We start from the raw sequence: 56,708 nt of genomic DNA, 5'->3' as shown, positions 1-56,708 counted from the left end.
AGCGCGAGCCCTCAGCGAGATAGCGATCGTCAGATAGTTCTGATGCGCCACCGCTTGATCGCGCAACTGCTCCAAGACTCCCTCATAGGCCGTCATCACAATCGTTGCGCCCTCGGGCAGAGAGCGCCGCGTCTTCGCCGCGGCGAAGCTCCGCTCGGCTGGGTCGAGCGACGCCGGCGCGGTGCGCTCCTGCATCACTACGCGCGCAATCCCGTCGCGTTGGGTGAAGGAGGCCAACGCTCTCGACCACGACGCCACCACTTGAGCTTGCTCGTCGTCGTCGAGCAGCAGGAAGCCGTGGACGTCGATCTCGGCGGTGATCGACACGGTTCGCTCGAACGGATCCATCACTACAGCAGCCCCTGATGTGGGCCCCTCCCACACCGCCAACCCCGCCCGCCTACCGGGAAGGTGAAGCGCACCGTGCGCCCGCGGCGCTTCGGGACGGAAGCGGTACTTCGTTCCTCCGCTGAAATGCCTGAACATGAACACTCCCCACCACATCAAATACACCGGCAGGGGCACACGGTGAACGTGTAGCAACCCCACGACCATCAACGGGAACCACAGCAGCGCCGACACCGCCGCCCCTGGTACGCCGAATCGCATCAGCGACGCCAGCAAAACCAACGTCGCTATCGCGAGCGTCACCAGGTTCGACATGCCCAGCCCGAACAGAATCCCCTGGGTCGCTAGTGGGCCAAAGCGCACACTGCGCAACGAAGACATGCTCATCCGCGGAACCTCACCCGCCAGGTTTCGGCATCGGCGGAGCCACGTGCGGTTCCGTCGGTTTCGGCATCGACGGAACTCCTGTGCCTGCCCCGGATGCAGCAGGCGAGCGGGTAATCGGCTGAGGACGTGGAGTAGCACCGCCACCCGACGACGACCCAGATCCGTCCTCGCGTTTACGCGGTCGAGACCGGATGTGGTAGCCCGCATTGCGTGCAGCTGATTGCCCACCCCGAGTGAGGCTCCCCGAAACGGCACGCCCGGCGCCCTCAGCCGAGGATGCTGCCTGCGTACCCACGAAGTCGAACAGGGTAAACGCAGCGAGTGGCATGAACGCCGTCAGGATGATGCCAAACAACAGTGGCAGCGCTTCCGGCACCCATAGTGACTCCATCTCCCCGCCAGTGGTCAGAATCAGTGCCAGCAAGCCCATCGTCAACGGTTTCGTGATGATCAGTGCCAGCACGGCTGACGCCCACACGGTGATGATCCGCACCCCCGGCCGGACCGGCGCGAGCATGAATGCAAGCGGGGCGAACGCAACCAGCACCATTAGGGCCAAATTGCGGAACGCGAACACGAAGGTCAGCACAAAGCTTCCCAGGGCAAGAATCAGCGACGACCACACCACCGCCGTCTGCTCGTCGTAAGTGCCTGAGTTGGCAAGTTCCGCCAGCTGCGCGTCGAAACTTCCCGATGAGTTCGCGCCCATCACCGCCTGAGTGAGTAGCTCGCTGACGTTCAGGAGGTGGCCGAGCGTCCACACCGACAGTTCCGCCGCCGGCCATGCGAGGATGCCACCGATGACCGCGGAGCGCACCATTGGTCCGTCCTGCTTCAGTAGCCCCAACGTGATGCCCCACGCCATCGCCACCACGGTCACCAGCACTACAGCCCACCGCCACCAGGAGAACTCCGTCGTCGCGCCCACCCAGAATGCGCCATCGGTGGTGAAGGTGGTGTTGTTCATCGCCCCCCGGATGTTCTCTAACGCCATCTGCGTGGTGCTAGTGGCGATGTCTTGTTGCAGCTTGCACGCCACATCCGGCCCACATTGAAAGTCGATCCCCACCCGAGGAGCGCCGGCCGCGTCTGAGTCGAGATAGTCCTTCATTGCCGTGCCGGTCACACACAACCGGAAGCCGCTGAAGGTCGCGGTCATCCCTGACGGCCAAGCTACGCACTCCAAATTCTCTGCTGCCGCATAATCTGCCCCGGTGCAGGCGAGTACCGACACCTGTCCGAAGCACTCCGCCACGACCGGTCCCGATTCCTCTTGTGTGACGCAATAGATGGTCCGAGCCGGCCCATTGCGCCAACACTCCACACCATCGGTGGACTTGCCCGTCCCCTCCCACACCTCGACTGCATCAAGGGAGTAGGACGGAGCCGTGTCCGGTGGGAGCGCCACTGCGGCGCTCGCGCCCCCCAGCGCGAGCGTCGTCGTCAGCAGCAAAGTTGCGAGTACCCCCTTCACGCCTACGCAAGCCCCAGATCGAAGCCCCAGAAAAAGCCCACTACCGCCGACGCACTGGCCAGCAATATGACGCCGACCACCACGCGCAGCAGGTTCGCCGCTGCCGACTGCTGATACGACTGGTTGCCGAAGCCTTGGAAGATCACACCGATCAAGCAGTACGCCAAAGCCACGATCGACAACAGAGCAGCAGCGGCCAGGAACCACGACACGAGCTGTTGCAAGCCAACGAAGAACGGCGCCGAGAAGTCCGGCTGTACGTCAGGGATAGAAACCGTAGCGACCTGCACTGCCGCCTCGAGCACGAACACCGAGTCCATCGAAGACCCTCACTTCCGAACGCATCATCTAAATGGCCGCGGAATGCGGTCACCACTAGATGACGGCCGCGCGCAAAGCACACACCTCTTCTCAAGACAGCCAGCACTCCGAGCGGCGTTGGGACAGCTTGCCGGTCGGCGGTGACCGGCTGGCGCCCGCCGCGGCGAAACAGCCTCCGCTGAAACTTCCGAATGCGCACGCCGAGAAAAACCACGAGCTCACCGCCACGCCGGAGACCCAGCCGTGCCGTGTTAGGTGGGATGTTGTATCTGCAGCTCAGCGGCGAACCACCACTGGGGACCACCCGCGGCTACCTACCTCGACTGGCCGTTGAAGGAGTCAATCCCAAATGCTGCCTATCGCGAGGAGGTCAGCCCCGGTGGAGGCACGGGCACGATCTTTGGCACGACTTTGACGGCGATCACCATGCCGAACAACTCGACGAATGTCTGCACCACGATCACGACGACCGCTATGGCTGCCGCTTCAGGCAGCGCGAGTGCGATCGGCAGCACGACGAACGAGTTGCGGGTCGACGTGCTGAACACGACCGTGCGCGTCACCTGCGGTTCAAGTCGCAAAAGGCGGCTGGTGACCAGCGCGATGATGACTGCCGCGACGAGGTAACCCACAAAGATCGTCGTGAGCCACGGCAGCAGTGGGAGTGCGCCAAGGATCGCCCCCACCTGCGACGTGGCGATCAGAAACAGCACAATCGCCAGGAGCGGCACCGGAAGCCAGGCCGAAGCCTCGACCGCAGTCGCGGCCGGCCCGGGCCGTCGTGACCCCAACAGCTCGAGCACTGCAGCGATTACCAACGGGATCACGATGAGCACAACGAAGGTCACCACGATCGGGCCGAGTTCGATCTCGACGCGCTGATCGCCGCCCTGCAACACGAACACATAGACGGGCAACAGCGCGAGTTGCACGAGCAGCAACACGGGCGTCGCCGCGACCGCGCGCGCAGTGTCGCCCTTGGCCACATGGGTAAACGTGAGAAACCAGTCCGTGCACGGTACGACCAGCACCATCACGATGCCGAGCCGGATCGCCGGATCGTTGGGGGCGAGCAGAAGCAGGCCCGCAACGACAAGCGGAATCAGCACGAAGTTGGCGATCAGCACCGCGCCGAGAAACCGCACGTCGCGAAAGGCGGCCGGTAAGTGCGCGAGGGGAACCTGCAGGAAGGTGGCGAGCAGCAGCACAGCGAGCACCGGCAGGATGGCCGCCTCGGCCCATTCGCCAACCGCAGGGGCAAGTGACCCCAGGGCGATTCCCGCCACGACGGCAACCAGATACACCAGCACTTGGTTGCGCTCTAGCTGCTCACGGTTCATGTTTTCGACTGTACCTGCGCGGATTGCACCAGGTTTTCGACTCCGTGACGGGAAGACGAACGATGCCCCGATGCGAGCAAGCTCTGCGCAATTGCGCACTAGGTTTGAGCCGTGGTCGCTCTCAACGCGTTCCGACGTGCCGTTCTCATTGTGGCCGTCCTCAACCTGCTGTACTTCGGCATCGAGTTCGCTGTCGCGCTCTCGATTGGCTCGGTCTCGCTCCTGGCCGACAGCATCGACTTTCTCGAAGACGCCGCCGTCAACTTCCTGATCGTCGTAGCCGCAGCGTGGCCCCTGACCAAACGGGCCAAGATCGGCCGACTGCTGAGCCTGCTCATTCTCGTTCCAGCCCTGGCAACGGCCTGGGTGGGGATCACGAAGATCATGGACCCGGCTCGCCCCTCCCCCGCGCCTCTTGCGCTCGCCGCCCTCGGGGCCCTGATCATCAATGTCTTCTGCGCGTTCCTGCTCGCACGGCACCGCCGAACAGAGGGAAGCCTGGCTCGCGCTGCGTGGCTGTCTGCCCGCAACGATGCGATAGCAAACGTGGCAATCATCGCCGCAGCCATAGCCTCGATCTGGATCATCACGGGATGGATCGACATCGTGGTCGGCCTGGGCATCGCCGCACTCAATGCCGACGCCGCGCGAGCCGTCTGGAAGGCCGCAACCGCTGAGCTGAACGAAGCCCGCGACGCGGCCGTGTAGCGGGGCAAACGAGCACTTCCTGACCGAGCCTTGCTATTGAGTGTGAGACCCTCACCGAGGGCTCACGTTTCGCTTTGAGGGTTGGGATTCGAAGGCTACCTATGGCCTAGGGCCGTTAATGACGTCGCAGACGCCGCCCGCATCGCACTCGGTTGGGTTCATGGTTTGGCCTTCGGCAATGAGCTGCCGCAACTCCGCTTCGAGGAGCGCGAGTTCTTCCTGTCGGCGCCTCACGGCATCCAACTTTGCGGCAAGAAGCATGGAAACGTGTGCGCAGGGCGCTTCGCCCGCGTCTCGGATGGTGATGACACTAGAGATCTCAGCGAGAGTGAGACCCGCCGTCTGCGCGGAACGAATGAAGTCCAGGCGTGACGCGGCCGCATGGTCATAGCGGCGATACCCATTTCCCTCACGCCCAGACGGCGACAAGAGTCCCCGTCGCTCGTAGAACCGAATGGTCTGCGAGGGCACACCGCTGACTCTGGACAAATCGCCGATCTTCATGAGTCCTATCTCACCACTTGACCTTATATTGCGCTACAACGTTTATGGTTCGGTCATGGAGATCACGCTGCAGTACTTCGATGGGTGCGCGAATTGGTCAATCGCCGCCGAACGATTGGCGACGATCGCGTCCGAACGCCCGGGCACCACGCTTCACCACAGGCCGGTCGAAACCCTCGAAGACGCAGAGAAAATCGGCTTCCGTGGCTCGCCCAGCATTCTCGTCGACGGAGTGGATCCGTTCGCCGATCCGTCGGCACCCGTCGGGCTCGCCTGCCGCGTGTATATGACACCCGCTGGTCTCGCCGGCGCCCCCACTCTGGAACAACTGCGCACGGCGATCCCCGAACAACAAGACTCGTGACTAACGCAGAACTCACTCATCGATTGCCAGCACCACCAACAAAGGGAGTCACAACGTGAACGCGGAATACGACCTGTTCGTCATCGGCGCCGGGATGGCCGGAATCACCGCGGCCAACCGCTGCGCATCCCACGGCTGGAACGTGGGCATCGTTGACACCCTCCCCTACGGCGGCACCTGCGCTCTGCGCGGCTGCGACCCGAAGAAGATTCTCCGCCGAGGCGCGGAAGTCATCGACGATGCACGCTTGATGCAAGGCAAAGGCGTCGACCAGAACGGGCTCACACTCGACTGGCCCGCCCTCATGCAGCACAAGCACGGCTTCACCGACGATGTTCCCGACGCCATGGAGTCCAGGCTGAAGCGAAATAATGGCTCCACGTTTCACGGCGATGCCCGATTCGTTGGGCCTCACGACCTCGAAATCAACGGTGACACGCATACTGCGGCGCGATTCCTCATTGCCACCGGGGCGCGCCCCCGACCGCTGGAATTCTCCGGCCATGAACTGCTGATCGACAGCACCGAATTCCTGAACCTTGAAGCACTGCCCGCGAAGATCGTCTTTGTCGGAGGCGGCTTCGTCTCGTTCGAGTTCGCCCACATCGCAGCGCGCGCTGGCGTGGACTGCGTGATCATCGACCACGGCAAACGGCCGCTGCGCGCGTTCGACCCGGATCTCGTCGACCTGCTCGTGCACCGTAGCAACCAGGTTGGAATACAAGTGCACCACAGCAGCTCCGTGAGCGGAGTCACTCGCACGGCCACGGGGTTTCACGTCGCAGTCGAGCAGAACGGCGTCGCGTCCATCATCGACACGAACCTTGTCGTGCACGGCGCGGGGCGCGTACCCAACTTCGACGGCCTCGACCTTGCGGCAGCCGACATCGCGCACGGGCCGCAGGGCATAGATGTGTTCGAGCACTTGCAGAGCCGCAGCAATCCGTCCGTCTACGCGGCAGGTGACGCGGCGAATACTCCCGGCGAACGCCTGACGCCGGTTGCCGTCTTCGAGGGCAAGGTGGCAGCATCCAACATGATCAAAGGCACCGAAACCGTGCCCGATTATGCAGGAGTGCCGTCGACCGTGTTCACGATTCCGGAACTGAACCGAGTCGGGATGCTCGAACACGAGGCTGCACGCGATGGTCGCGAGATATCCGTGCGCTACCACGACACCAGCGGCTGGTACAGCAACTACCGAGTCGGCGAGAACACGGCCGCGACGAAGGTGATCGTCGACTCAAAGACCGATTTGATTCTCGGGGCGCACCTACTCGGCCCCGGCTATTCAGAAGTGATCAACACCTTTGGCCTCGCCATCAAGCTCGGCCTCACCACCCGACAGCTGAAATCCGTGACGGCCACCTATCCTTCCGTCGGCTCCGACCTCGGCTCCATGCTCTGACCCAGTCGTTCGCGAGCGGTCCCGCTCGCGATGACAAAGATGCAGCCGGCACCAGTCCAAAAGACCTGTGGTCCAGCTGGTGCTGGGATCAAGTCGATGCTCATCAAGAACATCGAAGCGCACGCTGGCGTAAGTTTTGTCTTCCTGCCTCTTCACTTCTATGCACCGGCCGAACCGGGCCGGCGATTGCTTTCATTGCGGCCCAGACAGCAGCGGCAATCGTGACGAAGCTCGACACCCGGAAAGTGACTTGCCCGTCACCTGCCGCATCGGTTTGCCGGTCCACCCCAACGACTACAGTCAGCAACAATCACGAAATAGCCCGTCGGCCCATCCTTATCGATGGGGCACGTGTTGCGAAGCTCCTCTCGCTTTCGGTTGAATCGCCCCACCCAAGGCACTCGCAATGGCCAGAAACCCGATGCTGGAGACTTGACCGGCCGTGTCTGGGCGGGCTGATCGCCCCCGATCCAACTTGCCGCGCCGTCGAGAATGCCTGCCAAACACGGACGGGGAAAACTACGCGGCGGATTCACGCTCGAGCTCGAGGGCGTGAGTAACAACTAACGTCGCAACTCATGCGCTAACTAGAGCCTCGCGATCCAACACCGTTTGAGTAGAAACAGGTGTGCTTAGCATTAGGCCCTCAGTAATTCGCAATCCGCGACCCCGAGCGCGCCGTAAGTGGCCAGGAAGGGCACCGGGTCCACCCGCTTGCCTTCAACCCACGTCTCGAAGTGCAAATGGGGGCCGGTGGAGGTGCCTGCATTGCCGACGGTGCCGATCACATCCCCAGCAGCGACTTCCTGACCGGGGACGACGAAAATTCCCGTCGTCCACGAGTGCATGTAAATCGTGCGGATCTTCACCCCGTCCAAGTCGATGGAGTTGACTGCGATGTAGTTGTCTCCCGAAAGCGGATAGACAACATCGGCCACTATGCCGTCCATGATCGACAAAATCGGCGTGCCGTCTGCCGCCCCGAAGTCCGTGCCGTTGTGCATTCGCGAGACGTTGTGAACCGGGTGGACTCGCATCCCGTAGGGGGATGTCATCACCCAGGTCCCAGCAGGTAGCGGGAACACCACATTGCCGTTGTCCACTTGCGCGCCCTCTGCAGCCTCCAAACAACTCGTCGCCAGGGGTCGCAGCAGTGAGGCGAGTGCCGCCTGACTTGCCACCGCAATGAACGGGGCGACGATGATCGGCATCATCAGCATGATGCCGATGAACGGCGCTACGAATTGCTTGACGAACTTCCGCAGCTGAGGCGAGATTTGCCAGGCAGTGTTCGCCGCCGTACCGGCGCTCATCCCCGCCCCCGCGCCTGCGGCGACAACCGGAGCAGCAGCAACTACCGGAGCGGGCATCAGATCATGAACTCTGGGCGGTAATTGACTACGACGCAGTTGCTTGTTGGTCGTGAGTCGATGATGTTCTGCCCGCAGTGAATCTCTGCCGTAACGGTGACGTTTTCCACAAGGGTGCGACGGCTGAGATCGTCATTAGTGAACTCGTACGTCACCACAAGGTCCGTCGTCACGATGTTCAGCCCATCGTTCTCGAGAAAGGTGTCATCGCCGCCGCCCCAGTCTCGGTGGTCGTCGTTGATTCGCGGCTCACCCACGACTACGGCACTGACACGAATCTGCCGTTCGGACTGCTCTCGGTACGTGTCCTCTTTCGGGAACGCCGACCACCAAATCAGCTCGTCCTGATCGGCGTGACCGAAGCGAGGAATGACCGGCTCAAAGTCGAAGTCCATGAGCCACGCCTTCATCCCGGCGGTCGCCTGGCCGTAGTTCGCCTCGCGGGTGTCGTACGTGTATAGGGCCGCGGCGACCAACGGGCCGAATATGGCCGGGTCCTCCGTCATCGGAGCAGTCAACATCCCCCACTCGTCCAGGTTCGCGGCCCGTTGGCCATCGACGACTCCCACCTCGGCCAACGCCGCGTCAGTGTCGTCGGTGTCGGCAAACACGTTCACCAGCACCACCACTGCTAGAAGCAGCAGCACCAGTACGCCGCCTACAAGGCCCGCTATTCGTAGCCGGCCCCAAGTGATGTTGTTCACAGCGCTCATCGTTCGCTCCCCCTCAATGTCTTATCCATCGCGTATCGCTCAACCTCTACTTGCCACGTGCGACTTTCGTCCCCCGACAGCGCCGCCCACCCCGGAACCCGAGGCTCAGGGCAGGTTCGGTAGTCCCCACCCAGAGAGTCCCGCAGTGCGCGCAATCTGCCTCGCGCAAGCGACAAGTTATGAAGCCATGTCAGCGGCGCACTTTCGGCCTCAGCCGGATCGTAGGCGACCTGCTCACGCGCCTGCTTCAGCGCCAACAATTCGTGGATGAATCCCTCATGCCGGTACCACCAGGGGGGAATCTCGGTCCACTCGATCTGGAACGTTCGCACCAGACGCGTCACCCACACGCTCAAGCCAGCCAACACGGTCGCTTGCGCGCTGGGCGACAGCGCCCACCAGTTGATCGGCCCCATCATGCCGCCGGAGGGCATCGGCTCCTCCAGGTCGCGCTCGTCGTCCTGCTCGACCTCCCAGCCGCCATGTTCGACCAGTCCTCCGGCCTGCTTCATCGCGTCTAGATCGCCTGCCGGCAGCTGCGGAAAGTCTTCGCTCATTGGTGTGGCTCCCTGATCTTGCAAGCCCTCGCTGGCCTGTCTCACCCCCAGATCTATACGCCGCGCAAAGCGCGCCTGAGTATCCCGCTGCCCCCGTACCGGTGTCATCGCCGGGAAGTCTCGCCTAGCGGCTCTGCCCTCCCCATCAAGCCTCCGATCGCTCTTTAATCCTCCCTCCCGCTGACGCGCTCAGTCCGGCATAAACCGCTCTCTCCCCACTTGACGCGGAGCCTCCGCAGAGCCGCCCTACGGCGGCAAGGGCAGGCCACGGCCCGCCCCGGCGAAATCGCCTCCCCACAGTCAAGAGCAGATGGGAAACACCCCTCATGAGCGTCACCACCAGCACCTACCCGCACACCTACCAACCGACGTGGGAAGAGTTTCTGCGCCACCTCGGGAAGCTCTCCCCCCGCCAGAAGCAAGAGTTGAACGCCGAAGCCACCACCTCAGGCACGCTCGGAATCGTCCTCGCCACACAGCGCGCCTACGTGAACACTCGCAGCAGGGCCGACTACAGCCTGCGTCGCGCGCGCGAGACCGCGGCCGCCGTTGAGGCCGCGCGGATGACCGTTCGGAATCCTGACGCGCCCCGCCAGAAGGTTCACCGCATTGCACTGGCCAGCCTTGGACCGGCTCGTCGCACCACGCGCAGCGAGGATGAGAAGGCGCAGGCTCGCAGCGAGTCCAAGCGGTTCTTTAGGAGCACCCAGCATGAGTGGAAGAAGAAGCGCATCCTGCTCGAGCAGTACGTGAGCTTCGACCTGTGGCTTCTGATACACCCGACGGAGATCCCCACCACAGCGGCAGACCTCAAAGCATGGGAGCAACTGCGGATGCAGGTGCGTCACCTCACCGGCTGCCCGCCCGTGCGCTTCGCACCGAAGGATGGCTTCATGCCTGTGGGCATGACGCGCGAACGGGCGCTTCAGATCGCAGAGGTGGCGCTCTCCCACTGACGCTCAGCACTAGGACCGGGCGGCATCACTTCCAGGAGTGATGCCGCCTTTTGCGTCGAAGAGCGCTCCATGACGTGATGCATCATTCGCTGCATGACGCGGTGAAGCGATTCATGACGCACCTGCTGACGCGCTCCATTGCGCGGTGTGGTGACGCAGGTGACGCAGTGCGTGACGCGCTCCATGACGCGATGCGGTGACGCGGGTGACGCACTCCCTCACAGGTGGGCTTTCAGCCATTCCCGGCTCCAGTTCTCCACAGAGCACTGCTAGGACGCCGAATCGTCACCGGTGCGGCCCATAGTGACGGCATGACGCAGAAAGAGTCCCTCGAGGTGCTGGAGACCCCACTCAAGTTCTCCGGCGAACCGGAAATCGGTCGGCGCCGCGACCGAAGCATCATCGTCAACGACATCGCGGCGGTCCACGCACACTCGTGCCGCAGCGCCGCCGGCTGGCATCCGGTGTGCACGCTGCAGTTCTACGGAAGCGAGGAAGTCACCGTCGCCTTGGACGCCATGCCTCAGAGAGCCGACGCCCAGGAAGCCGCGCGCGAGCTCGCGGCGCTGTTTCGCCAATACGTCGACGAGGACCGCTTCGACGAGTTCACCAACACCCGCCACGGGTGGCCCTGCGCAGCGTGCATGTCTTCCGGTGTGCGGGATGCGCCCACCAAACCCGACACACTGGGAAACGACGCTTCGAAAGGAACCACCTCGTGAGTACGACGAACGACACCCCTGAGCCGGCGGACGCCGTAACCGAAACTGACGCTCCAGCTCCACCCGCGTCGTCGCCGTCGCACCGCCGGCGTCGGGTCCTGATCGGTGTTGGGATCACCCTCGCCTTGGCGCTCGTGGCCGGGGCCATCATGGCCGTCAACACTGTTCAGGCTCAGCAGCTCGAGCAGGCCCAGGCCGCGGCGGATAGCGCCCTGGCGGCCGCCGAAGCCGCCGACCTCTCCGATGCGGTGACGGAGGCCGACGAGCTCGCATCAACAATCAGCGATGTGCTCAACGCGCTCGTCGACGAAGACGGCGAGCCTGTTCTCGAGCTGGACTTGGAGCGTCTGGAGAAGGTGCGGTCTGCGCTGGTCGACGAGCACTACACACGGACAGATGCTCGCGAGGCGACCTTCGCCGCGGTGCGCGAGCTCGACCGAGTGCTGCGCGTCATCATCGCTGACGGTCGCGCCGCTCTGGCCGGGGTGGCTCTGGCTGGTGAGGCTGAGAAGGAGAGCCTTCAGCAGGCAGTGCAGAATCTCAGCGCCGCACCCTACGGGGTGTCCTCAAGTTACGCCGATCGAGATCAACTGATCGAGGCTTTGCTCGCTGCCGCTACTGTCGCGCGCGACGCCCACGACAAGGCGGCAGTCGTCGCCGGAGCGCCCCCTGTCGGTGGCGGCACGACGGCGGGCGGCACCACGTCAGGCGAGAACACCTCAGGTGGCAACACTGCGGGAGGGGACACGTCAGGCGGCGGCAACACCTCCGGGGGTGGTGGGACGACTGCCCCTCCCCCTCCCCCTCCGCCTCCGCCTCACCCGCGCGCGGCTCTTTGCACGAGCCTTGGCTTCAACAACAACTTGGCCTGCCTGAACAACGAGCCGACGTACGTCAGGACGAACTCGGCACACGTGCCGCTGTCATCCTGCGTGGACCCGGGCGCCTATGGGTCTCACACCCCTGGCTTTGGGGGGACTTCGACCCCCTCCTACACATTCCCTTGGTCATACCGAATTGACTACGCCTCTAGCGGTCTCGGAACAGTCAAGTTCTTCGTGTGCGGATAGCGAGCCGCAATCGCTCGAGAAAGTCAGGAGCCCTCCCGCCTAACGGCGCGAGGGCTCCTGACTTCTCTGTCCTGCGGACTTACTCCGCCGCGACCTGTTCGACGATCTCACGGCGGCGACGGAGGGTGGCGATAGCGAGAGCCGCAAGTCCCGCGACCATGACCCCTCCTGCCAGCAGACCGAGTGGTGCCAGCACGTCCGCTGCACCTGTGACTGGCAGCGGCGGCCGCGGTGCTGAGACGAAGGTCGTCTCGTCCGGTGCGCCGCACTCGCCCTGATGGAGCATGGTGCCGTTTCGATCGGTCAGAGTCTCCACCCAGAAGTAGGTGCCTGGCTCGGTGAACTCCGTCGCCGGCCCCTGGACGGTTGTGCCGTCAGGGTGGTTCCCTGCCGGCGCGGCAACTGGCGCCTGGGTGCCGTCGAACACCAGGTTCTCCGGCTCGCACACCGGAGCGATGACGATGCCGTCGTCGTCAAGCTGTCCGCCACCAGCAGTCGGGGTGCCCTCTGGCTGCCAGTAGGCATTGAAGGTAATCACCGCACCAGCGGGAACCATGCCCACCAGCAGAGCCGTGTCACGCGCCTCCGTACCGAGCTCCACTGCCTCGGTGGCCTGGGTGGTGACCTCCACAAGTTGCACCAGGGTGGTCTCGTTGGGCAGACCGCACTCGCCTTCGTGAATGAGCGTGCCATCCGGCAGTCGAGCGGTCTCGACCCAGTAGACAGTACCGAGGTGGTCCATAGTCACTTCGAACTCTTCTGAGACGTACTCGCCTGGAGCAGTGACCGTGATGGGCGCGCTCGAGGCGTAGATGCGGTTGCCCGCCTCACACACCGGCACGGTTGCGTCGACCGGCTGCAGGAATCCCTCGAAGGAGATCTCGATTCCCGACGTCGGAACCGCACCGGACACGATCGCCGTGTCGGTCACAGTTTCCGACGGCGTCGCCAAAGGCTGTGCCGCGGTGACGACGATCGGCGCCGAGACTTCCACCGTCTCGGATGCCAGCCCGTACTGATCACACCACGCTGCCATGAGGCCGCGCAGCGGCTCCGGTTGTGCCGCAGGATCTACACACCACACCAACGTCACGAAGCCCTCTCGAAGACCGACGTCGATGTTCTGCGCGGTCACCTCACCCGGGGTGTCGGTGGTCACCGTGTAGATGCCCACTGCCTCTGCGAAGGCTGGCACCGTGTCGGAGACAACGGGTCGTGTGGCCGAATAGTAGGCGGTGCCGGTGAGCACCACCGGAACTCGCGTGCCACGGTCGCGAAGCCAACCGCCGACTGTGTAGACATCGATGACGTCATCAACTTGATCACTGACGGCGGCCTGGTCGGTCGTCAGCATCGTGGTGAACCGCAGCTGAGTCGGGCTGATCTGAGTCTCCGCCACTTGCCCGAATCGGTCCACGAACGAGTACGCGTCCGGGATGTACAGCTGGGTACGGGCGGGCTGGTTGTCGTAGGCGATCTCCCAAACCCAGGTGTAGAAGCCTGGTTCGATCGCGAGCTCAGCCGTGGTGACCGTGTAGGGCACGGTTGGGCCGTCCGACAGGCTAGTCGTCACCGTCGCAGTGCCCGCGATTGGCGCGCCAGCGGGTACGTCGGCCGCCTCGACCGGCTGTTGCAGGAACGGTCCGTAGACGGTCCCGAAGGCCACGATCTGTTCGTAGTTGCCAGAGAGTCGCTGGTACCACGGGTTGTTGAGTCCGTCGGCGGCGGGCACGGTGGTGAAGGTCACCACGTCATCGAACGGTTGCGCTGGCTCGATGAATTTCGACGCCACCTGCGTCGTCAAGGCAGGCTGGAACACCGTGGCGCGATCAGCCGGGTCAATCCCGGAGATCTGGAAGTTGTTCACTGCCCGTCGGCCGGGACCGCCTAGAGGTTGCGCGCCCGGGGTGGTGTAGACGGCAACCTCGCCGCGCCAGCCACCGCCGGCGGTGAAGTCACCGACACCACTGATCTTGTACGGCTCTCCGTCGTCAGTCGGCGGGACACCCTGAATGTCCAACGTCATGCCCGCGGTTGCGCCCGCGAGGACGTTGGTGCCGTTGGCGAGGAAGATGCCGTTTGTCAGCGTGAGCGTGCCCGTCGCAGTTGAGGGGCTGAGAGAGTCCACCGTCATTGTGCCTAGGTAGTTGTTGCCCTCGTCGACGGCAAATACGAGCCGACCGGTTCCTGATCCGGTGGAGCCAGCCACGATGGCGTCGTCGTTCGCACGGATGGTCGCCAGATTCGCGCGCACCGTGTTTCGCTGTGCCGAGGGCACGCGGCCGATGTACCACGAGTCGCCAGACATGCCGTGGCTGTTGTACTCCGTCGGGTCTGCCAACGACCACACATACATCGTCACCGCCACAGCCCAGTTGTCGTTCGCGGTCTGCCCGTAGGTAGCGATCGCCCAACTGACGCGCGCGTTCGACGTCGCACTCATGCTGGGGCCGGACGCGCCGCCCGGCCACGTCTGATAGCCGGCGAAGGTGGTCGAGCCCAACGGTCGCGGCTCCGCAGGGCGCAGGCAGTACACCACCGTGGAACCGACCAGATATGCCCCGATGCGACCGTTGGGCCCGTCATACCCGGGCCCATAAGAGGCAGCGTGAGCTGGTTGAGCGTCGAGCCCAGTCGAGGTTGCGATCATGGTCACGGCGATCAACGCCACGAGCGCATTGATAAACGTGCGGCGAATTCCGCCTGCCCAGTGCTTCCGAGTGGGCCTCTGCGTGGCCATCAATTTTGTGGAACGCATGTCCCTAAAGTTCCTTCCGATTGCGCATGCCCTTCCACGTCTCAGCAGAAGGAGGGAGGCGGGGGCCTCACGCCTGAAGACGTACGCATTGCGCAAATCGGATGCGTTCTACCCGGCGCGACTGGCTCCCGCCAGCGGCCAGGCCTCGGACTGAGCCGAGGCCACGGCGCCGCCGCGTCGTGCCTCAAGGTCCTCGGTGACGCGATTGACCAGCCGAAGCCCGGATGCCTTGGACTTCCCGAGCATCTCGCCCACGGTCGCCGCCGACGGACGCTCCCCCGCCAGTACACGCCCGCGCACCCACTCGAGCACCTCCGCCTGGCTGGCGGGCTGATCGATATCCCCGGCGTCGCTGGCGCGAGCTTGCCCGACCAGCGCCATGCTCGGCTTCGCCGTCGACGCTGCAGGCTGGGCGAGGGAGGTGCTGCTCGGTCCACCGAGAGGCGGTGTCGCTGGGCGCTCCACGGTCACGCTCGGACGCGAGCCTGGACCGCGCGGCGGAGTCAGTGCGGGCTTCGCCGTCCTCTTCGGGGAGGCCTTCTGGGGCTTCTTGGCCTTCGCCGCCTTCGGTGCCTCCAAAGCGTCACGAGCGGCAACCCGGTTCGCTTCACGGTCGATCAGGCGAGAGAAGCGCAGCATCTCGAACTGGCGGGTTGAGGCAAGCACCAGCAGCGGGAACATGCTCGCCACTCCCGCGCCGACGTAGTCCTGCACTCCAGGGGCCTGATTGTCGCCCAGCACGTGTGCGATCTGCGCCGCAACACTGACTGCCGACAGCGTCCACACCATCAGCCAGCCCAGCTTCGACGCTCGCGCTGTCTCTGCCCGCCAGGCCATCGCGCTGGCCGAGAAGAACACCAGGCCTCCGTCGATCGCGATCGGTGTCAGCCACGCCATGTCACCCAGCCGCGCCCACCGGCCTGCGTCCAGCAGGCCCGGCACGCCGGCGGCAAAGCTTGTCGCGGCGAGCACCAGCAGCACGAACGCCGAGAAGCCCTTCAGTCGGCTGACGGTCTCGGCGTCTCGCCGCGCCTCCACGCTCTTGGCGCGATCGATCATCGTCTCGCTCATGCTCCTGCTCTCCTCAGCTCGTTCAACACCTCGACCACCTGCGAACGGGTGAATACCCGCTCGAAGGAGACCGTCAACACTTCGTCATCCGGGCTGGCCGGCGCTTCGTTCACCACCGGGGCGAGCGCAGCGTGCCGCACGACGCTCAACACCCGCTCGTGCATTGATGGGTCGCCCGCGCCGAGCATCGCGAGCAGCAGCTCGCGCGCCTCGAAGGTGGCTTGCAGGTTTTCTGCCGGCGCCACGGGAGCTGTCTGGACCGGCGAGAGCGGTCCGACGCCGCTCAGGACGCCACCGCCCTAGCTTTATCCGCTCCGTCACTGTCGGCGGCGTAACGTTCCTCGCGCCAGCCGGGCCGCTCTTGGTGACATCTCACGCACTGCATCCGGAACTCATCCAGGTATCGGTGGCCCTGAAGTTCACACGTCGACCGGGCCGGCCTGCCAGCGGGTACTCCCGTCGACGGGAGCGCGTGCCACGGCCACCGAGCAGGCTCTCGGATGATCGCCGCGGCGACGTATGCCGACGGGTCACCGACCGGCCTGGCTGCCGCCGACAGCACGAACGCCGCCGCGGCCGGCACGTCAACCCGCTCGCCGTTCACACCCGCATCCGACAGGCGCCGGAGGATCTCCGACAGGTTCAGCCTGGCGTCGAGCTCGCGCAGGGAAACCTCGATTCCCGCACGAAGTAGGCGCTGCAGATCCACCGGCTCGTGTTGATCGCCAGCGGGCGGCTCACCCTCGACCACGCCGAGGTCACCCGACAGCGCGCGCCGAGCGTTCGGACCGCGGCCGGACTTCCGGCCAGCGTCTGACGAGCCACGTACCGGAGGCTCTGACTCGGCGAGCACTGGCGCCACCGCGACGGCCGGCGCAGTTCCGGGAGACGCCGACGGAGTCCACCCCCCGAGTCTGTCGTCGACAAGAGCCGCCGAATCACCCCCACCACCGCCGAGCTCACCGTCGTCGTCCGGCGGCAACGCCGCCGCTTCCGAATCCGCCGCTGTCGCTTCTGTGGTCACCTCGGTAGAAGAAGAAGATTGGTTTTCTTGATCTTCTTGGTTTTCTTTAAGAGGCGGGTTATCCGGTAGCGGATCATCCGGTAGCGGATCATCCGCTACCGGAAAACCCGTAACCGGATTTGACCAGGGTTTTTGTGCGTTTTCAGCCCGATTCTCGATTTCACTACCCTGATCGCCGAAAGAGTTATCCACAGGCGCGCTGGGGCGAGCTACAGCAGATGCGGGACCGAACGGAGGCGGTTCAGGGTCCAGCACTTCGATGTCGTACCGCAGTACGCGGCCCCCGATGCTGCGACCATTCGCGTCCACCGTGCCGGCCGGATGTGTGACCTTCACCATCCGCAGATAGCCGGCCACCTCCAGGGTGCGCCGCGCGGTGATGAAGGCATCTTTCCCTAGGCCGAGCCCCTTGCGGGCGCTCTCCAGGGTGATCTGGAAGCCAGGGTCGTGGGACAGCAAGTACAGGTAAATGCTCAACGGGTTGCCCACGATCCGTTGATCGCGCACCCAGGCGTTGCGGTGGATTCCAAAGTCTCGGTCTATCGCCAGACGGGGGCGAATGAAGTAGCCCTGCTCCTGGCTCATGAGGCCCCCCCGCCGAACGAGTCGAGATCGGGGCGCAGGTAGTCGCTCTCGGGCCGCAGCTGGACGGTGACGCGGTCGCCATCATGCGACGACCGTCCTAGCCGCTCTGCGTAAGGTGTCGCAAGGATCGCCTCCAACGCCGAACGCACCTCACGCTCGGTCACGCCGCCATGCTCGGCCATGCCCCGGATCGAGATCTGAGCGACGCCGCTTCGATCAGCGTCTAGCACCAGCAGGGCGTACACCGAAAACGCGAAGGGATGCTTGACGAGCGCGCGCACCACGTCACGATGAAACTCTGTGTACCCGTCATCGACGGGCGCGTGGGACTCCTCCGACGCAGCGGGCGGGATATACGCAACACCTAGTTGCAGGTAGTACCGCACACCCAGCGTCCCGTCACGGTAGCTACGATGCTGGCGGACCGCGATCATCCCGGACTTCTGGAGATGGTCGAGCTCCAGCACGACTTGTTCGGGCGCGATCGACGCCACCTGCGCGATTCGCTCGATGCTCGGAGAGCACGAGTTGTCTTCATCGCTCCAGTTGGCCAGTGCCACGAGGACCGCCTTCGCCGGGTTCGGCACAGACGACTCGAGAACCCAGGCCATCGCTTCCGCCATCATGCCGCGCTCCTCACCGTGAGGCTCGACATCCGCATCGCGTACTCGCGGATCGACGCCGCATGGCGGGGAGAGTGCGCCGGCTCCCACTGCGGCTGTAGAAGGAACCCTGCGAAGAGGCTAGAGACAGAGTGGTCGGGACGCTTACCAACGGTCACGTTGGCCAGCGCTCGCCCGCGGTCGCCGCCGAAGCCGAACCGACGCAGTTCAGGGCTGCGACCGGCGAGCGCGTGGAGGTGGCTGAGGCGGCCGCGTGTGGCGACGTCTGCCATCCAGTCGACCGCATCCACGAGCCCTGCGCGCAGGTAGCTCGGGGTGACTGGAGCGAGTACGCAAGCGGTACGGGCGACGACGAACTCCAGTGTGCGCTCCTCCTCGAGCGGTTCCTCGATCGCGCGATCCTCCAGGGCGTCGGTGATCTCGCGGCGGAAGTATCGGCCCACATCGTCGAGCACCTGATTCTTCACCGAGGCGTGCAGGTAGCCCCACGGGTTCTCCGTGTCAGGCGACAGCAGGTGCTTCAGCAGGAGCGAGCGCTCCGGCGACAGCAGAAGCCACGCCGTGGACGTCACTTCGCCCGCGTCGACCTCTACCGAGAGCTCGCGTCTGGTGGCGGCCACCACCGGTGCCGTCATGTGGTGCTCAATCTGCGCTAGGAGCGCGAGGCCCGCGAGCGACGACCACCATGCACACGCCGCAACACGGTCGTCGGGAATGCTCGCGAGCACCTGCACCAGCTGCCTGTTGGTCCACTTCTCCGGAATCACCGCTCGGCCTCCGCTTCGCACACACGCACGTAGTCGTCGATCCAGGCACGAATCGACAGCAATCGGCCCACGTAAGGCAGGTGCATGTCGTTGGCTGTGCGCCCCCACGACACCACCTGCTCCGGGATGATCTTCAGCAGCGTTTCGGCCTTGTTCGTCGCCACGTCAAGGTCTCGCCACGGCTTGCTCAGGTCAGGCTCTGCAGCGATGGCCGCGTTGAACATCGCCGCATCTTCCTCGTTCGCGATGACTTCCTGCACGCGCCGGTAGTGGCCGTCGACCGTGTTGGTCTTTTCGATGCGGGCCAAGGCCTCCCGCGCGGCCTGTCGCACTGACTCTGGCCTGGACTCATCGGTCACGAGGGCTTGGATGGTGTTGACCTTGCGAATCGTCTCGTGACCGTATGGGACGAAGGCCGCCGCCGCTTTCGCTGCGTCGCCAATGAGCTCCGCGTCCGCTGAACTCCCCAATTTGGGGACTTCGGTGCCATTCACTTCTGCGATCGTTCGCTTCGCAGCGGAAAGCCGATTGCGTTCACCCTTCTCTGAAAGCAGTGCCTTGTACCGGTTCGAGAGTGCCGTCGCCTCGAGCACTGTGAACGATGCCCGATAGTGGTCTGCGTTCGACACGATTCGCAGCACCAGCTGCCCGAGCGTGTCGATGTCCCGGACCTTGACCGCGGTGACAAAGGGGAGCCCCAGTCGTTTCGCTGCTTCTAGCCGCGTCACGCCATCCAAAAGCACATTCCCGTCAGCCGCCACGATGATCGGCACCAGCTGGCCGACAGCTTCCATCGACTCGACCACGCTCTCGAGCACGGCGTGGGATCGTGGCACCATGCCGCCTTCCACGAAGATCGCAGACGGCACGAGCCGGTCGAACTCCTTGTCGCCGCCGGCCATACGCGCGCCGGCCTTGGTCCAGGACATCTCCCGGACTCCGGGGATGTCCAGTGCGTCAGTTGCCATCGTCGGTCACCACCCCTTCGTCACCGTCGGCCACGACAACCCCGTTGCCACTCAACCCACCGGACGAGGCTGACCAGATGTCGCCCGGCCCCACCTCGCGCCGGATCACCGCCCACGCCTCAGCTTCGAGTGCTTGCAGTTCAGCCAGCCCATAGTCCTCACCCGCGGGGTCAGCGCCACTGAGAAGCGAGCCGTCGAACAGCATCAGCCTCATCGCGCGCCGGCGGAACTCGCTCCGTGTGGCTTCCCCGGCGTCATCCCATGCGATCAATGGAGGCAAGCCTCGATAAATGTGCCGAGCCCTGAGATCGATTCGCTGGGTTTCCGAGGGCGTCAAGAGATCAATACGCGTGATCACTATGCAGATCCCCGTCGGCAGAAGAGCTCGTCACGCACTTTTGGGCTCCTCGTACATCGGATTCGGGATCCGGTACTGCCCACCGACCTTCAGGGCGTCGAGCTGTCGCTCCTTGATGAGTGTTCTCACGGTGGTGGGCGTGATGCGCATGAGCTCTGCGTACTCAGTGACCTTGAGGAATCTGGTCTGAGGCGTCATGGGACAGATCGTACAGGTATGAATACGTTTTGCAAACGCCGATGCGTTATAGCGTGTTGTTCAACGATCAGGTCATATCTGACGTTGTTTCTAGCGGATACCGGGGGTAGAGTGATCTTCATGGGAGCAGAACGCATGGAAAGACTCGATTCCGCCGAGAGAGTGGCCCAACGCGTCAATCACCTGATGTTCATAAACGGGCGCATGACTCAGCGTCGACTTGGATCGCTTATCGGGATCGCCGCGCCTACAGTGGCCGTCAAAATGACGGGAAGAAACCGCTGGTCGCTCGAGGACCTACTCTCGCTGTGCGAGGTGTTCGGTGTGTCCCCCAACTACATGCTCGGGTTCGAACCGATCGAGGCAGCGTCCCCGCAAAAGGAAATTGCCCCCGCCGCGAGAGCGGCAGGGGCAATGACTTTGGTTGCGGGGGCAGGATTTGAACCTACGACCTCTGGGTTATGAGCCCAGCGAGCTACCGAGCTGCTCCACCCCGCGGCGTGCTTCCAGGGTAGCAGTCTCGGCAGACGGGGTCGAATCAGCGCCCTCAGCCGACCGCGGCCACAAGGGCGACCGGCCGCTCGGGGCGCTGGTACGCGGGCCTCGCCGGCAGCAGGCGCAAGGGCTGCTCGACCCGCGCCGAGGCGGGCGCAGCGGCCACCGCGGGGGTCTGCGGCGCGACCGGCTCGCCCGCCGCCGCGCGGGCGACGGTCGCCCACACGATGCGCTGCACCTTCTCGGCGAGGCTGCGCAGCATGCTGAGCTCGGCGTCGGTCGTCACGTTGCGCGGTCGCGTGTCGACGACGCACAGCGCGCCGATGCGACGCCCCAGAGGGTCTTCGATCGGCACACCGGCGTAGTACCGCACGTGCGCCCCGCCCGCCACGAGCGGGTTGCGCGCGAACCGTGGGTCGTGCGTGGCGTCGGGCACGACCATGCCGTCATCGGTGCGCACCGCGACGGCGCAGAACGACTGCTCGATGGGCAGCGACTCGAGGTCGATGCCGAAGCGCGAGACATGCCATTGCGTATCTGGGCCGAGCACCGAGACGATCGCGGTGGGCGCCTGAAAGGCCGCAGCGGCGATCGTGACGATGCGCTCGAGGCTCGTGGCACCGTCGCTCAGCAGTTCGGCGATGCGGTCGCCGTCATCGACTCCCGTCGTCATCCGTTCGGCGATCTCGGCCGTGCGGTCGAGATCGCCGGCGAGCTCGTCCAGGTGCTCGACGAGCTCCGCGGCGAGCTGCGCCGCCCAGAACTCGTAGCCCTCGGGCGTGAAACGGCCGAGGGCGTCGCACGCCCCGCCGGCCGGCGCGGGCAGCAGGGTTGTGCGTACCGTCGGGTGCTGCTCGACGATCTCGTCGGTCTCACGGTTGAGCACGAGCGAGAGCCGATCGACCGAACGGGCGGCGATGCCCGTGAAGGTCGGCAGCAGCCGCAGCGGAATCACGCCCACCATGAGCAGCAGGGTGCCGCCGCGCGCGCGCGAGCTCCACAGGTCGAGCGCCCGGGCGATGCGGCGGCGCCACTCGAACGGGGTCGTGAAGTGCAGCGCGTCGTTCGTGCCGACCGTCGTGACGACGGCGTCGTAGCGATCGAGGCGCGTGCCCGCGAGCACGCCCGCGAGGTTCGACGCGGTCATCTGCGGGTCGGCGATGACGTCGACGATGGCCCCGCGACCCGTCGAGGCGCGCAGGGCGCGGGCGAGGGCACCGGGCAGGGCGAGGTCGTGCGACGCGACCCCCCATCCGACGGCGGGCCCGGATCCGATGAGAAGGATGCGGTCCGCCGACGGGCCGTCTGCCACCGCGCGCGGCAGTCCGTGGGGTCGAGGCATCGACGAGAGCTCGTCGTCGCGCCACGCGGCCCAGGCCGTCATGAAAGGACGAGCGAGGTGCAGTGCAGCGGCAGTCAGTGCCGACACGAGGCTTCCTTCCAAGCCCCCCTTCGCGCTCCAGGCTAGGGATGCGGCCCCGTCGAAAGTCATCCCCAGAGCGGGGCACTCCCCTATGAGGGACAGAACGAGCTGTCTACTCGCGAACGCTCGGCTCAGTGCTCGCGGCGGGTCGCACCGAGGCTCACCCCGAGCGGCAACCAGGGGGTCGCGGGCCACCCCCAGAGTCCGTCGCCGCGCGGCTCGAGCACCGAGAACATCTGCCACGGAACCGCGTCGTGCTCGTGCACGAAATCGATCGAGAGGCCCGCATCGATGAGCGCGGTGAGCGTCTGGCCGAGGGGATGCATCCACTCGACGGTGCGGGAGTTCGCGAGCTCCGCATCCGGATCGGCGTAATCAGCCCCCTCGTCGAGATCGAGGGGCTGCGCTTCGAAGTACGAGAAGCGGGCGGTCGGGAAGCGCGCGGGGCCGCCGTCGAGGTCAGCCGTCGGCGCGCCCGGCCGCGGGTCGTCGAAGACGAATGCGGCGGGATGCCCGTCGGCGAAGTACATCCGCCCGCCGGGCTTGAGAAACCACGCGATGATGCGGGCCCACTCGGCGATATCGGGCAGCCAGCCGATCGTGCCCCACGTCGTGTAGACGACATCGAAGCTCTCGGGCTGCGGCAGCGCGTGGCGCGCGTCGTACAGGTCGGCGCACACGAAGCGGCTGCGGTCGGCGAGTCCGAGCTCGTCGGCGAGCGCGCGCGCCTGCTTCACCGCGGGCATCGAGAAGTCGAGCCCGACGACCTCGGCACCGCGCTGGGCGAGCACGAGCGTGTCGGCGCCGAAGTGGCACTGCAGATGCAGCACGCGCTTCCCCTGCCAGCCCTCGGGCGCGATGTGCGGCAGCTCGGCCTCTTCGACCGGGTACAAGCGGCCCTCACCCGCGCGCAACGGAGCGAGGTCGTAGAACTCGCTCGCCACGTGCACGGGCACCTTCTCGTCCCAGTGCTCCCGGTTGAGCCGGGCCCACTCGGGCGTCTCGGATGCCCCCATCGCTACGGCACCGCCTGCTAGTCGCTCAGGGCCAGAGCGCGCTCGATCGCCTCCTGCAGGCGCTCGTCGGCCTCGGCCGCCGCGACCAGGTCGTTGTCGGCGTAGGCCTGCTCGCGATCGAGCAGCGCCTGGCGGGCATCTTGCAGCGCCTGCGCGAGCTCGGCCGAGATCTCGACGCCCGTACCGGGCTCGGTCGGGTCGGTGGGCTCCGTCGGGTCGGTCGGGTCGGTCGGATCCGTGGGATCGACCGGATCGACGTCGCCGTCGCCCGCCGCAGCACCCGAGTCGCCGCCGAACAGCGAGTCGAGCGCTTCGTCGAGCGTGTCTTCGAAGGCGATCGAGTCACCGAAGGCCACCAGCACCTTGCGCAGCAGCGGGAAGCTCGTCTCACCCGTCGACTGCACGTAGACGGGCTGCACGTAGAGGAAGCCGCCGCCGATCGGCAGCGTCAGCAGATTGCCGCGCAGCACCTCGGTCTCACCGCGCTGCAGCAGGGCCAGGTCGTTCGCCACGATCGGGTCGGAGTTGAACTGGTTCTGTACCTGGCCCGGGCCGGGGATCGTCTGCGAGGGCAGCGTGAGCAGCGTGAGCTTGCCGTAGTCCTCACCGGGGTCGGCGTTCGCCGCGAGATAGCCCGTGAGCACGTTGCGCTCGTTCTCGCTCGCGGTGCGCGGAATGAAGGTGGAGTACAGCGTGAAGCCCGGCGCATCGGCCCCCGGCACCTGCATCGTCAGGTAGTAGGGCGGCTGCAGGGTCGGGGCCGCGGCGAGCGACGTCGGGTCGTTCGGCGTGCGCCACTCGTCATCGGTCGAGAAGAACGAACCCGGATCGGTCACGTGGTACGCGCCGAGGATGTTGCGCTGAACCTTGAAGAGGTCGGCCGGGTAGCGCACGTGCGACAGCAGCTGCTCGCTCATGCCCTCAGCCGACTCGAGCGTGTTGGGGAACACCTTCTGCCAGGTCTGCAGGATCGGGTCTTCGGTGTCCCACGCGTAGAGCGTGACCGAGCCGTCGTACGCGTCGACCGTCGCCTTGACCGAGTTGCGGATGTAGTTGATCTGGTCGAGCGGGAAGGCGGGAGCCGGCGTGTAGGTGTCGGCGATCGCCTCGCTCAGCGCCACGGTCGTCGAGTAGGGGTAGCTCGCCGAGGTCGTGTAGCCATCGACGATCCAGACGATGCGGCCGTCGACGATCGCCGGGTACGGGTCGGAGTCGAGCGTCAGGTACGGCGCCGCCTTCTGCACGCGCTCGACCGGGTTGCGCTCGTAGAGGATCTGCGAGTCGTCGGTCACGGCCTCGGAGAGGAAGATCTGCTCTGACTGGAACTTGATCGAGTACAGCAGCCGCTTGAACACGTTGTCGAGCGTCGGTCCGCCGTCGCCCGTGAAGGTGTAGGTGGCATTGCCGGCCTGATCCTCGTTGCCCTCCGAGGGGAAGTCGAGCTCGAGGTTGTCACCGCCGCCGACGATCGAGTAGGTCGGCGAGAACTCGCCGAAGTACACGCGCGGCTCGTACTCGCCCAGCTCGCTCGTGAGCGACCCGCTCGCGGGAATCCCGCCCTCGAGGAACTGCGGGCGGCCGTCGTCGGTGCGCTGGTTGCCGTAGGCGGCCACCACGCCGTAGCCGTGGGTGAAGACGATCGTGTTGTTGTACCAGTTCTGCGACGTCTGGCCGTCGGGGTTGAGCTCGCGCAGCGAGATGACGGTGTCTTGCGTGCGACCGTCGATCTCGTAGCGGTCGACGTCGAGGAACTCGGGGAACTGGTAGTACTGCCGGAACTGCTCGAGCTGGGCGAAGGCCTCGGTCACGAGCGCCGGGTCGATGATGCGGATGTTCGCCGTCGTCTCAGCGTCTTCGCGCAGCGCGCCCTGCTCGGCGTCGGTGACGGCGTCGTACGAGATCTCTTCGATGCCCGACACGTTGTAGGCGTCGCGCGTCGCCTCGATATTGCGCTCGATGAAGGGCGCCTCGAACTCGCGCGCGTTGGGCTCGACCTGGAACCGCTGCACGATCCACGGGTAGACGCTGCCGATCAGCAGTCCGCTCACGAGCAGCAGGGCCGTGCCGACGATCGGCAGGCGCCAGCGCCCAATGACGGCCGTGATGACGAAGAGCGCGGCGACGAGCAGCGCGATGCCGGCGAGAATGCCGCGGCTCGGAATGGTCGAGTTCACCTCGGTGAAGCCCGCGCCGATGGCGAGGAAGCCGTCGCTCGGCTGGATCACGGTGGCGTACTGGTCGAACCAGATGCTGACGCCCTGCAGGGCGATGTAGATCGCGGCCGTGAGAGCGAGCTGGATGCGCGCGGTGCGCGAGATGCGGATCTCGCGTCCGTTGACGGCGATGGCGCCGTACAGGTAGCTCGTGGCCACGGCGGCGATACCGGCGAGCAGCACGACGGCGGAAGCGAACGCGATGACGCCGCGCCAGAACGGCAGCTCGTAGACGAAGAACGAGATATCGAGCCCGAACTGCGGGTCGACCTGGCCGAACGGCGTGCGGTTCCACCACTGCAGCACCATCTGCCACTGGCCCGCGGCGGTGACGCCGGCGAAGAGGCCGAGCACGGCGGGGATGCCGAGCATCGCGACGCGGCGCAGGGGCTCGACGACCTCTTGATAGCGGTCGAGCTGCGAGTTGAGCTTCGCGTAGACCGGGCGCGCGCGGTACGCGATCTGCAGGCTCGCCCACACGGGCAGGAACATGCCGAGGAACCCGACGAGGAACATGCCGCCCGTCGCGAACCACTGGGTCGTGAGCACGTTGAGGAACCCGAGCTGGTCGAACCACAGGATGTCGGTGTAGACGTTCGCGAACACGAAGAACAGCACGACGAGCGCGCCGACGATGGCGGCGCTGATCGCGAGAGTCGCGCGGGAACGATTGGCGGGCGGCGTTGCGGTGGACGTCACGAGGGTGCTCCCAGAGTCGGCGGGCGTACCCGGTCAGACTACTGGGGCGAGTCTTGGAAGTGGCCCGGTCGACGGGATGTTCGCCGCTAGCGTTCGCAGCGCGCCAGCTCGTCGAGACCAGCATCGTCGGCGATCGCCTGCAGCACGCCGATCGCCTCGTCGAGCGAGGCGACCGAGAACACCTCGAGGTCGCCAGGCACGTTGCCCACGACCTCATCGCAATTGCCCACCGGGGCGAGGAACCAGTCGGCGCCCGCGCCGACCGCGCCGTGCATCTTCTGCACGATGCCGCCGATCGGCCCGACCGTGCCGTCAGCGCCGATCGTGCCCGTGCCGGCGACCTCGGCCCCGCCCGCGAGCGAATCGGGCGTGAGCTTGTCGATGATGCCGAGGGCGAACATCATGCCGGCGCTCGGGCCGCCCACGTTCTCGAGCTCGATGTTGACGTCGAAGGGGAACACGTACTCGCCCGCGATGAGCACGCCGATCACCGGCACGGGCTCGTCGCCCTCGCTCAGCACCGGGGTGACCTCGAGGGTGCGCTGCGTCCCCGCGCGCACGACGTCGATCGACACCGGCTGCGTGATGCCGTTGGCCGCGATCGCGGCGCGCAGCGCCGTGACATCCCGAATCGGCTCGCCGTCGACGGCCGTGATGATGTCGTCACCGCGCAGGATGCCCTCGGCCGGGCTCTCGGCGAGGGTCTCAACGACTCGCAGCTGGCTCTCGTAGGGCTCGCCGAGCGCGCGCAGCGCGGCCGCCACGGCCTCTTGCTGCGAGTTCTCCATGTCGATGCGGCTCTGCTCGCGGCGGTCTTCGGTGCTGAGGCCGGGCGGGAACACCGAGTCGACGGGCACGACCGACTGGCTCGGGTCGAGCCAGGCACGGATGACCTCGAACCACGAGGGCGGCTGGTCGCGATTGCCGTAGACGTTGACCGTGAGCAGGCTCAGCGATCCGGCCGTGTCGTAGGTGGGCTCGGAGGGGATCTCGATGAGCGGCACCTCGTCGCCGTCGACCGAGACGGTTCCGAGGGTGTCGAAGACCGGGCCGGGGCGCTCGATGACGTACGGCGACGGCAGCACCGCGAGGCCGAAGACCCCGAACAGGGTCAGGGCGAGCAGCAGCCAGCCGACGCGGCGACCGCGCAGGCGCGCGTCGGCCACGACGGGATCGTGCGCATCGTCGAGGCCATCGCCGCGCGCGTCTGCGGTGAACAGGCTCACCGGGCTCCTCTCGAGGGTGCTCTGCTCGGCCGGCGGGCACGGGCAGGTGTTCGCCCACGGCGCAGAGCCGCGGGCAAAGCCTAGGCGAAAACCCATCGGCCGCCGAGGCACTCGCACTAGCGTAGGAACCATGGCTGAGGATCCCCTAGGCGGGGCTGACGACGAGTTGCGCGAGATGCTCCAGCGGTTTCTGGCCGGTGAGGGCGACCTCGATCCGGCCAAGCTCGCCGGGGCGGCCGGCCTGCCGACCGACCCCCTCATGGTCGCGCGCCTCATGGGTCAGTTGCAGAAGGCCATGAGCGCGAACGCCGACGGGGTCGACTGGCAGCTCGCGAAAGACGAGGCCGGGCGCATCGCGGCGCAGGGCTCGATCCGCTCGAGCTCGGCCGAGCTCGAGCAGCTGCGGCAGGCGCTCAATGTCGCGGCGCTCTGGCTCGACGAGGCCACCTCGATCACGCAGCTGACCTCAGAGCCCACGCTGCTGACGCGCGCCGACTGGGCGCGCCTCACCCTGCCGGTGTGGACCCAGCTCGCCGAGCCCGTCGCCACCTCGATCTCCGACTCGCTCACCGAGGTGCTCGACCAGCAGGTGCCCGACGAGCTCAAGGGCATGGTCGCGAACGCGGGGCAGATGATGCGCTCGCTCGGCGGCACGCTCTTTTCGCTGCAGCTCGGCCACGTCGTGGGCCAGCTCGCGGCCGAGGTGGTCTCGGGCGGCGACATCGGCATCCCGCTGCTGCCCGGCCGCGACGACACCGACGTGCAGGCCGCGCTGATCCCCCAGAACATGTCGTCGTTCGGCGAGGGCCTCGACATCGCCGCCGACCAGGTGCAGCTCTACCTGGCGGTGCGCGAGCTCGCCCACGCGCGCCTGTTCCGGCACGCCCGCTGGTTGCGGCAGCACCTCATCAGCGCCATCACCGACTACGCGCGCGGCATTCGCATCGACACCTCGCGCATCGAGTCGCTCGCGGCCGAGTTCGACCCGTCGAACCCCGAGAGCCTGCGCGAGGCGCTCACGAGCGGTGCTCTCATCCCGCCGAAGACCGAGGCGCAGGTGGCCGCGCTGGGCCGCCTCGAGACGACCCTGGCCCTCATCGAGGGCTGGGTCGACGTCGTCACGGCGCACGCGACCGGTCGACTGCCGAAGGCGGATGCCGTGGCCGAGACCGTGCGCCGTCGCCGCGCCGCGGGCGGTCCGGCCGAGAGCGCCTTCGCGACGCTCGTCGGCCTCGAGCTGCGGCCGCGCCGCCTGCGCGAGGCGGCGGCCTTCTGGCAGCGCATCACCGATGCCGTGGGGGCCGATGCCCGCGACGGGCTGTGGGCGCACCCCGACCTGCTGCCCGGCGCCGATGACATCGACGACCCCGCGCGCGTGATCGCGAGCCTGCAGGGCGCCGGCAGCATCGAGCCTGACGCCCTCGACCAGGCGCTCAGCGAGCTGCTCGCCGACGAGAGCGGCGACCGGCCGATCGAGGGGGCCCCGGGCGAGGCACCCGACGAGCCGCACCGCCCCGACGAACCGACCGCCTAGGCACCGGCCCCGCCCGTCGACGAGCGGGCTGTGGATGCGCGGCCCGCGCTCGCTGCGCCATGCGCATCATGTGCGCCATGACCCTGCGACTCGACCCCCGCCGCCCGATCGTCTGGCGCACGCCGCACAGCCTGCAGATCGGGGTGGACCCGGTGCTCGCCACGATCGACGCGGTCAGCGAGGGCGACGCACGGCTCGTCGATGCGCTCGCCGTCGGCGTGACGCGCGCGGGCCTCGAGATGCTCGCCGACCAGTCGGCCGTGCCGTGCGACCGGGTCGAGCAGCTGCTCGCCACGCTCGCGCCCGCTCTCGCGACCGCGGCACCCGCGACCCGATCCGCGGCCCTGACCGTGGTGGGCGCGGGGGTCGGCGCGCAACGGGTGGCGGCCGTGCTGGGCGAGGCTGGCCACGCCGTGACGCTGCGGGCGCCCGAGCACCCCGAGGGCGACGCGACGGCGAGCGCCGCTCGCGGTCGCCGTCCCGACGCCGTCGTGCTCGTGAGCGCCCACGTCATCGACCCGCGCGCGCACCAGCGCTGGCTGCGGCGCGATGTGCCGCACCTGCCCGTGATCTTCGGCGAGGCGGCCGTGACGATCGGGCCCCTCGTGCGCCCGGGCGCGACCGCGTGTCTCGGCTGCGTCGAGCGTCGACGAACGCTCGACGACCCGGCCCGCCCCGCGATCGCCGCGCAGCTGTGGGGCGCGCCGGCCGCGGCCGAGTCGCCCGCGCTCGCGACGGAGGCGGCGGTCGAAGCGCTGCGCCTGCTGCGAACGGGCATCCTGAAGCCCCTCGACGAGGCGGCCCCGTCGGTGAGCGTTCGCCTCGACGCCGACTCGGGTGCGCGCACGACCGCGTCGTGGGCCGCGCTCGACGACTGCGGGTGCCGCGTGCTCAGCCCGTTGCCGGAGCCCGCACCTCGTCGAGAAAACGGCTCGGCGCGCGCTCGGCACGCGCCGAGGTCGCCCGTTGGGCCCACGACAGCTCGAGCACCGTTCGTGCCCGCGTGATGCCGACGTAGAACAGCCGGCGCTCTTCGTCGATCGCCTCGAGCCCCTGGGCGAACGTGATGGGCACGAGCCCCTCGCTGAGGCCCGCGATGTAGACGCAGTCCCACTCGAGGCCTTTCGCCGCGTGCAGCGTCGAGAGCGTCACCGCCGACCGCGTCGGCGCGTGCTGCTGCTGCTGGCGGCGCTGCAGCTCGCGCACGAAGTCGGCGAGCGTCGTGCCCTTCGGCGACTCCTCCGCCAAGCCGAGCAGGGCGTTCATGCTCTCCCACTTCGCGCGCTCGGCGCCGCCGCCCTCGGGCGGGTCCTGCCGCCAGCCGAGCCCGCGCAGCACGTCGCTCACGCTCTTGAAGAGCGGCTCGTCGGTGATCGAGATCGACGCCCCGCGCAGCAGCATGATCGCCTGCTTCACCTCGACCTGGTCGAAGAAGCGGCTGTCGGCGCGCGACTGCACGGGCACCCCGAAGCGGCTGAGCGCCGACTCGAGCGCGATCGACTGCGTGTTGATGCGGTAGAGCACGGCGATCGACTCGGGCGGCGTGCCGTCGGCGATGCGCCGCGCGATCGACTGGGCGATGGATGCCGCTTCGGCGGCATCGTCGACGTGCTTGCTGACCGAGGGGGTCGCCCCTCGAGCACTGCCCTCGCTCGCGGCGTGCAGCGTGAGCGCGCCTAGCCGCCCGCGCATGAGCCGGTTGGCGAGCGTAACGATGGCGGTCGTCGAGCGGTAGTTGTCTTCTAGCCGCACGACGCGCGCCTCGGGGTACTCGCTGCCGAAGCGCACGAGGTAGTCGCTCGTCGCGCCCGCGAACGAGTAGATCGTCTGCGAGGCGTCGCCGACGACGCAGAGCTCGCGCCGCCCGCCGAGCCACAGCGTCAGCAGGTCGTGCTGCAGGGGCGAGACGTCTTGGTACTCGTCGACGACAAAGAAGCGGTACTGCGCGCGCACCTGGTCGGCGACGCGCGGCTCGTTCTCGATCATGCCCGCCGTGGCGAGCAGCACGTCTTCGAAGTCGATCTGGCGGCGCTCGTCTTTGATGCGCTCGTAGGTCTGCTGCAGGGCCACCATCGCGTCCACGCTCAGGCGGGCGGGAAGCGTGCGGCTGGAGGCGGCGCGGGCGTAGTCGTCGATCGAGAGGCGGCTGACCTTGCGCCACTCGATCTCGGCAGCGGCATCCCGCAGCCCCGCCGTGTCGAGGCTGAGCTTGAGGGCGCCCGCGGCCTGCCCGAGCAGCGGGCCCTTGCCCTCGAGCACGCGCGGGGGCGTGCCGCCGACGACGATGGGCCAGAAGTAGTGCAGCTGCCGCAGCGCCGCCGAGTGGAAGGTGCGCGCCGCGACCCCCTCGGCGCCGAGCGCCCGCAGCCGGCCGAGCAGTTCGCCGGCCGCGCGCGTCGTGAAGGTCAGCGCCATGACGCGCTGCGGGTCGTAGGCTCCCGTCGCCACGCCGTAAGCGATGCGGTGCGTGATGGCGCGGGTCTTGCCGGTTCCGGCGCCGGCGAGCACGCAGACGGGCCCGAGCAGCGCCTCCGCCACCTGTCGCTGGTGGTCGTCGAGGGCGGCGAGCAGGCGCTCGGGACTGACCGCGGGCGCCGAGGCGGGGGCTGAGTCAGCGGTCATGGCGCATCGAGCGGGGCGCCGAACCAGTCTTCGATGATCGCGCGGGCGATCGAGGTGCGGCCCGGCAGCAGGATCTCGCCGAGGCTCGCGGCGAGCTCGTCGCGGCTGAACCAGCGCAGGTCGAGGATCTCGGTGCCGTCGGGGCGCAGGTCGTTGGCGTGCGCGGGGTCGAGCCGGGCGCGGAAGCCGAGCATGAGCGAGGCGGGAAACGGCCAGGGCTGCGAGCCCACGTACTCGGGGTCGACGACGCGCAGTCCCGACTCCTCGAACACCTCGCGCACCACGGCGGCCTCGAGCGACTCGCCCGGCTCGACGAAGCCCGCGAGCAGCGAGAAGCGGTTCGACTCCCACAGCGCGTTGCTGCCGAGCACGATGCGGTCGTCGGCGTCGGTGATGCCCACGATGATGGCGGCGTCGGTGCGGGGAAAGAGCTCGGCGCCTGTCTCGACATCGACGCGCACCCAGCCGGCCTTGGCTGCGACCGTGGGGTTGCCGGTGCGCGGCGAGAAGCGGTGCGTGGCGTGCCAGTTGGCCAGGCCGAGGGCCTCGATCGCGAGGCCCGCGTCGCGGTCGCCCAGGCGGTGGCCGAGCGTGCGGGGCGACGCCCACCGGGTGACGTCGGGCTCGAGCGCGGGGCCCGACTCGTCGTCGAGCACGATCGCGGTGATGGCGGCACCCGCGGCGACCCCGCCCTCGGCCTCGAGCGTGCGGCCGAGATAGATGCGCAGCGCCTCGACGGGGGCGCTGGACCACGGCAGCAGGGCGAGCGCGGGAGCAGCGGCCGCATCCCGCGCCGCAGCCAGCAGCACCTCGCCACGCCAGAGCGCGACGATACGCGCCTCGGGGTCGACGGCGAGCTCGTCGAACAGCTGCGGACGGTCGCGGGCGGCGTGATCGCGGTCGATGCGGTAGCGCGAGAGCGGCAGGCGCTGCGTCAACGAAGGGGGCATCGAAACCTCTCAGCGTCACGCACGGTGGTGGTCACATCGGCGCCCCGGCGCGTGGCGCAGGGCCCCGGCGGGCCCGGGCGACCTACCCTGTCGGTATGTCCCGCCGATCGCCTCTCACTCTAGCCGCGCTCGCCACCTCGGCCGTCGACGGTCTCGATGTGACCCACGCCGCGGCCCTCGGCAGCGCGGGCGGCGAGGTCGACTCGGCGCTGCTGAGCGCGCGCGACGGGCGCACGCTCGTCATCCGGGTGCCGCGCACCGCCGCGGCGGAGAGCGAGCAGTCGGCCGACCTCGTCGCCATTCGCGCGCTCAGCGACGGCGTGCGTGCCCGCCTGCCGTTCGGGGTGCCGCGCATGCTCGGCCAGGCGCCCATCGACGGCACGCGCGCGATCGTGTCGGAGTTCGTCGACGGCTCGCCCGTGCGCCTCGACGCCATCACCCCCGGCATCGCTGCCTCGATGGGCCGTGCGATTGCCGCCATCCACGCCCTGCCCACGAGCGTCGTCGCCGATGTCGGCCTGCCACAGCTGCGCGCGATCGACGTCATGCGCGAGGCCGTCACGACGCTCGACCGCGCCGCGGCGACGGGCCTCGTGCCCGCCGCGCTGCTGCGCCGCTGGGAGGTCGCGGCCGAGGACTCGGCGCTCTGGCAGTTCACCCCCACCGTGATCAACGGTTCGCTCAGCGCCGCCTCGTTCCTCGTCGTGGGCGACTCGGTCACCGGTCTGCTCGGCTGGGCGCGGCTGCAGGTGGGCGACCCCGCGCGCGACCTGTTCTGGATGCTCGGCTCGAGCGACCCTGACGTGCCCGAGACCGGCTTCGACGCCTACCACCAGGCGCGCGGCGTACACGACCGCGAGATCGGGCGGCGCGCGGTCTTCGCGGCCGAGCTGGAGCTCGCCCGCTGGCTGCTGCACGGCACCGAGCGGCGTTCGACCGAGATCGTCGACGACGCCGTGGGCATGCTGCACGCTCTGCTCGACCGCGTGAGCGGCGACCTCACCAACCCGCTCGCGACCGAGCCGGCGGCGAGCCTCGGGCTCGATGAGGTCGACGAGCTGCTCGAGCGCGGCACGCCGCGCTCGCCCGGTTCGGCCTACTGAGGCCGGGAGGCCTCGACGAGCGCGGCGAACAGCCGCAGGTCGTCGGGCGTCTCTTCGGGGTGCCACTGCACGGCGACCCCGAAAGTCAGCGCGTCGATGTCGACCGCCTGGATGATGCCGTCGTCACCGCGCGCGCTCACGGTCAACCCCGGGGCGAGGTGGTTGATGGCCTGGTGGTGGTAGCTCTTGACGGTGAGGCTCGGGCCGAGCATCCCGCCGATGCGCGTGCCCGGCTCGGTGAGCACGGGGTTGTCGGCGAACGTCGCGTTGCCGTAGCTGTAGCGGTTCGAGCCGATCACGTCGGGCAGGTGCTGCACGAGCGTGCCGCCGAGGGCCACGTTGATCACCTGCAGTCCGCGGCAGATGCCGAGCACGGGCAGGTCGCGGGCCATGGCCGCGTGCACGAGGGCGAGCTCCCAGGCATCGCGGTCGGGGCGGGGGGCGTCGTTCTCGGGATGCGGGCGCTCGCCGTAGAGCGCCGCGTCGACGTCTTTGCCGCCCGTGAGGATGAGCCCGTCGATGCCCTCGAGCACGCGCTCGATCGCCTCGGCGTGCGGGGGCTGCGGGGGCAGGCCGACGACGGCTCCCCCGGCGGCGATGACGCAGTCGGTGTAGACGCGCGGCAGCACGGCGGCCGGGCGATCCCACAGGCCCATGACCGCGGGCTCCAGGTAGGTGGTCAGGCCGATCAGCGCGGTCACGCCGCGTCGCCCTCCGGCGGGCCGGCCATGCGGCGGGCCATGATGCCACGCGCGCGGCGCAGGGCGCGCACGAGCTCGGGCTGGCGGATTCCGAGCTCTTGGCTCACATCGCTGTAGGTGCGGCGCTGCACGAGCACGCCGGTCGCGGCGGCCTGCAGGTCGTGCGGCAGGCGGGCGATCGCGGCCTCGAGCTCGGCCGGGGTGAGGCTGGCGACGACCTGCTCGAGACGGGCATCCTCAGGATCGACCACGTCGAGGTCGAAGTCGTCGTCGCGCATGAGGTCTCCGTTTCGGGGGTGCGGGGTGATGCTCGGGAGCGGCCGGATCGGCGACCGCCCCCGAGCGTCAGCGGATCAGCTGGCGAAGTCCTTCACGAGCTGCTCGTTCTCTTTCTTGTTGATGACCGCCACGACGTAGCCGATGAGCAGCGACAGGAACGGCAGCAGCACGAGGAACCAGCCGAGCGGGTTCAGCAGCCAGGCGCTCTCGGGCAGCGAGGGGTCGACGCCGTCGGGCACCGTGCCGGCCAGCAGGTTGAAGCGCGACATGAGCAGGTAGAGGCCCACACCGAGCAGCACGATCGAGAGCGCCGGGGCGATCTTCGTCGACCAGACGTTGCCGCCCTCGTTCTTCATGAAGTACCGGATGACCGCGATGCTCACCAGGATCTCGACGAGCACGATCGCGATGACGGTGACCGAGCTCATCCACGAGAACAGGTTGAGGAACGGGTCGAGACCGGCGATCGCGAAGATGATCATGACAACCGCGGCGATGGCCGAGGTGATGAAGACGCCGTTGACGGGCGCGCCCGCGGTGTTGACCTTGGCGACCGCGGCCGGCAGCACGCCGCCGCGCCCGAGGGCGAAGAAGTAGCGCGAGGCGGCGTTCTGGAAGGCCAGGAGGCCGGCGAACAGGCTCGTCAGCACGAGGATTCCCATCGCGACCGTCAGCCACGAGCCGACGTACTGCTCGGTGAGGCCGAAGAGCACGCCGGCGGGGTCGGCCAGGCCGCCCGAGAGCTCGATGACCTTGTCGGCCACCTGCGAGGCACCCATGCCGGTCACCATGGCGAACGAGACGAGGGCGAAGAGGATGCTGATCACGCCGATCGAGACGTACGTGGCGATCGGCACCGTGCGCTTGGGGTCTTTCGCCTCTTCGCCGTAGATGGCCGTGGCCTCGAAGCCGATGAAGCTCGCGAAGGCGAAGGCGAGCGCGATGCCGGCCGTGCCCGCGAAGCCGCCCGCGAAGATCTCGGTGGGGCTGAACGAGGCCGCGAGGTTCCAGCCCTCGGGCCCGCCGTTGGCGAGGATCGCGACGGCCGCGACGACGAGCACCGTGACCTCGAGCACGAGCATGACGCCGAGCACCTTGGCTCCGACGTCGACGCTCAGCAGCGAGAGGCCCGAGACGATGACCCACACCCCCAGCGACCAGACGTACCACGGCAGCTCGAGGCCGAGCCCGGCGCCGAAGCCCGACATGACGACGCCGAAGAAGCCGTAGATGGCGAGCTGGATCGTGACGTAGGCCACGAGGGCCGCGAACGCCGCGGCGACGCCGGCGTTGACGCCGAGACCCTTGCCGACGTAGGCGAAGAAGGCGCCCGAGTTGGTCATGCTGCGGCTCATGGTGGCGTAGCCGACCGAGAAGATGAGCAGCGTGATGCCGACGGCGAGGTACGCGCCGGGCACGGCCGCTCCGTTGCCGAGCAGCATGGCGACGGGAACAGCGCCCGTGATGCCGATGAGCGGGGCCGAGGCGGCGACGACGAAGAAGACGATGCCGAGAATGCCGAGCCGACCCGACTTGAGGGTCGATTGGGGGGTGTCAGTCATGGATCCGGAACTCCTCATTGAGTTGGGGTGGATCGTTCGTGTCGAAACGACCTGGCGCCATAGTGGTGCACGCGCCCCCTCGCGTCAAGCGGAATCGCCCTCGGAGGGCATCCGGAATTGCCTATCGTTTGTTTACGAATGATTCGGTAGCCTGACCCTCATGGCCTCGCTCAATGGATTCCTCGCCCCGAAGACCCCGAGCGGCGCGAGCGCGCTCGTGCCCGACATGCCCTGGTTCTACTCGGGCACGCTGCTCACCGCCGAGTACCGCACCGACCCGGCCAACGTGAAGGCGCTGCTGCCCGAGGGCCTCGAGCTCGCCGACGACGACCCGGGTGCGGTGGCGCTCATCTGGGCCGACTGGCAGTCGTGCTCGACCGGCGGCGCCGAGCTGCTCGACCCCATGCGCTCGCAGTACCTCGAGACCTTCGCCGTCGTGCGCGTCAAGCACGAGGGCGTCACCTATACGCGCTGCGTCGCCATCTGGGTGACGAAAGACTTCGCGATCGGCCGCGGCTGGTTTCAGGGCTACCCGAAGAAACTCGGCTCGATGGCCGTTACGCGGGTCTTCAATGTCGGCAAGGCCTCGCCGCGCCTCGCACCGGGGGCTCGCCTCGGCGCCTCGCTTGCGGCCTACGACCACCGCCTCGCCTCGCTCGTCGTGACGCTGCGGTCGCCCTCGGAATCGAACGGCTTCGTCAACGGCCACCCCATGCTGCATTCGCGGTGGATGCCCTCCATCACCCCCGGCGCCGGCAACAGCCTCGACCAGCTCATCACCATGAGCACGACCGACGCCGAGATCGGCGAGACCTGGGTGGGCGACTTCGAGCTCGAGTTGCACGACTCCCCGTGGGACGAGCTCGCGTCGATCCTGCCCGTGCAGGAGAAGATCGCGGCGTACTACCGCGAGGTCGGCGTGACGTTCAACGGGGGGTCGCTCGTGAAGGATCAGTCGAACCCCGCCGTCTAGGTCGAGAGCGAGGGAACGGGAAGGGCCCGGGAGCGTTGCTCCCGGGCCCTTCCCGTCTGCCCTTTTCGAACAGGTCGAGCTGTGCTGGCTGTTCTTGGATCAGAGATCCAAGAAATACTCCCGAACCTCCCACGCTGTGACGTCGCGCGTCGTCGGGTCGGGCACGTCGGCGGTGTAGCGCTCGATCTCGTCGCGCTTCATGACCTCGAAGACGTTGACGAGGTCGCCGCCGAGCAGCTCGATGAGGGGCGCATCGGCTCGGAGAGCATCCAGAGCATCGCCCAGCGACATGGGGAGCACCGCCTGCGACTCGTCCTCGTAGCTGTAGCCGACGGCGGCCGGCGGCGCGGCGAGCGCGCGGCGGATGCCGTCGAGGCCGGCCGCGAGCAGGGCTGCGGTCATGAGGTAGGCGTTGGCGGCGCCGTCGCCGAGGCGCATCTCGAGGCGGGTTCCGCCGCCGCGCTCCGGCGGCACGCGCAGCATCGCGCTGCGGTTGTCGTAGCCCCAGTTGGCGCGGTACGGCGCGAGCGTGTCGGGGCCGAGTCGCTTGAAGGCGTTGATCGTGGGGTTGCAGAACGCCGTGAGTGCCGCGGCGTGCTCGACGATGCCCGCGATCATGTGCTGCGCGAGGGGGCTGAGGCCGTCGCCCTCGTGCATGAGGTTCTCGCCCGCGGCGTCGACGAGCGACATGTGCAGGTGGAAGCCGCTGCCGCCCTCGTCGCTCCACGGCTTGCCCGCGAAGGTGGCCGCCTGGCCGACGCGCGCGATGACGTCTTTCACGCCCGCCTTGAGCATGAAGGCGCGGTCGCAGGCGTCGAGCGCTTCGCCGTGCCAGATGTTGATCTCGTACTGGCTGGGGCTGAACTCGTGGTTGCCGGCGAAGACGCCGATGCGCAGCTGGTCGAGCATGCGCAGCAGGTGCAGGAAGGTGCCCTTGGGGTCGACGGTCGCGCCGCTCGTGTACACGCGACCGGGCTGGGTGAGGGCCCGCTTGAAGCCGCCCTCCTCCGTGCGGTCGGCGATGTAGAACTCGAGCTCGGGGCCGACGAGCGGCGTGAGGCCGAGCTTCGCGTACTCGCCCACGATGCGCTCGAGCAGCACGCGCGGCGAGAGCGGGCTCGGCGTGCCGTCGGGGTTGTTGGCGCCCGCGACGACGAAGGCCACGCCGGGTTCCCACGGCAGGGCGCGCCAGCTGCCCGGCACGATCTGGCTGATGAAGTCTTCGAGCCCGTTGCTGAGCACGTCGGCACCGTCGAGCACGCCGCCCTGCGTCGTCGTCACCCACACGCCCTGGCAGAACGCCGGCCCCCCGTGGCTGATCTTGTCGAGCTCGCTCACGAGCAGGTCTTTCGACCGCACGGTGCCGATGATGTCGGCGTAGATGACGCGCAGCACGTCGATCTTGGCCGAGAGCAGCTCGCTCTGCAGGGCGGAAAGGCTGTGGCTCATGTGCGACTCCTTCGTGGCACTCGTGGGGCTCGGACGAAAATCGTTCGGACTCAAACGAGATAGTAGACTACCGACCGACTCGATGGGGAGGTCTGATGCGCGTTCTGTTCATCCAGCACGATCACGTGAGCCCGCTGGGCCCGGTCGGCGAGCGCTTCGCCCATCACGGCTTCGCGATCGACACGCATCTCGTCGTGCCCGAGTCTGACTTCTCGGCGCCGAACATCGAGACCTCCTTCCCTGCGTTCAGCGACTACGACGTGCTCGTGCCGCTCGGCGCCCCCTGGGGCGCGTGGGACGACGCGTGCATCGGCCGCTGGCTTCTCCCCGAGATCGCGTGGCTGCGCGACGCCGTCGACCACGGGATGCCCGTGCTCGGCATCTGCTTCGGCGGCCAGCTGCTCGCCCGCGCCCTGGGCGGCTCGGTGGCGCCGGCGCCGCGGGGTGAGATCGGCTGGACTGCGGTGTGGAGCGACGCTCCGACCCTCGTCGGCGAGGGGCCGTGGTTCCAGTTCCACTACGACCGCTGGGTCGTGCCGCCCGGCGCCGTCGAGATCGCGCGCACGCCCGCGGCCTCGCAGGCCTTCGTCGTCGGGCGGTCGCTCGCCGTGCAGTTCCACCCCGAGCTCGACGCTGCAGGGCTGCAGGGGTGGCTCGACTGGGGCGGAGCATCCAAGGTTCAGGAGAACGGCGACGACCCGGTCGTCATGCTCGCGCAGACGCGCGCGTTCGAGGCCGCCGCGCGCGAGCGCACGAACGCCCTCGTCGACGCGTTCCTCACCGACGTCGCGGGGCTGCTCCCCCGCTAGTCGCACGCACCGCACCCACCGCGCGCGCCGCGCGCACCGCGCCAGATCTGGGCCAAATCGGCGCAACCCTGAAGCCATAGCGCCTTTGTCCCCCAGATCTGGGACGTGGCGCTCGGGATGCTCGCGCGTTGTCGGAGCATCCTGCACCGCCAGATTGGTGCCAAAACGGCGGAATGCAAGGGGTCACGCGCCCTTTCGGCCCAGATCTGGGGCAAAGGGGCGCGTGGGGCGCGCGGGCTAGGCGACGCGCACGGGCATGCGCTTGATGCCGTGCACGAAGTTGCTGCGCAGGTAGTCGAGGTCGCCGGCGCGCTCGAGCGTGACGTCGCGCGTCAGCAGGTCTTCGAACATGATGCGCAGCTCGATGCGCGCGAGCGCGTTGCCGAGGCACATGTGCGGGCCGCCGCGGCCGAACGACATGTGCTCGTTCGGGTTGCGCGTCACGTCGAAGCGGTACGGCTCATCGAAGATCGCCGAGTCGCGGTTGCCCGAGGCGAACCACACGACGACCTTCTCACCCTCGCTGATCTGTGTCTCGGCGAACTCGACATCCTTCGTGGCCGTGCGGCGGAAGTGGTACACGGGCGAGGCGAAGCGCAGGAACTCCTCGACGGCCCACGGGATGAGCGAGGGGTCGTTGCGCAAGATCTCGAGCTGCTCGGGGTTATCGAGCAGGTTCTTCATCGAGTGCGTGATCGTGTGGCGCGTGGTCTCGTTGCCCGCGACGACGAGCAGCAAGAAGTTGGTGTTGAACTCGTGCTCGCTCAGCTGCTGGCCGTCGCTCGGCACGCCGTCGGCGAGCAGGGTGATGAGGTCGGTGCCGCCCTTGCCGCGGCGCTCGGAGGCGAGGTGCTTGCCGTACTCGTAGACCTCGATCGCGGCGGGCGAGCGGAACGGCACGTGCTTGAACTCCTCGCTGTCGGCCGAGCCGATGAGCACGTCGGCGTGCTCGGGGTCGGTGTTGCCGACCATGCGGTTGCCCCACTCGATGAGCTGGCCCGTGTCGCTGTCGGGCACGCCGAGCAGGCGGGCGAGCACGCGAATCGGGAAGTCGGCGCTGACCTCCTCCACGAAGTCGAACTCCTTCTTCGCGAGCGCGGCGTCGAGCGTCTTCGCGGTGATGCCGCGCAAGAAGGTCTCGTACTTGGCGACGGCCTGCGGCGTGAACTCGCCCTGCAGCATGCGGCGCAGCGCTCGGTGGCGAATGCCGTCCATCTCGAGCAGCGACCGGCGCTGGTCTTGCATCGCGGGGTCGACCTCTTCGAGGTTCGTGAACTTGGTCGAGGTGAAGGTCTCGGTGTCGCGCAGGATGCGCACGATGTCGTGGTACCGCGTCGCCGACCAGAAGCCGCTGTTGGGCGCCTCTTCGGTCGAGTAGTGCAGGCCGGGCGTGGCCCGCAGCTCGTCGAAGACCCCCCACGGGGCGCCGCCCGCGAAGAGATCGAGGTCGGCCAGGGTGAGGTCTGTCATCGTCGACATGGTGCTCCTGCTTTCATGGGAAGCCATTTGTTCGGATGCTAACGAACTTCGGCGCGCGAGTCGAGCATGAAAGTGGTTTCGATGCGAATGAGTGAGGATGGAGTCCGCGCGGTCCACGCGCGAGGGGAGGGGAACCATGCCGAGTCCGCACACGCTGGCCGAGACCGAAGAGCGCGTCGCCGGCAAGCTCGGCGCCCTGCCCCTCGACTTCGAAGCGATGGCCGTGGTCTCGAACCTCTTCCGCGCCGCGAACGCCACGCGCAACTACCTCGAGCGCAGCGTGCTCGCCGCGACGGGCCTGTCGTGGACGGCCTTCGTCGTGCTCTGGGTCACCTGGATCTGGGAGCCCATCGAGACCCGCCAGATCGCCGAGGAGGGCGGCTTCTCGAAGGCCACCCTCACGGGAGTGCTCGGCACCCTCGAGACGAAGGGCTACCTGCTGCGCGAACGCAGCGACAAAGACGGCCGGCTCGTCAACGTGTCAATGACGCCCGCGGGCCGCGAGCTCATGGCCACGCTGTTCCCAACCTTCAACGACCACGAGCGCACGATCACCTCGAGCCTCGACCCCGAGCGGCGGCGCGAGCTCGCCGACATGCTGCGCGCGATCACGCAGGTGACGGAGGGGCAGCGGTAGGGCATCCGATTCAGGATGCTCGCGCGCCTTTGCCGCGAGCCCTACCGCTCGGCACCCCGGGTCGGTTAGTATCGCCAGAACCGTTCGTATCCGAACGACCCGCGATCGCAAAGGAGCAACCCGCGTGCATCAGGTTGAGCTGGCCGGACTGACCGTCGACACGCGCCACTCCATCGGCGGGCAGCGCGTCGCCTCGCCCGAGACCTTCGAGAGCATCTCGCCCATCGACGGCACCGTGCTCGCGCACATCGCCCGCGGCGGAGCCGCCGAGGCCGACGCCGCCGTGCAGGCCGCGCGCGCGGCGTTCCCGGGGTGGCGCGACCTCGGGCCCACCGGCCGCGGCGCCATTCTGCACCGCCTCGCCGACCTGATCGAGGCGAACGTCGAGCAGCTCTCGCAGCTCGAGACCCTCGACAACGGCTCGCTGCTGCGTAGCCACCGCCGCGGGGTCATGCCCCGCGTCGCCATGAACATCCGCTTCTTCGCCGACTGGGCGATCAACGAACTGTCGCACCCGGTCTGGCAGACCCGCGGGCACGACAACGTCGTCAGCTGGGACCCGTCGGGCGTCGCCGCGATCATCACGCCCTGGAACGCCCCGCTCATGCTCGCCACCTGGCGCATCGGCCCGGCCCTCGCGGCGGGCGACACCGTCGTGCTCAAGCCCGCGGAGTGGACGCCCCTGACCGCGAGCGTCTTCGCCGACCTGTGCGAGCAGGCGGGGATGCCCGCCGGGGTCTTCAACGTCGTGCAGGGCTACGGTGCCGAGGTGGGTGCGGCCCTCGTCGCGCATCCCGGAATCGCCCGCATCGCGTTCACCGGCTCGGTGCCGACGGCGAAGGCGATCGCGCGCGCCGCGGCCGAGAACCTGACCCCGATGAGCTTCGAGCTCGGCGGCAAGAGCCCGCTCATCATCACCGACGACGCCGACCTCGACCTGGCCGTCGAGATCGCCGTCGAGCAGTACGACAACGCCGGGCAGGTGTGCCTCTCGGGCACGCGGCTGCTCGTGCATGAGAGCATCGCCGACGCGTTCGCCGCCCGGTTCGCCGAGAAGGCCGCCGCGATCGTGCAGGGTGACCCGCGCGACGAGGCCACGCAGATCGGCCCGCAGATCCACCGCGTGCACCTCGACCGCGTCGCGGGCTTCGTCGAGCGCGCGCAGGCCGAGGGCGCGCAGATCGCTTTCGGCGGCGGCCCGAACGACGAGCTCGGCGGGCTGTACTACCGGCCCACGCTCATCACGGGCGCGACCCCCGGCAGCGAGATCCTCACCGCCGAGGTGTTCGGCCCCGTGCTCGCGATGCAGACCTTCTCGACCGACGACGAGGCCGTCGAGGTCGCCAATGCGACCCAGTACGGGCTCGCGGCGGTCGTCGTCTGCGGCGATCGCGAGCGCGCCGAGCGGCTGACGAAAAACCTCGTCGCGGGCACCATCTGGGTCAACTGCTTCTTCGTGCGCGATCTCGCCGCGCCCTTCGGCGGCAGCAAGAAGAGCGGCATCGGCCGCGAGGGCGGCGTGTGGTCGTTCGACTTCTACGCCGACGTCAAGAACACCGTCTACGCACCCGCAGGGTGGAAGGAGTAAGTCATGGGAAAGGTTGTCGGCGCCGCGATCCTCGCGCACGTGCCCACCATCATGCTGCCGCAAGACGTGCGGTACGACCTCAACGGCGGCAAGGAGATCAGCCTGGTACCCGGGCTGAAGCGCTTCCGCTCCGACGTTATGGAAGTGCTCGACTACGACACGGTCGTCGTGCTCGACTCGCACTGGGCCACGACCGTTGAGTTCGTCATCAGCGCGCAGGCCGAGCGCTCGGGCCTCTTCACGAGCGAAGAGCTTCCGCGAGGGATGTCGCAGATCCCGTACGCCTTCCGCGGTGACCCCGAACTCGCGAACGCCGTGGCGGACTACGACGAGAAGAACGGCACGTGGGTCACACCCATCAGCGACCCGCACCTGCCGATCTTCTACGCGACCGTGAACCTCTGGCACTACCTGGGCCGCGGCCTCGACAAGCGCTGGGTGAGCCTCTCGGTCTGCCAGACGGCGACGACCGACGACTTCTTGCGCGCCGGTCGCGCGCTCGGCGAGGCCATCCGCGACAGCGACCGCAAGGTGCTGCTGCTGGCCTCGGGCGCGCTCTCGCACACCTTCTACAAGCTGCGCGACCTGCGCAAGCACGAGGCGAGCGACCCCTCGCACATCTTCAGCGCCGAGGCTCGCGAGGCTGACCTCGAGCGCATCGAGTGGATGAAGGCCGGCGACCACCGGCGCATCCTCGAGACCATGCCCGAGTTCAAGAAGGTCAAGCCCGAAGCCAACTTCAGCCACTGGCTGCAGATGGCCGGCGCGACGGGCGAAGAAGCCAACACGGCCAAGGGCGTCATGTACTCGGAGTACGAGAACTCGATCGGCACCGGTCAGGTGCACGTGTACTTCCCCGAGCCCGAGGGCGGGTTCCCGCTGCCGAAAGACGTCACGCTCTCGCGCGACGACTCGACCGAGGTGGGTGCCGCGTGACCGAGTACCGGCGCATCCTGCTCGACGGGGCGGCCGTGCAGGTGGTGCGGCACGGTGACGAGCTGCGCGCATCCGATGGCCGCACGATCGGGGTCGACGAGGCGGTGCACCTGCCGCCCAGCGAGCCGCAGAAGATCATCGCCGTGCACTTGAACTACCCCAGCCGCAGCGACGAGTTCATGACGAAGCTGCCGCCCGCGCCCACGTACTTCCACAAGCCGGTCACGGCGCTCAACAGCCACAAGGGCGCCGTCGTGCGCCCGGCCGGCTGCCAGTGGCTCAACTACGAGGGCGAGATCGTCATCGTCATCGGCCGCACGTGCCGCAACGTGTCGCCGGCCGAGGCGGGCGATTACATCGCCGGGTACACCGTGGGCAACGACTTCGGGCTGCACGACTTCCGCGACACCGACGCCGGCTCGATGCTGCGCGTCAAGGGCAGCGATACGCTCGCGCCCGTGGGCCCTGGTCTCGTGACCGACTGGGACTTTCGCGGCAAGACGATCCGCACCCTCGTGAACGGCGCCGTCGTGCAAGAGGACTCGACCGACACCATGGAGTGGGACATGCACTACCTGGTGGCCGACCTGGCCCGCACGATCACGCTCGTGCCCGGCGACATGATCTACTCGGGAACACCCGCGAACTCGCGGCCCGTGCAGCCGGGCGACGTCGTCGAGGTCGAGGTCGACGGCCTCGGGCGCCTCACGAACCACGTCGTCGAGGGCCCCGAGCCGATCCGCACCGACGTGGGTGCCCAGCCGACCTCGAGCGAAGAGGTCGTCTCGACCGCGCTCGGCGGCGACTGGGAGTTCCGCGGCATCCGCACCCCCTCCAACGACCTCTACCCCTCCCGTCTCGAGAAGTAAGGACCATCGCATGATTCGCATCGACGTCGACATGGACAAGTGCCAGCACTACGGGCAGTGCGTGTTCGAGGCCCCCGAGGTGTTCCAGCTCAACGCCGACGACAAGCTCGAGTACGTGGCCGAGGCGCCCGACGAGATGCTCGCCGACCTCGAGTCGGCGGCCGACGTCTGCCCCATGCAGGCCATTCTCATCACCCGGGCCTGATCCGATGGATGCTCCGCTGCTGATCGTCGGAGCCTCCATGGCGGGCCTCCGCACCGCCGAGGGCGCGCGGCGCGCCGGCTACGCGGGGCCCATCGAGTTCCTCGGCGCCGAGGCGCACGCGCCCTACAACCGCCCGCCCCTCTCGAAAGAGCTGCTGCAGACCGAGGGGCACGGGCACGCGGAGGTCGCGTTCCCCATCCGCTCAGCGCTCGAGGAGGGCGTCTCGTGGGTGCTCGGGCGTGCGGCGGTGTCGCTCGATGCCGAGCGGCAGGTGGTCGTCGACGATGCCGGGGCGGAGCATCCGTACAGCGCGCTCGTGATCGCGACGGGACTGCGGCCCAAGGGTCTGCCGATCGATGATCACGGGCTCGGCGGAATCCACGTGCTGCGTACGCTCGACGACGCCGTCGCGCTGCGCGACGTGCTGCGGCCGGGGGCCAACGTCGTCATTCTCGGCTCGGGGTTCGTGGGCTGCGAGATCGCGGCGACGGCGGCGAAGAACGGCGCGACCGTGTCGATCGTGACGCAGAGCCGCGTGCCGCTCGAGCGGGCGCTCGGCCCGCTGCTCGGCGCCGAGATGCGCCGTCGGCACGAAGAGCACGGGGTGCGGTTCTTCACGGGCGAGTCGCTGTTCGGGCTCGTCGGCGACCCTGCCGTCGAGCGCGTCATCCTCACGAGCGGCGTCATGCTCGAGTGCGACGTGCTCATCGTCGCGGTCGGCAGCGACCCCAACACCGAGTGGCTCGAGGGCTCGGGGCTCGAGGTGTCGAACGGGGTGCTCGTCGACGGTGGGCTGCGCGCGGTCGGCGTCGACGGCACGGTACACCCCGAGATCTTCGCGGTGGGCGACGTGGCCCGCTATGCCAACCCGCTGTTCGACGACGTGCCGCGTCGGGTCGAGCACTGGAACCTGCCGACCGAGACCGGCAAGCGGGCCGGCCACCTCATCGCCGCGCAGCTCGCGGGCGACGACTGCGAACCCCTCGCGGCCGCGGGCTTCGCCCCGCTGCCCTCGTTCTGGAGCGACCAGTACGACGCGCACCTGCTCGCCTTCGGCATGACGTACCTCGCCGACCGCAGCGCGCTCGTGGCGGGGCGCGTCGACGACGAGTGCGTGGTCGAGTACTACCGCGGAGACGAGTTCGTCGGCGTCTGCGGCATCGGGATGCGCAGCGCCGTGCAGGCGTACCGCACGCGCTTCGCGCTGCCGGCCCAGGCCGCGCCGCCCGCGTAGTTCGGCATTCGTCCGGCGCTGCCGGCCCGCCCGACCCTCGTCCGCCGCGCGCGTCGCACGGTTTCCGACACGTCGCACGGAACGCACCGTGCGTGGTGTCCGAATCGGTGCGATGAGAGGCGCGAGGAACCGCTCGGGCTGTGTGCCGTTCGCGGCACATGCCGCGGGAGGCACAATGCCTGAACAGAGAGTCAGATATCGCGGGGTGACACGGGCGAGGGCGAGCGCGGTCAGCCGACGGCGGCCCGCCAGAGGGCGCGCAGCTCGTCTTCGTCGGGCAGCGACTCGGGGCGCAGCTCGGCGTCGTCGACGACGAAGTAGAAGGCGGCCGTCACGGCCTCGAGCGGCAGCCCCGCCCAGCGCGCGTAGGCGAGCCGGTAGAGCGCGAGCTGCAGCTCTTTCGCCGCGCGGTCGGCATCGTCGCGCGGAGCCTTGCCGGTCTTCCAGTCGACGATCTCGACGCTGCGCGGGCGGCGGGCCGCGCCCGGGCCGCCCGACCCGTCACGCACGGGGTCGAAGTCGGGGTCGGTCGAGTATACGGCGTCGATCTTGCAGATCAGGATGCGCCCCTCGAAGGGCAGGTGCAGCTCGCGCTCGACGTCGATCGGGGTGCGCGTGGCCCAGACCGAGCGCTCGAAGGTGGCCTGCAGCGAGAGCAGGGCATCCGGATCGATGCCATCGACGGCCCCTCCCCCGGCGACGGCGCCCGCCGCCGCGCCCGCGAGACCGCTCGCCGCCAGGTCGAGCTCGGTGTCGAGCCCATCGACCGCGTCGGGCAGGGCCCCGACGGCATAGCGCTGCTCGACCCAGCGGTGAAAGACCGTGCCGAGCCGCGTCGCGCGGTACGGACGCTGCGGCATCGGGCGGCGCAGTCGCTCGGCGACCTCGGCGGGGGTCGTGATGAAGTCTTTGAACGACGAAGCGGGCACGCGCAAGGGCACGCTCACGCGGCCGCTCGCGGCGAGCCGCTCGGCGCGCTCGGCCAGCAGCAGGTCGATCTCGCGCTGCCACCCGCGACGATCGTCGCCCCGCTCTGCCGCGTCGGCCGCGCGCACCCGCGCGGCCGCCGCGACCACGCGCTCGCGCCGGGCACCGAAGGGATCGAGCGGCCACCACGGCTCGTCGCCGCTGTCGTCGACGATCGGGTTCTCGTCATGCTGCGGCCCTTCGGGCAGCGCCGAGACGATGCCGCGCTCGGCAAGCTCGCGCAGAAACGGGCTGGGCCCGCGGGGCTTCGACTGCGAAGCCCAGAACGAGCCCGTCAGCAGCAGGCGGTGGCGCGCGCGCGTCACGGCGACATAGGCGAGTCGGCGTTCTTCGCGCTCGAGGTGCTCGCCCACCGCGACGCCGAACGCCTCGCGGCGCTGCAGCAGCTCTTTGCGCGACTCGGCCCCGAGCCAGTCGAAGACGGGCAGTTCAGCGGCGTCGCCGCGCAGCTCGTAGGGCAGCACGCCGAGCCGCAGCCAGCCGACCGTGCCCTCGCGCGGGGTGCTCGGCAGCTCGCCGTCGACGAGGCGCGGTACGACGACGTGATCCCACTCGAGACCCTTCGCACCGTGGATCGTGAGCACCTGCACGGTGCCGGGCTCGGGGTCTTCTGACCGGGGCGAGAGGTTGTCGCGCCACTCGGCCTCGCGCAGCCAGCCGAGGAACCCCGCGAGCGTCGCGTGATCGGCGAGCGCGAGGTAGCCGTCGAGCGCCTCGTGGAACGCCTCGCGCGGCGCCTCGCCGAGCGCGCGCGCGGGGTTCGCCGCGACCTCGATGTCGAGCATGAGATCGTGCTCGACCGCCACCACGAGGTCGGGCAGATCGAGGGCCGTGCGGGTGCGCAGGGTCGCGAACAGGCGCCCCGCATCCCGCAGCCGCTCGAGGCCGGTCGCCGTGAGACTCTGCAGCTGCGAGTGGCCGTCGGGCGCCGTGCTCACGAAGTCGAGCGCGTCGACGAGCGAGACGCCGTCGGTGCGGGCGACGGATGCGCGCAGTCGGGCCTTGACCTCGTCGCTGAAGGCGCGCTGCGCCAGATCGCGGTCGCGCAACCACGAGGCGATGCGGCTGAGCGCGTGCAGGTCGGCGACGCCGATGCGCCAGCGGGGGCCCGCGAGCAGGCGCACGAGCGCGGTTCCGGCGGCGGGGTCGTCGATGACCGCGAGCGCGCTGACGAGGTCGGCGATCTCGGGCTGCTCGAGCAGTCCGCCGATGCCGAGCACGTGCACGGGCACCTTCGCGTCGCGCAGGGCGGCCAGGAACACCGGCTGAGTCGTGCGGTTGCGCATGAGCAGCGCGGCGCTCGCGCGCAGCGGCCGGCCCTCGGCATCGACCGCGTCGGGCGCGCTGCCCGGCGGCGGTTCGGCGACGCGCTCGGCGAGCCACGCCGCGACGGCACGCGCCTCGTCGTGCAGGGTCTCGTCGAACACGAGCTCGATGGGCTCGTCGCTCGCGGCGGGCGAGGGTTCGAGCGTCGCGACGGCGACGCCGGCGCGGGCGGTCAGCGGAGCGACGAGCGCATTCGCCGCCGCGAGGATCACGCGGCCGTTGCGCCACGAGGTGCTGAGCGAATAGCGCCCGACCGGCTCACCACGATCGCTGGTGAACCGCCGGGCGAAATCGTCGAGGTTCGAAGCGCTCGCGCCACGCCAGCCGTAGATCGACTGATGCGGGTCGCCCACGGCCATGACGGGCGTGCCGCCGAAGAGCTCGCCGAGCAGCCAGGTCTGCGCGACGTTGGTGTCTTGGTACTCGTCGAGCAGCACGACGCGGTACCGCTCGCGCAGCTGCTCGACGACGCCCGCGTGCCGCCGCACGATCGAGAGCGCCAGGCTGACCTGGTCGGCGAACTCGACGTAGCCGTCGCGCTGCTTCACGTGCTGCAACCGCTCGACGAGGTCGACGATCGGCAGCGTCGCCGCGAGGGCCATGAGCTTCTCGAACTCGGCGCGCCGCTCGAAGCGGTCGCCGAACGGCAGATCGGCCACCCCGAGCAGCTCGGTGATGACCCGGCGCACGTCGGCGATGTCGGCATCGTGCTCGGCGACCGCGTGCGCGAGCTGCAGCGTGGCCGCCGTGAGCTTGTCGACGCTGAGGTCGAGCTGGGCGAGGCGCTCATCGCGCGCGGTCGTGACGATCTCGCGCGCGAGCTGCCACGCGCTCGCCTCGCGCAGCACGACGCCGTCGGGGTCGCGCCCGATGAGCACGGCGTGGTCGCGGTACAGGCTCGAGGCGAACGAGTTGTAGGTGGCGACGGTCGGCTGCGTGAAGGCGTCGACGACGCTCGACGAGCCCAGAAGCCCCGACGAACCCAGGGGCCCCGACGAATCCAGAAGCCCCGACGCGCTGAGCTGCACGAGTCGCCGGCGAATGCGCGCGGCGAGCTCGCCCGCCGCCTTGCGCGTGAAGGTGAGGCCCAGCACCTGGTCGGGCTCGACGAGCCCGTTGGCGACGAGCCACAGCACGCGCGCGGCCATCGTCTCGGTCTTGCCCGAGCCCGCGCCGGCCACGACGAGCGCCGGCCCGAGGGGAGCCTCGATGACCGCCTGCTGCTCGGCGGTCGGCTCGTGCTGCCCGAGCGCGCGAGCGATGTCGAGCGCGCTGAACCGGGGGCGCATCCGCTCACTCATCGCCCGTCACCGCCCCGACCCGGTGGATGCGGTGGCTCGCCGCCGAGAAATCGAACCGGTCGACCGTGCGCACGCCCGTGAGCCGCGCGACCGCGATGGCCGCGACCGCCTGGCGCAGCCGCTCGCGAAACCCCTCGAGCTGCTCGGCATCGAGCGGCGCCTGCACCGCCTCGCGGTAGTCGCTGCCCTTCGTGCCCTCGCGCACGTAGAGCAGTCGTGCCCCGCCCGGCTCGTGGGTCAGCCCCTCGAGCACGGCGTCGAGCACCGCGTCGAACGCGCCATCGGCGTAGGCCAGTTGGTACGCGCCGAGCTGCGCGTGCTTATCGATGTCGGCCTGCCGCGTGAGCGGACGACCCGTCTTGAGGTCGATGATGCGCACGGCGCCATCGGCGTCGACCTCGATGCGGTCGACGACGCCTGAGACGCGCGCGCGGTCGACGATGGTCTCGAAGCGCTGCTCGGCGGCCACGAGCCCGCGGCCCTCGGCCTCAGCATCGCGCAGGTACGCCGCCACCCCGAGGGCGTACCGGCGGGCGAGTCGACGCTGCTGCTCGGCGAGCCACGGCGACTCGAAGACGAGCTCGCCCCAGCGGCTCTCGATGGCCGCCCAGATCGCGTCGACCTCGGGCTCGCGCGCGGTCTCCATAGCCCAGTGCACGATCGTGCCGATGCCCATCGCGGGGCCCGTCTCTCCGGGCGCGACCGTGTCGAGAAACCAGTCGAGCGGCGAGCGCTCGATGGCGTCGAGCTTCGAGGGCGACAGCGCAACTGTCTCGGCGTCGCCGAAGAGCGGCGCCTCGGTCGAGGGCGCGAGCAGCCCCCACCACGACTCGGGGCTCGCCCCGGGCACGCGCTCGGCGGCGAGCCGGGCCAGCGCGAGCGCTGCCTCGGTGCGGTCGCGGTCGCGCGCGACGCGGTCGTCGTCAACGAGCTCGCGCCGCAGGCGCCCGACCAGGCGGCGCAGCGAGCGCGCCCGCACAGGACGGGCTCCGGATGCCGCGATCGCGGCGTCGAGAGCGGCGACGGCTTCCGGCCTCGTCGCCGACGCATCGTGGCCGAGTGCCCCGGCGCGCTCGCGGCGCGCGTGCTCGCGCACGAGCGCGAAGAGGGCGCTCGGCTGCTCGTCGTCGCCCGCCGTCGCCGTGACCACGAGCTGCCGCCGGGCGCGCGTCGCGGCGAGGGCGAACATGCGCAGCTCGTCGTCGAGCACGATGCGCCGCTCGTCGAGGTCGTCGACCGGCAGTCCGCGCGCGAGCCGGCTGATGAGCGGAGCCCCCAGCAGCGACCCCCGGGTGCGCGTGTTGGGCCACACCCCCTCGGTGAGGCCGGCGATGACGACGACGTCGGCCTCGAGCCCCGTCACGGCCGACGGCGTGGCCACGAGCACGGCGTCATCGCCGCGCAGCGGGGCGAGCAGGTCGTCGCCGACGTCGCTGTCGAGCACGCGCGCGAGAAACGATTCGACCGTCGCGTCGGGCACCGTGTCGACGATCGTCGCCGCGGCCGTGAAGAGCGAGACGACGGCGTCGAGCGCGCGATTGGCCTCGGCCGCCGCGACCCCGAACCCGGCCGCATCGCGCTGCCAGGTCTCGGCGACGTGCGCCTCGCTCCACGCGAGCCAAAGCAGCTCGTCGACCGTGCCTCCGGCCGCGTGCCGCTCGCCGATCGACTGCAGCGTGCGGGCCAGTCGTGCCGCGCGTCGGGCGATGCCGTGGTCGATCGTGGCGAGGCGGTCGGGCGCGGCGAGGGCATCCACCAGCAGGTCGTCGGCCGGGCGATCGCCCTCACCGGCAAGCTCTTCGGCGCGCAGCGCCCGCCGCAGGCGCCGCAGTCCGACGCGGTCGAGGCCGCCGAGCGGGCCGAGCAGCAGCTCGCTGGCGGCCGCGGCGTCGAGGGGCGACCGCCCGACCCCGATGTCGACGTGGCGGATGAGCGCCCGGGCGGCGGGATGCTCGCGCAGCGGCCTGCCCGCTGCCGTCGACTGCACCGGCACCTCTGCCTGGCCGAGCGCCCGCACGATGCCCGGAACCATCGTGCCGCTGCGCACGATGACAGCCATGCGGCCGTACGGCACGCCATCGAGCAGGTGGCGCTCGCGCAGCAGGTCGGCCACGAGCGCGCGCTCGCGCGTCGGATTCGCCGCCTCGAGCGCGACGAGTGGGCCGCCCCACTCGACCGGGATCGCCCGCGGGTCGCTCGCGTCGTCGGCCTGCTCGTCGACCGCGACGGCCTTGCGCTGCGTGCCCGCGGCGGCGGCGCCGATGCGCTGGGTCACATCGATCGCGAGACCGCGCAGCGCTGCACCGGTGCGGTGCACGATCGGGAGCACGATCGGTCGGGCGTCGGGCAGCCCGAGCGCGGTCGGCAGGTGGGCGAGCGCGTCGGGCTCGGCGCCGCGGAAGGTATTGGCGGCGAGGTCGGGGTCGCCGAGCGCGATGACGGTCGCGCCGCGCGCGGCGAGAGCGGCGAGCAGGTCGATGCCGCTCGGGGTGGCGTCGTGGGCGTCGTCGAGCACGACGAGGCGCGGCGGCGGCGGCATGCCCTCGACGGGGTCGCGCACGAGCCCCACAGCGGCCCGCACGAGCTCGGCCGGGTCGAGCTGCCCGGGCCGCGACGCGCCCAGGATGCGCCGGTACTCGTCGACGAAGTCGGCGATCGCGGCCCACGCGGGCAGGGCGCGCTCGCGCGCGGCGGCGCGCAGTCGATCGGTGCTCCAGCCGTGCTCGCTCAGGCGCGCGATCGCATCGCGAAGCTCGGTGCGGAAGGCCGGCAACCGGCGCACCTCGGGGCCCAGGTGCTCGGGCCATGCCGGCCCCGGTGCGGCCTCGGGCCCGAGAATGGCCTCGAGCTCGCTGCGATCGAGCAGCTCGGCGAGGTCGGAGTCGTGATCGGCGCCGCTCAGCAGGCGCGGCTCAGCGAGACCGCCGAGCCGGTGCGACGCCGTGACCACCGAGAAGGCGTACGCCGCGATCGATCGCGCCAGGGGGCCGGGAAGCGCGGCGGGCGCCGCGCCGGCAGAGTCGGCGAGCCGCAGGGCGAGCCGGTCGCGCAGCGCCGTCGCCGTGCGCCGCGAGGGGGTCAGCACGAGCACGCTCGCGGGGTCGAGGCCGTCGTCGAGCACTGCCGCCGCCACGAGCTCGACCACCGCCGTGGTCTTGCCCGACCCCGGTGCGCCGAGCACGACGGCGCCGGGCGTGCGCCGGGCATCCACCACCCGCCGCTGGCCCTCGTCGAGCACCACGGCCTCGACCGCGACCCGGGGCGGCGCGGCGTCGAAGGTGGTCACGGGGCCACGCTACCGGCGCGCGCCGACATCGCGGCAGAGCGGCGGCGCGCACCCCGGTGCGCCCTCAGTGAACACGGCGGATGCCCCGAGAACCGCCGGGTACGCTGACGGTCGTGGACATTCGCATCGGTATTCTCAACAGCCCCCGCGAGCTCGCCTTCGAGACCTCGGAGTCGGCCGCCGACATCACGGCCGCGATCACGGCCGCCATGGAGAAGGGCGCGCCCGTCGTGAGCCTGACCGACAGCAAGGGCAAGCAGTACCTCGTGCCCACGGCCGCGATCGGCTACGTCGAGATCGGCAGCGACTCGGCCCGCCGCGTCGGCTTCGTCGGCTAGCGCCCGCACCGCGCGCAGCGGGTACGCTCGCAGGCATGGAACTGCTCTTCGTCACGGTCATCGGCGCCGCGCTCTCGCTCGGCGTGCGCTACCTCGCGCCCGGCCGCCAAGCGCACGGCCTGCTGCTCGTGCCGCTCGTCGGCGCCGCAGCGACCGCGGCGATCTGGGCCATGTGCGTGTGGATCGGGCTGACCTTCGACGGCGGCTGGATCTGGGTCATCGCCCTCGTCGGCGGCCCGCTCGTCGCCCTCGCGCTCGCCCTGACGCTGCCGAAGCGCCGCGAGCAGGCCGACGCCGAGCTGCTCGAGCGCCTCATGAAGCCGAGCGCGGCCACCAAGGCCTGACCACCGGCGGGCGATGGATGCGGGCTCAGCCCGCGAGCGCCCGAACCGCGACGCCGCCCAGGCTGATGAGCACGACTGCCGCGAGCGCGATCATCATGATCGAGTAGTCCCGGCGCAGCACCACGGCGAGCGCCGACACGAGCACTCCGGCCACCATCACGGCGACGAACACGAGCACGGGAACCCGCACCGCTTCGTCGAGGCCCCACGCGCCGCTCGCCCACACGAGCCCGCTCTGCACGAGCTGCAGGGCCGCGCTCGCGCCCAGCAGGCCGAGGCCCCACCAGCCCAGGCGGGTGCGGGGAAGCGTGCGGAAGGCACCGGCCGGCTGCGTTGTCGACATGGATGCGCCTACGCCGTGAGCCCGAGGCGGTCCATGCGGCGCGTGTGCTCGGCGATGAGCTCGGTGAAGACGGGCTCGATCTGCGCCTCGTCTTTCGAGCGGTCGCCGTGCAGCACGAGGGCCGAGCGGGCCTGCAGCATCGTGTCGCCCACGAGCCGGCGGCACCACAGGGCGAGGCGCGAGGCGAGCGTGGGGTTGGCCGCGATCGCGCGCTCGAGAATGCGGTGCATGGGCCGGTCGAGGTCGCCGGTCGAGAGTGCCGCCGTCACGCGGCCGCGCAGCTCGGCGGGCAGACCGGCGGCGAGGCGCATCCAGAAGTCGGTGAGAAAGCCGATCGTCACGTGGGCGCTCGCGACCTGCTCGTGCCACTCGCCGCCCTGCGTGCGACGCTTGAACTCTTCGACGCCGTCGAGGTGCGGGGTCATGACGTCGGTCTTGTCGAGCTGCAGCCGCTCGAGCTCGGCCGTGAGGCCGCGGTAGCGCTCGAACACGATGCCGGCCACGCGGGCGAGCGCGTCTTTGTCGGCGACGCGCGGGGCGTTGGCCATGGCCGTCGTGAGCTGCTCGATGAAGACGAGGTGCAGCGCGGCGCACTGGCCGAGGAACGAGTCGGGCGCGGGGGCGAGCTCGGCGAGGTCGACGCGCAGCGCGCCCGCCGCGGTGTCGCGCGGGGTCAGCGTGGGCGCCTCGACACGAGGGCGTTGCCGTCGGAACCACGAAGCCACGCGCTCAGCCTAGGCGATGGCCCCGCCGAGACGCGCCCGGCGGCTAAACTGGCGTTCTCTTCTATATAACGACAGGCGACACACCACCGTGACTTTCACTGACTTGGGCATCGAGCCCGACATGGTCGACGCCCTGGCGGCCAAGGGCATCATCGAGCCCTTCCCGATCCAGGAGCAGACCATCCCCCTGGCCCTCAGCGGTCAAGACATCATCGGCCAGGCCAAGACGGGCACCGGCAAGACCTTCGGCTTCGGCCTGCCGCTCATCCAGCGCCTCGGCCTGCACCCCGAGCCGGGCGTCAAGGCGCTCGTCGTCGTGCCCACGCGCGAGCTGTGCGTGCAGGTGACCGAAGACCTCGAGACGGCCGCGATCAACCGCGACGTCAAGATCGTGTCGATCTACGGCGGCAAGGCCTACGAGGGCCAGATCGAGCAGCTCAAGGCGGGCGCGCAGATCGTCATCGGCACGCCCGGTCGCCTGCTCGACCTCGCGAGCCAGCGCCTGCTGAGCCTCGCGAACGTCGAGGTCATGGTGCTCGACGAGGCCGACAAGATGCTCGACCTCGGCTTCTTGAGCGACATCGAGAAGCTCTTCGCGCAGACCAAGCCCACGCGCCACACCATGCTCTTCTCGGCGACGATGCCCGGCCCGATCGTGGCCCTCGCGCGCCGCTTCATGTCGAAGCCCATCCACATTCGCGCGACCGACCCCGATGAGGGCCTCACGCAGGCCAACATCAAGCACGTCGTCTACCGCGCGCACGCGCTCGACAAAGACGAGGTCGTCGGCCGCATCCTCATGGCCGAGGGGCGCGGCAAGACCGTCATCTTCACGCGCACCAAGCGCGCCGCCGCCAAGCTCGTCGAAGAGCTCAACGACCGCGGCTTCAACGCCGCCGCCGTGCACGGCGACCTCAACCAAGAGCAGCGCGAGCGCGCCATGGCCGCCTTCAAGGCGGGCAAGAAAGACATTCTCATCGCGACCGACGTCGCGGCGCGCGGCATCGACGTCAACGACGTCACGCACGTCATCAACCACACGGTTCCGGATGACCACGACACGTACCTGCACCGTGCGGGTCGCACGGGCCGCGCCGGCAAGACCGGCATCGCCGTCACGTTCGTCGACTGGGCCGACATGCACAAGTGGGCGCTCATCAACCGCGCGCTCGAGATGAACCAGCCCGAGCCGGTCGAAACCTACAGCTCGTCGCCGCACCTCTACAGCGACCTCGACATTCCCACCGACGCCAAGGGCCGCCTCAAGGCGACGCCGATCCCGCGCGTCGAACGCGAGGCCTCGCACCCGCCGCGCGAGCGCAGCCGCTCGGGTGGGCAGAGTTCTGGCGGCCAGGGCTCCGGCGGTCGCGGTTCGAGCACCCGCTCGAGCGATCGTGCGGCCTCGGGCGAGCGCCGACCGGCGAGCGAGTCCGCCGCGTCGGGCGAGGCCCGCGCCGAGGGC

Annotated in this window: 53 protein-coding genes and 1 tRNA gene (1 of these 54 running past the window's edge); 21 read left to right on the top strand and 33 right to left on the bottom strand. The window is 68.8% G+C overall.

Annotated features, from left to right (window positions below):
- The 4 genes from ACK4HH_RS08020 to ACK4HH_RS08005 form a co-directional block, all read right to left on the bottom strand.
- Positions 1–735, bottom strand: the beginning of a protein-coding gene (locus ACK4HH_RS08020) for an SCO6880 family protein (RefSeq protein WP_409650521.1). It extends 762 nt beyond the left edge of the window; the window shows 735 of its 1,497 coding nt (coding positions 1–735); its start codon is at positions 733–735; its stop codon lies off the left edge, out of view.
- Positions 736–745: 10 nt separating this feature from the next.
- Complete coding sequence (locus tag ACK4HH_RS08015) at positions 746–1,894, bottom strand: hypothetical protein (protein WP_409650519.1); 1,149 nt, start codon at positions 1,892–1,894, stop codon at positions 746–748.
- A 317-nt stretch (positions 1,895–2,211) separates the two neighbouring features.
- A complete protein-coding gene (locus ACK4HH_RS08010) occupies positions 2,212–2,529 on the bottom strand; it encodes a hypothetical protein (protein WP_409650517.1) in 318 nt (105 codons plus the stop codon).
- A 357-nt stretch (positions 2,530–2,886) separates the two neighbouring features.
- Positions 2,887–3,870 (bottom strand): arsenic resistance protein, encoded by a 984-nt coding sequence (locus ACK4HH_RS08005; RefSeq protein WP_409650515.1) that lies wholly within the window; start codon positions 3,868–3,870, stop codon positions 2,887–2,889.
- A gap of 111 nt (positions 3,871–3,981) precedes the next feature.
- On the opposite strand from ACK4HH_RS08005, the gene ACK4HH_RS08000 reads away from it, so the two are divergent.
- The gene (locus ACK4HH_RS08000; protein ID WP_409650513.1) at positions 3,982–4,578 is read left to right on the top strand and encodes a cation transporter; all 597 of its coding nucleotides are present in this window, start codon (positions 3,982–3,984) and stop codon (positions 4,576–4,578) included.
- Positions 4,579–4,677: 99 nt separating this feature from the next.
- Here the strand turns inward: ACK4HH_RS08000 and ACK4HH_RS07995 are convergent, their stop codons facing one another.
- On the bottom strand, positions 4,678–5,082 hold the full coding sequence (locus ACK4HH_RS07995; RefSeq protein WP_409650511.1) for a heavy metal-responsive transcriptional regulator: 405 nt from the start codon (positions 5,080–5,082) through the stop codon (positions 4,678–4,680).
- Positions 5,083–5,137: 55 nt separating this feature from the next.
- On the opposite strand from ACK4HH_RS07995, the gene ACK4HH_RS07990 reads away from it, so the two are divergent.
- Both ACK4HH_RS07990 and ACK4HH_RS07985 read left to right on the top strand, forming a co-directional pair.
- Complete coding sequence (locus ACK4HH_RS07990) at positions 5,138–5,446, top strand: thioredoxin family protein (protein WP_409650509.1); 309 nt, start codon at positions 5,138–5,140, stop codon at positions 5,444–5,446.
- Positions 5,447–5,501: 55 nt separating this feature from the next.
- Entirely contained in the window at positions 5,502–6,854 is a 1,353-nt protein-coding gene (locus ACK4HH_RS07985; RefSeq protein WP_409650507.1) for a dihydrolipoyl dehydrogenase family protein, read from the top strand.
- Between the two features lie 638 nt (positions 6,855–7,492).
- Here ACK4HH_RS07985 and ACK4HH_RS07980 read toward each other — a convergent pair.
- Genes ACK4HH_RS07980 through ACK4HH_RS07970 form a run of 3 tightly spaced genes read right to left on the bottom strand, consistent with a single transcriptional unit; the run spans position 7,493 to position 9,494 of the window.
- On the bottom strand, positions 7,493–8,167 hold the full coding sequence (locus ACK4HH_RS07980) for a M23 family metallopeptidase (RefSeq protein WP_409650505.1): 675 nt from the start codon (positions 8,165–8,167) through the stop codon (positions 7,493–7,495).
- Between the two features lie 56 nt (positions 8,168–8,223).
- On the bottom strand, positions 8,224–8,937 hold the full coding sequence (locus ACK4HH_RS07975; RefSeq protein ID WP_409650503.1) for a hypothetical protein: 714 nt from the start codon (positions 8,935–8,937) through the stop codon (positions 8,224–8,226).
- A complete protein-coding gene (locus ACK4HH_RS07970; RefSeq protein WP_409650501.1) occupies positions 8,934–9,494 on the bottom strand; it encodes a hypothetical protein in 561 nt (186 codons plus the stop codon). The genes ACK4HH_RS07975 and ACK4HH_RS07970 overlap by 4 nt, the downstream gene beginning before the upstream one ends.
- A gap of 326 nt (positions 9,495–9,820) precedes the next feature.
- Here ACK4HH_RS07970 and ACK4HH_RS07965 point away from each other — a divergent pair, with 326 nt between their 5' ends.
- From ACK4HH_RS07965 to ACK4HH_RS07955, 3 genes are all read left to right on the top strand, one after another.
- A complete protein-coding gene (locus tag ACK4HH_RS07965; protein WP_409650499.1) occupies positions 9,821–10,450 on the top strand; it encodes a hypothetical protein in 630 nt (209 codons plus the stop codon).
- Between the two features lie 311 nt (positions 10,451–10,761).
- Positions 10,762–11,172 carry a hypothetical protein gene (locus ACK4HH_RS07960; protein WP_409650497.1) on the top strand — a complete coding sequence of 137 codons (411 nt, stop codon included), beginning with the start codon at positions 10,762–10,764 and terminating at the stop codon, positions 11,170–11,172.
- Positions 11,169–12,242 (top strand): hypothetical protein, encoded by a 1,074-nt coding sequence (locus ACK4HH_RS07955; protein ID WP_409650495.1) that lies wholly within the window; start codon positions 11,169–11,171, stop codon positions 12,240–12,242. The genes ACK4HH_RS07960 and ACK4HH_RS07955 overlap by 4 nt, the downstream gene beginning before the upstream one ends.
- A 79-nt stretch (positions 12,243–12,321) precedes the next feature.
- Here the strand turns inward: ACK4HH_RS07955 and ACK4HH_RS07950 are convergent, their stop codons facing one another.
- From ACK4HH_RS07950 to ACK4HH_RS07910, 9 genes are all read right to left on the bottom strand, one after another.
- Positions 12,322–14,913: a hypothetical protein gene (locus ACK4HH_RS07950; RefSeq protein WP_409650493.1), complete on the bottom strand. Its 2,592-nt coding sequence runs from the start codon at positions 14,911–14,913 to the stop codon at positions 12,322–12,324.
- A gap of 195 nt (positions 14,914–15,108) precedes the next feature.
- Complete coding sequence (locus tag ACK4HH_RS07945) at positions 15,109–16,071, bottom strand: hypothetical protein (protein ID WP_409650491.1); 963 nt, start codon at positions 16,069–16,071, stop codon at positions 15,109–15,111.
- Positions 16,068–16,316: a hypothetical protein gene (locus ACK4HH_RS07940; RefSeq protein ID WP_409650489.1), complete on the bottom strand. Its 249-nt coding sequence runs from the start codon at positions 16,314–16,316 to the stop codon at positions 16,068–16,070. The genes ACK4HH_RS07945 and ACK4HH_RS07940 overlap by 4 nt, the downstream gene beginning before the upstream one ends.
- 38 nt (positions 16,317–16,354) lie before the next feature.
- Entirely contained in the window at positions 16,355–17,680 is a 1,326-nt protein-coding gene (locus tag ACK4HH_RS07935) for a hypothetical protein (RefSeq protein WP_409650487.1), read from the bottom strand.
- A complete protein-coding gene (locus ACK4HH_RS07930; RefSeq protein WP_409650485.1) occupies positions 17,677–18,306 on the bottom strand; it encodes a hypothetical protein in 630 nt (209 codons plus the stop codon). The genes ACK4HH_RS07935 and ACK4HH_RS07930 overlap by 4 nt, the downstream gene beginning before the upstream one ends.
- Positions 18,303–19,070: a hypothetical protein gene (locus ACK4HH_RS07925; protein ID WP_409650483.1), complete on the bottom strand. Its 768-nt coding sequence runs from the start codon at positions 19,068–19,070 to the stop codon at positions 18,303–18,305. The genes ACK4HH_RS07930 and ACK4HH_RS07925 overlap by 4 nt, the downstream gene beginning before the upstream one ends.
- Complete coding sequence (locus ACK4HH_RS07920; protein ID WP_409650481.1) at positions 19,067–19,999, bottom strand: ParB/RepB/Spo0J family partition protein; 933 nt, start codon at positions 19,997–19,999, stop codon at positions 19,067–19,069. The genes ACK4HH_RS07925 and ACK4HH_RS07920 overlap by 4 nt, the downstream gene beginning before the upstream one ends.
- 28 nt (positions 20,000–20,027) lie before the next feature.
- Entirely contained in the window at positions 20,028–20,396 is a 369-nt protein-coding gene (locus tag ACK4HH_RS07915) for a hypothetical protein (protein WP_409650479.1), read from the bottom strand.
- Positions 20,397–20,426: 30 nt separating this feature from the next.
- Positions 20,427–20,594 carry a helix-turn-helix domain-containing protein gene (locus tag ACK4HH_RS07910; protein ID WP_409650477.1) on the bottom strand — a complete coding sequence of 56 codons (168 nt, stop codon included), beginning with the start codon at positions 20,592–20,594 and terminating at the stop codon, positions 20,427–20,429.
- Positions 20,595–20,612: 18 nt separating this feature from the next.
- Here ACK4HH_RS07910 and ACK4HH_RS07905 point away from each other — a divergent pair, with 18 nt between their 5' ends.
- Positions 20,613–21,059, top strand: a complete 447-nt coding sequence (locus ACK4HH_RS07905; RefSeq protein WP_409650577.1) for a helix-turn-helix domain-containing protein — start codon at positions 20,613–20,615, stop codon at positions 21,057–21,059.
- Here the strand turns inward: ACK4HH_RS07905 and ACK4HH_RS07900 are convergent.
- The 5 genes from ACK4HH_RS07900 to ACK4HH_RS07880 form a co-directional block, all read right to left on the bottom strand.
- Positions 21,016–21,092: transfer RNA gene (locus ACK4HH_RS07900), tRNA-Met, on the bottom strand. The genes ACK4HH_RS07905 and ACK4HH_RS07900 overlap by 44 nt on opposite strands.
- Positions 21,093–21,141: 49 nt before the next feature.
- Positions 21,142–22,518, bottom strand: a complete 1,377-nt coding sequence (locus tag ACK4HH_RS07895; RefSeq protein ID WP_409650475.1) for a GAF domain-containing protein — start codon at positions 22,516–22,518, stop codon at positions 21,142–21,144.
- 125 nt (positions 22,519–22,643) lie between these two features.
- Positions 22,644–23,528: a class I SAM-dependent methyltransferase gene (locus ACK4HH_RS07890; RefSeq protein ID WP_409650473.1), complete on the bottom strand. Its 885-nt coding sequence runs from the start codon at positions 23,526–23,528 to the stop codon at positions 22,644–22,646.
- A gap of 17 nt (positions 23,529–23,545) precedes the next feature.
- Complete coding sequence (locus ACK4HH_RS07885) at positions 23,546–26,440, bottom strand: UPF0182 family protein (protein WP_409650471.1); 2,895 nt, start codon at positions 26,438–26,440, stop codon at positions 23,546–23,548.
- Between the two features lie 86 nt (positions 26,441–26,526).
- On the bottom strand, positions 26,527–27,666 hold the full coding sequence (locus ACK4HH_RS07880) for a PDZ domain-containing protein (protein WP_409650469.1): 1,140 nt from the start codon (positions 27,664–27,666) through the stop codon (positions 26,527–26,529).
- Between the two features lie 130 nt (positions 27,667–27,796).
- Between ACK4HH_RS07880 and ACK4HH_RS07875 the strand changes: the two genes are divergently transcribed.
- On the top strand, positions 27,797–29,200 hold the full coding sequence (locus tag ACK4HH_RS07875; protein ID WP_409650467.1) for a zinc-dependent metalloprotease: 1,404 nt from the start codon (positions 27,797–27,799) through the stop codon (positions 29,198–29,200).
- Positions 29,201–29,277: 77 nt separating this feature from the next.
- Positions 29,278–30,207 carry a hypothetical protein gene (locus ACK4HH_RS07870; RefSeq protein WP_409650465.1) on the top strand — a complete coding sequence of 310 codons (930 nt, stop codon included), beginning with the start codon at positions 29,278–29,280 and terminating at the stop codon, positions 30,205–30,207.
- Here the strand turns inward: ACK4HH_RS07870 and ACK4HH_RS07865 are convergent.
- Together ACK4HH_RS07865 and nudC are read right to left on the bottom strand one after the other, a co-directional pair.
- Positions 30,092–31,822, bottom strand: coding sequence for an ATP-dependent helicase (locus ACK4HH_RS07865; RefSeq protein ID WP_409650463.1), 1,731 nt, complete (start codon positions 31,820–31,822; stop codon positions 30,092–30,094). The genes ACK4HH_RS07870 and ACK4HH_RS07865 overlap by 116 nt on opposite strands.
- Positions 31,819–32,772, bottom strand: a complete 954-nt coding sequence (nudC, locus tag ACK4HH_RS07860) for an NAD(+) diphosphatase (protein WP_409650461.1) — start codon at positions 32,770–32,772, stop codon at positions 31,819–31,821. Before nudC ends, ACK4HH_RS07865 begins: the two co-directional genes overlap by 4 nt.
- Positions 32,773–32,867: 95 nt before the next feature.
- Here nudC and ACK4HH_RS07855 point away from each other — a divergent pair, with 95 nt between their 5' ends.
- Positions 32,868–33,875 carry a phosphotransferase gene (locus ACK4HH_RS07855; RefSeq protein ID WP_409650459.1) on the top strand — a complete coding sequence of 336 codons (1,008 nt, stop codon included), beginning with the start codon at positions 32,868–32,870 and terminating at the stop codon, positions 33,873–33,875.
- Here ACK4HH_RS07855 and ACK4HH_RS07850 read toward each other — a convergent pair.
- The 3 genes from ACK4HH_RS07850 to ACK4HH_RS07840 all read right to left on the bottom strand — a co-directional run bounded on the left by ACK4HH_RS07850 (position 33,869) and on the right by ACK4HH_RS07840 (position 36,417).
- Positions 33,869–34,576, bottom strand: a complete 708-nt coding sequence (locus ACK4HH_RS07850) for a gamma-glutamyl-gamma-aminobutyrate hydrolase family protein (RefSeq protein ID WP_409650457.1) — start codon at positions 34,574–34,576, stop codon at positions 33,869–33,871. The genes ACK4HH_RS07855 and ACK4HH_RS07850 overlap by 7 nt on opposite strands.
- The gene (locus ACK4HH_RS07845; RefSeq protein ID WP_409650455.1) at positions 34,573–34,854 is read right to left on the bottom strand and encodes a hypothetical protein; all 282 of its coding nucleotides are present in this window, start codon (positions 34,852–34,854) and stop codon (positions 34,573–34,575) included. Before ACK4HH_RS07845 ends, ACK4HH_RS07850 begins: the two co-directional genes overlap by 4 nt.
- Positions 34,855–34,929: 75 nt before the next feature.
- Positions 34,930–36,417, bottom strand: a complete 1,488-nt coding sequence (locus tag ACK4HH_RS07840; protein ID WP_409650453.1) for an APC family permease — start codon at positions 36,415–36,417, stop codon at positions 34,930–34,932.
- Between the two features lie 160 nt (positions 36,418–36,577).
- Here ACK4HH_RS07840 and ACK4HH_RS07835 point away from each other — a divergent pair, with 160 nt between their 5' ends.
- Positions 36,578–37,390, top strand: a complete 813-nt coding sequence (locus ACK4HH_RS07835; protein WP_409650451.1) for an acetoacetate decarboxylase family protein — start codon at positions 36,578–36,580, stop codon at positions 37,388–37,390.
- Positions 37,391–37,489: 99 nt separating this feature from the next.
- Here ACK4HH_RS07835 and ACK4HH_RS07830 read toward each other — a convergent pair whose 3' ends face one another.
- Complete coding sequence (locus tag ACK4HH_RS07830) at positions 37,490–38,839, bottom strand: glutamine synthetase family protein (protein WP_409650449.1); 1,350 nt, start codon at positions 38,837–38,839, stop codon at positions 37,490–37,492.
- Between the two features lie 95 nt (positions 38,840–38,934).
- Between ACK4HH_RS07830 and ACK4HH_RS07825 the strand changes: the two genes are divergently transcribed.
- Positions 38,935–39,648, top strand: a complete 714-nt coding sequence (locus ACK4HH_RS07825) for a type 1 glutamine amidotransferase (protein ID WP_409650447.1) — start codon at positions 38,935–38,937, stop codon at positions 39,646–39,648.
- 237 nt (positions 39,649–39,885) lie between these two features.
- Here the strand turns inward: ACK4HH_RS07825 and ACK4HH_RS07820 are convergent, their stop codons facing one another.
- Positions 39,886–41,118, bottom strand: a complete 1,233-nt coding sequence (locus ACK4HH_RS07820) for a cytochrome P450 (protein WP_409650445.1) — start codon at positions 41,116–41,118, stop codon at positions 39,886–39,888.
- A gap of 145 nt (positions 41,119–41,263) precedes the next feature.
- Here ACK4HH_RS07820 and ACK4HH_RS07815 point away from each other — a divergent pair, with 145 nt between their 5' ends.
- From ACK4HH_RS07815 to ACK4HH_RS07790, 6 genes are all read left to right on the top strand, one after another.
- Positions 41,264–41,764, top strand: a complete 501-nt coding sequence (locus ACK4HH_RS07815) for a MarR family winged helix-turn-helix transcriptional regulator (RefSeq protein ID WP_409650442.1) — start codon at positions 41,264–41,266, stop codon at positions 41,762–41,764.
- 124 nt (positions 41,765–41,888) lie between these two features.
- Positions 41,889–43,352, top strand: coding sequence for an aldehyde dehydrogenase (locus tag ACK4HH_RS07810; RefSeq protein WP_409650440.1), 1,464 nt, complete (start codon positions 41,889–41,891; stop codon positions 43,350–43,352).
- 3 nt (positions 43,353–43,355) lie between these two features.
- Entirely contained in the window at positions 43,356–44,288 is a 933-nt protein-coding gene (locus tag ACK4HH_RS07805) for a catechol 1,2-dioxygenase (protein WP_409650438.1), read from the top strand.
- Positions 44,285–45,157, top strand: a complete 873-nt coding sequence (locus ACK4HH_RS07800; RefSeq protein ID WP_409650436.1) for a fumarylacetoacetate hydrolase family protein — start codon at positions 44,285–44,287, stop codon at positions 45,155–45,157. The genes ACK4HH_RS07805 and ACK4HH_RS07800 overlap by 4 nt, the downstream gene beginning before the upstream one ends.
- A 10-nt stretch (positions 45,158–45,167) precedes the next feature.
- The gene (locus tag ACK4HH_RS07795) at positions 45,168–45,362 is read left to right on the top strand and encodes a ferredoxin (RefSeq protein WP_409650434.1); all 195 of its coding nucleotides are present in this window, start codon (positions 45,168–45,170) and stop codon (positions 45,360–45,362) included.
- Positions 45,363–45,366: 4 nt separating this feature from the next.
- Positions 45,367–46,596 (top strand): NAD(P)/FAD-dependent oxidoreductase, encoded by a 1,230-nt coding sequence (locus ACK4HH_RS07790; protein ID WP_409650432.1) that lies wholly within the window; start codon positions 45,367–45,369, stop codon positions 46,594–46,596.
- 230 nt (positions 46,597–46,826) lie between these two features.
- On the opposite strand, the gene ACK4HH_RS07785 is transcribed toward ACK4HH_RS07790, so the two are convergent.
- Both ACK4HH_RS07785 and ACK4HH_RS07780 read right to left on the bottom strand, forming a co-directional pair.
- A complete protein-coding gene (locus ACK4HH_RS07785; protein WP_409650430.1) occupies positions 46,827–50,198 on the bottom strand; it encodes an ATP-dependent DNA helicase in 3,372 nt (1,123 codons plus the stop codon).
- Between the two features lie 4 nt (positions 50,199–50,202).
- On the bottom strand, positions 50,203–53,496 hold the full coding sequence (locus ACK4HH_RS07780) for a PD-(D/E)XK nuclease family protein (RefSeq protein WP_409650428.1): 3,294 nt from the start codon (positions 53,494–53,496) through the stop codon (positions 50,203–50,205).
- Positions 53,497–53,609: 113 nt separating this feature from the next.
- Between ACK4HH_RS07780 and ACK4HH_RS07775 the strand changes: the two genes are divergently transcribed.
- Both ACK4HH_RS07775 and ACK4HH_RS07770 read left to right on the top strand, forming a co-directional pair.
- Positions 53,610–53,834 carry a DUF3107 domain-containing protein gene (locus tag ACK4HH_RS07775; RefSeq protein WP_255158866.1) on the top strand — a complete coding sequence of 75 codons (225 nt, stop codon included), beginning with the start codon at positions 53,610–53,612 and terminating at the stop codon, positions 53,832–53,834.
- 35 nt (positions 53,835–53,869) lie between these two features.
- Positions 53,870–54,178: a hypothetical protein gene (locus ACK4HH_RS07770; protein WP_409650425.1), complete on the top strand. Its 309-nt coding sequence runs from the start codon at positions 53,870–53,872 to the stop codon at positions 54,176–54,178.
- 25 nt (positions 54,179–54,203) lie between these two features.
- Here the strand turns inward: ACK4HH_RS07770 and ACK4HH_RS07765 are convergent, their stop codons facing one another.
- Both ACK4HH_RS07765 and ACK4HH_RS07760 read right to left on the bottom strand, forming a co-directional pair.
- Complete coding sequence (locus ACK4HH_RS07765; RefSeq protein WP_409650422.1) at positions 54,204–54,521, bottom strand: hypothetical protein; 318 nt, start codon at positions 54,519–54,521, stop codon at positions 54,204–54,206.
- 8 nt (positions 54,522–54,529) lie between these two features.
- Positions 54,530–55,246: a ferritin-like fold-containing protein gene (locus ACK4HH_RS07760; protein ID WP_409650420.1), complete on the bottom strand. Its 717-nt coding sequence runs from the start codon at positions 55,244–55,246 to the stop codon at positions 54,530–54,532.
- Positions 55,247–55,334: 88 nt separating this feature from the next.
- Between ACK4HH_RS07760 and ACK4HH_RS07755 the strand changes: the two genes are divergently transcribed.
- On the top strand, positions 55,335–56,708 hold a 1,374-nt coding region (locus tag ACK4HH_RS07755; RefSeq protein ID WP_409650418.1), incomplete at its 3' end, for a DEAD/DEAH box helicase.

The organism is Microcella sp. (assembly GCF_046296455.1).
In the GTDB taxonomy this organism is placed as follows: Bacteria; Actinomycetota; Actinomycetes; order Actinomycetales; family Microbacteriaceae; genus Microcella.
Note: the sequence above shows the minus strand (reverse complement) of the source record. Positions and strands in the feature narration are given on the sequence as shown.

Bases quoted from the DNA above. Each gene is read 5' to 3' on its own strand.
- ACK4HH_RS07935 (WP_409650487.1), bottom strand. From the start codon at position 17,680: ATGAGCCAGGAGCAGGGCTACTTCATTCGCCCCCGTCTGGCGATAGAC.
- ACK4HH_RS07825 (WP_409650447.1), top strand. From the start codon at position 38,935: ATGCGCGTTCTGTTCATCCAGCACGATCACGTGAGCCCGCTGGGCCCG.
- ACK4HH_RS08015 (WP_409650519.1), bottom strand. From the start codon at position 1,894: ATGACCGCGACCTTCAGCGGCTTCCGGTTGTGTGTGACCGGCACGGCA.
- ACK4HH_RS07995 (WP_409650511.1), bottom strand. From the start codon at position 5,082: ATGAAGATCGGCGATTTGTCCAGAGTCAGCGGTGTGCCCTCGCAGACC.
- ACK4HH_RS07840 (WP_409650453.1), bottom strand. From the start codon at position 36,417: ATGACTGACACCCCCCAATCGACCCTCAAGTCGGGTCGGCTCGGCATT.
- ACK4HH_RS07795 (WP_409650434.1), top strand. From the start codon at position 45,168: ATGATTCGCATCGACGTCGACATGGACAAGTGCCAGCACTACGGGCAG.
- ACK4HH_RS07910 (WP_409650477.1), bottom strand. From the start codon at position 20,594: ATGACGCCTCAGACCAGATTCCTCAAGGTCACTGAGTACGCAGAGCTC.
- ACK4HH_RS07835 (WP_409650451.1), top strand. From the start codon at position 36,578: ATGGCCTCGCTCAATGGATTCCTCGCCCCGAAGACCCCGAGCGGCGCG.
- ACK4HH_RS07965 (WP_409650499.1), top strand. From the start codon at position 9,821: ATGAGCGTCACCACCAGCACCTACCCGCACACCTACCAACCGACGTGG.
- ACK4HH_RS07830 (WP_409650449.1), bottom strand. From the start codon at position 38,839: ATGAGCCACAGCCTTTCCGCCCTGCAGAGCGAGCTGCTCTCGGCCAAG.
- ACK4HH_RS07920 (WP_409650481.1), bottom strand. From the start codon at position 19,999: ATGTCCTGGACCAAGGCCGGCGCGCGTATGGCCGGCGGCGACAAGGAG.
- ACK4HH_RS07975 (WP_409650503.1), bottom strand. From the start codon at position 8,937: ATGAGCGCTGTGAACAACATCACTTGGGGCCGGCTACGAATAGCGGGC.
- ACK4HH_RS07960 (WP_409650497.1), top strand. From the start codon at position 10,762: ATGACGCAGAAAGAGTCCCTCGAGGTGCTGGAGACCCCACTCAAGTTC.
- ACK4HH_RS08005 (WP_409650515.1), bottom strand. From the start codon at position 3,870: ATGAACCGTGAGCAGCTAGAGCGCAACCAAGTGCTGGTGTATCTGGTT.
- ACK4HH_RS07845 (WP_409650455.1), bottom strand. From the start codon at position 34,854: ATGCGCGACGACGACTTCGACCTCGACGTGGTCGATCCTGAGGATGCC.
- ACK4HH_RS07980 (WP_409650505.1), bottom strand. From the start codon at position 8,167: ATGAGCGCCGGTACGGCGGCGAACACTGCCTGGCAAATCTCGCCTCAG.
- ACK4HH_RS07905 (WP_409650577.1), top strand. From the start codon at position 20,613: ATGAATACGTTTTGCAAACGCCGATGCGTTATAGCGTGTTGTTCAACG.
- ACK4HH_RS07790 (WP_409650432.1), top strand. From the start codon at position 45,367: ATGGATGCTCCGCTGCTGATCGTCGGAGCCTCCATGGCGGGCCTCCGC.
- ACK4HH_RS07865 (WP_409650463.1), bottom strand. From the start codon at position 31,822: ATGACCGCTGACTCAGCCCCCGCCTCGGCGCCCGCGGTCAGTCCCGAG.
- ACK4HH_RS07970 (WP_409650501.1), bottom strand. From the start codon at position 9,494: ATGAGCGAAGACTTTCCGCAGCTGCCGGCAGGCGATCTAGACGCGATG.
- ACK4HH_RS07820 (WP_409650445.1), bottom strand. From the start codon at position 41,118: ATGACAGACCTCACCCTGGCCGACCTCGATCTCTTCGCGGGCGGCGCC.
- nudC (WP_409650461.1), bottom strand. From the start codon at position 32,772: ATGCCCCCTTCGTTGACGCAGCGCCTGCCGCTCTCGCGCTACCGCATC.
- ACK4HH_RS07990 (WP_409650509.1), top strand. From the start codon at position 5,138: ATGGAGATCACGCTGCAGTACTTCGATGGGTGCGCGAATTGGTCAATC.
- ACK4HH_RS07875 (WP_409650467.1), top strand. From the start codon at position 27,797: ATGGCTGAGGATCCCCTAGGCGGGGCTGACGACGAGTTGCGCGAGATG.
- ACK4HH_RS07815 (WP_409650442.1), top strand. From the start codon at position 41,264: ATGCCGAGTCCGCACACGCTGGCCGAGACCGAAGAGCGCGTCGCCGGC.
- ACK4HH_RS07770 (WP_409650425.1), top strand. From the start codon at position 53,870: ATGGAACTGCTCTTCGTCACGGTCATCGGCGCCGCGCTCTCGCTCGGC.
- ACK4HH_RS07890 (WP_409650473.1), bottom strand. From the start codon at position 23,528: ATGGGGGCATCCGAGACGCCCGAGTGGGCCCGGCTCAACCGGGAGCAC.
- ACK4HH_RS07785 (WP_409650430.1), bottom strand. From the start codon at position 50,198: ATGCGCCCCCGGTTCAGCGCGCTCGACATCGCTCGCGCGCTCGGGCAG.
- ACK4HH_RS08010 (WP_409650517.1), bottom strand. From the start codon at position 2,529: ATGGACTCGGTGTTCGTGCTCGAGGCGGCAGTGCAGGTCGCTACGGTT.
- ACK4HH_RS07805 (WP_409650438.1), top strand. From the start codon at position 43,356: ATGGGAAAGGTTGTCGGCGCCGCGATCCTCGCGCACGTGCCCACCATC.
- ACK4HH_RS07930 (WP_409650485.1), bottom strand. From the start codon at position 18,306: ATGATGGCGGAAGCGATGGCCTGGGTTCTCGAGTCGTCTGTGCCGAAC.
- ACK4HH_RS07945 (WP_409650491.1), bottom strand. From the start codon at position 16,071: ATGAGCGAGACGATGATCGATCGCGCCAAGAGCGTGGAGGCGCGGCGA.
- ACK4HH_RS07855 (WP_409650459.1), top strand. From the start codon at position 32,868: ATGTCCCGCCGATCGCCTCTCACTCTAGCCGCGCTCGCCACCTCGGCC.
- ACK4HH_RS07765 (WP_409650422.1), bottom strand. From the start codon at position 54,521: ATGTCGACAACGCAGCCGGCCGGTGCCTTCCGCACGCTTCCCCGCACC.
- ACK4HH_RS07870 (WP_409650465.1), top strand. From the start codon at position 29,278: ATGACCCTGCGACTCGACCCCCGCCGCCCGATCGTCTGGCGCACGCCG.